The sequence below is a fragment of the Streptomyces sp. NPDC086023 genome (assembly GCF_044540325.1).
GTDB lineage: Bacteria > Actinomycetota > Actinomycetes > Streptomycetales > Streptomycetaceae > Streptomyces.
On sequence record NZ_JBITRX010000002.1, the window covers coordinates 623,440 to 678,600 of the forward strand.

The 55,161-nt window shown below is 74.1% G+C and carries 56 protein-coding genes (1 of these 56 only partly in view); 23 read left to right on the plus strand and 33 right to left on the minus strand.

Annotated elements, in window-relative coordinates:
• On the plus strand, positions 1–1,455 hold the 3' portion of the coding sequence (locus tag ACIF6F_RS06120) for a cation acetate symporter (RefSeq protein ID WP_399941836.1). The gene continues 300 nt to the left of window position 1, outside the view; 1,455 of the gene's 1,755 nt are visible here — the last part of the coding sequence; the start codon falls outside the window, past its left edge; it ends in the stop codon at positions 1,453–1,455.
• Positions 1,452–2,678, plus strand: coding sequence for a histidine kinase (locus ACIF6F_RS06125; protein WP_399941838.1), 1,227 nt, complete (start codon positions 1,452–1,454; stop codon positions 2,676–2,678). Before ACIF6F_RS06120 ends, ACIF6F_RS06125 begins: the two co-directional genes overlap by 4 nt.
• Positions 2,679–2,771: 93 nt before the next feature.
• Here the strand turns inward: ACIF6F_RS06125 and ACIF6F_RS06130 are convergent, their stop codons facing one another.
• Both ACIF6F_RS06130 and ACIF6F_RS06135 read right to left on the minus strand, forming a co-directional pair.
• Complete coding sequence (locus ACIF6F_RS06130) at positions 2,772–3,272, minus strand: hypothetical protein (protein ID WP_399941840.1); 501 nt, start codon at positions 3,270–3,272, stop codon at positions 2,772–2,774.
• A 181-nt stretch (positions 3,273–3,453) separates the two neighbouring features.
• Positions 3,454–3,987, minus strand: a complete 534-nt coding sequence (locus ACIF6F_RS06135; protein ID WP_399941843.1) for a sigma-70 family RNA polymerase sigma factor — start codon at positions 3,985–3,987, stop codon at positions 3,454–3,456.
• Positions 3,988–4,396: 409 nt separating this feature from the next.
• On the opposite strand from ACIF6F_RS06135, the gene ACIF6F_RS06140 reads away from it, so the two are divergent.
• The 5 genes from ACIF6F_RS06140 (at position 4,397) to ACIF6F_RS06160 (ending at position 11,252) form a co-directional block, all read left to right on the plus strand.
• Positions 4,397–5,581 (plus strand): CapA family protein, encoded by a 1,185-nt coding sequence (locus ACIF6F_RS06140; protein WP_399941845.1) that lies wholly within the window; start codon positions 4,397–4,399, stop codon positions 5,579–5,581.
• 226 nt (positions 5,582–5,807) lie between these two features.
• Positions 5,808–9,113, plus strand: a complete 3,306-nt coding sequence (gene lysX, locus ACIF6F_RS06145) for a bifunctional lysylphosphatidylglycerol synthetase/lysine--tRNA ligase LysX (RefSeq protein ID WP_399941848.1) — start codon at positions 5,808–5,810, stop codon at positions 9,111–9,113.
• Positions 9,114–9,288: 175 nt separating this feature from the next.
• The gene (locus ACIF6F_RS06150) at positions 9,289–10,188 is read left to right on the plus strand and encodes a polysaccharide deacetylase family protein (protein WP_399941851.1); all 900 of its coding nucleotides are present in this window, start codon (positions 9,289–9,291) and stop codon (positions 10,186–10,188) included.
• Positions 10,189–10,281: 93 nt separating this feature from the next.
• Entirely contained in the window at positions 10,282–10,842 is a 561-nt protein-coding gene (locus ACIF6F_RS06155) for a GNAT family N-acetyltransferase (RefSeq protein ID WP_399941853.1), read from the plus strand.
• A complete protein-coding gene (locus ACIF6F_RS06160) occupies positions 10,839–11,252 on the plus strand; it encodes a hypothetical protein (RefSeq protein ID WP_399941856.1) in 414 nt (137 codons plus the stop codon). The genes ACIF6F_RS06155 and ACIF6F_RS06160 overlap by 4 nt, the downstream gene beginning before the upstream one ends.
• A gap of 22 nt (positions 11,253–11,274) precedes the next feature.
• Here ACIF6F_RS06160 and ACIF6F_RS06165 read toward each other — a convergent pair whose 3' ends face one another.
• Positions 11,275–11,937, minus strand: coding sequence for a class F sortase (locus tag ACIF6F_RS06165; RefSeq protein ID WP_399941858.1), 663 nt, complete (start codon positions 11,935–11,937; stop codon positions 11,275–11,277).
• A gap of 343 nt (positions 11,938–12,280) precedes the next feature.
• Here ACIF6F_RS06165 and ACIF6F_RS06170 point away from each other — a divergent pair, with 343 nt between their 5' ends.
• Positions 12,281–12,775: a hypothetical protein gene (locus ACIF6F_RS06170; RefSeq protein ID WP_399941860.1), complete on the plus strand. Its 495-nt coding sequence runs from the start codon at positions 12,281–12,283 to the stop codon at positions 12,773–12,775.
• A 115-nt stretch (positions 12,776–12,890) separates the two neighbouring features.
• Here ACIF6F_RS06170 and ACIF6F_RS06175 read toward each other — a convergent pair whose 3' ends face one another.
• The 3 genes from ACIF6F_RS06175 to ACIF6F_RS06185 form a co-directional block, all read right to left on the minus strand.
• The gene (locus tag ACIF6F_RS06175) at positions 12,891–13,421 is read right to left on the minus strand and encodes a hypothetical protein (protein ID WP_399941862.1); all 531 of its coding nucleotides are present in this window, start codon (positions 13,419–13,421) and stop codon (positions 12,891–12,893) included.
• Between the two features lie 196 nt (positions 13,422–13,617).
• The gene (locus tag ACIF6F_RS06180; RefSeq protein ID WP_399941865.1) at positions 13,618–14,382 is read right to left on the minus strand and encodes a hypothetical protein; all 765 of its coding nucleotides are present in this window, start codon (positions 14,380–14,382) and stop codon (positions 13,618–13,620) included.
• Between the two features lie 59 nt (positions 14,383–14,441).
• Positions 14,442–14,567, minus strand: coding sequence for a hypothetical protein (locus ACIF6F_RS06185; protein ID WP_399941867.1), 126 nt, complete (start codon positions 14,565–14,567; stop codon positions 14,442–14,444).
• An 863-nt stretch (positions 14,568–15,430) separates the two neighbouring features.
• Between ACIF6F_RS06185 and ACIF6F_RS06190 the strand changes: the two genes are divergently transcribed.
• Together ACIF6F_RS06190 and ACIF6F_RS06195 are read left to right on the plus strand one after the other, a co-directional pair.
• Positions 15,431–16,243 carry an SAM-dependent methyltransferase gene (locus ACIF6F_RS06190; protein WP_399941870.1) on the plus strand — a complete coding sequence of 271 codons (813 nt, stop codon included), beginning with the start codon at positions 15,431–15,433 and terminating at the stop codon, positions 16,241–16,243.
• On the plus strand, positions 16,240–18,420 hold the full coding sequence (locus ACIF6F_RS06195) for a putative bifunctional diguanylate cyclase/phosphodiesterase (protein WP_399941872.1): 2,181 nt from the start codon (positions 16,240–16,242) through the stop codon (positions 18,418–18,420). Before ACIF6F_RS06190 ends, ACIF6F_RS06195 begins: the two co-directional genes overlap by 4 nt.
• Before the next feature lie 94 nt (positions 18,421–18,514).
• Here the strand turns inward: ACIF6F_RS06195 and ACIF6F_RS06200 are convergent, their stop codons facing one another.
• A complete protein-coding gene (locus tag ACIF6F_RS06200) occupies positions 18,515–20,005 on the minus strand; it encodes an FAD-dependent oxidoreductase (protein ID WP_399941874.1) in 1,491 nt (496 codons plus the stop codon).
• A gap of 111 nt (positions 20,006–20,116) precedes the next feature.
• Between ACIF6F_RS06200 and ACIF6F_RS06205 the strand changes: the two genes are divergently transcribed.
• Positions 20,117–20,782 (plus strand): TetR/AcrR family transcriptional regulator, encoded by a 666-nt coding sequence (locus ACIF6F_RS06205; protein ID WP_399941876.1) that lies wholly within the window; start codon positions 20,117–20,119, stop codon positions 20,780–20,782.
• A 60-nt stretch (positions 20,783–20,842) separates the two neighbouring features.
• On the opposite strand, the gene ACIF6F_RS06210 is transcribed toward ACIF6F_RS06205, so the two are convergent.
• Positions 20,843–21,739 (minus strand): LysR family transcriptional regulator, encoded by an 897-nt coding sequence (locus ACIF6F_RS06210; RefSeq protein WP_399941879.1) that lies wholly within the window; start codon positions 21,737–21,739, stop codon positions 20,843–20,845.
• 94 nt (positions 21,740–21,833) lie between these two features.
• Between ACIF6F_RS06210 and ACIF6F_RS06215 the strand changes: the two genes are divergently transcribed.
• The 3 genes from ACIF6F_RS06215 to ACIF6F_RS06225 are packed head-to-tail and all read left to right on the plus strand — an operon-like array spanning position 21,834 to position 25,230.
• Positions 21,834–22,538, plus strand: coding sequence for a succinate dehydrogenase (locus ACIF6F_RS06215; RefSeq protein WP_399941882.1), 705 nt, complete (start codon positions 21,834–21,836; stop codon positions 22,536–22,538).
• A 2-nt stretch (positions 22,539–22,540) separates the two neighbouring features.
• The gene (locus tag ACIF6F_RS06220) at positions 22,541–24,487 is read left to right on the plus strand and encodes a fumarate reductase/succinate dehydrogenase flavoprotein subunit (protein WP_399941885.1); all 1,947 of its coding nucleotides are present in this window, start codon (positions 22,541–22,543) and stop codon (positions 24,485–24,487) included.
• Positions 24,484–25,230 carry a succinate dehydrogenase/fumarate reductase iron-sulfur subunit gene (locus ACIF6F_RS06225; protein WP_399941888.1) on the plus strand — a complete coding sequence of 249 codons (747 nt, stop codon included), beginning with the start codon at positions 24,484–24,486 and terminating at the stop codon, positions 25,228–25,230. Before ACIF6F_RS06220 ends, ACIF6F_RS06225 begins: the two co-directional genes overlap by 4 nt.
• Before the next feature lie 42 nt (positions 25,231–25,272).
• On the opposite strand, the gene ACIF6F_RS06230 is transcribed toward ACIF6F_RS06225, so the two are convergent.
• Positions 25,273–25,923 (minus strand): hypothetical protein, encoded by a 651-nt coding sequence (locus tag ACIF6F_RS06230; RefSeq protein WP_399941889.1) that lies wholly within the window; start codon positions 25,921–25,923, stop codon positions 25,273–25,275.
• Between the two features lie 182 nt (positions 25,924–26,105).
• Entirely contained in the window at positions 26,106–28,565 is a 2,460-nt protein-coding gene (locus tag ACIF6F_RS06235) for an ABC transporter (protein WP_399941891.1), read from the minus strand.
• 76 nt (positions 28,566–28,641) lie between these two features.
• Between ACIF6F_RS06235 and ACIF6F_RS06240 the strand changes: the two genes are divergently transcribed.
• Positions 28,642–29,457: a MerR family transcriptional regulator gene (locus ACIF6F_RS06240; RefSeq protein WP_399941893.1), complete on the plus strand. Its 816-nt coding sequence runs from the start codon at positions 28,642–28,644 to the stop codon at positions 29,455–29,457.
• Between the two features lie 16 nt (positions 29,458–29,473).
• Here ACIF6F_RS06240 and ACIF6F_RS06245 read toward each other — a convergent pair whose 3' ends face one another.
• Complete coding sequence (locus ACIF6F_RS06245; RefSeq protein ID WP_399941896.1) at positions 29,474–30,544, minus strand: MsnO8 family LLM class oxidoreductase; 1,071 nt, start codon at positions 30,542–30,544, stop codon at positions 29,474–29,476.
• A 129-nt stretch (positions 30,545–30,673) separates the two neighbouring features.
• Here ACIF6F_RS06245 and ACIF6F_RS06250 point away from each other — a divergent pair, with 129 nt between their 5' ends.
• Positions 30,674–31,165, plus strand: a complete 492-nt coding sequence (locus ACIF6F_RS06250; protein ID WP_399941899.1) for a hypothetical protein — start codon at positions 30,674–30,676, stop codon at positions 31,163–31,165.
• A gap of 142 nt (positions 31,166–31,307) precedes the next feature.
• On the opposite strand, the gene ACIF6F_RS06255 is transcribed toward ACIF6F_RS06250, so the two are convergent.
• Positions 31,308–31,523 (minus strand): dodecin, encoded by a 216-nt coding sequence (locus ACIF6F_RS06255; RefSeq protein ID WP_399941902.1) that lies wholly within the window; start codon positions 31,521–31,523, stop codon positions 31,308–31,310.
• 372 nt (positions 31,524–31,895) lie between these two features.
• On the opposite strand from ACIF6F_RS06255, the gene ACIF6F_RS06260 reads away from it, so the two are divergent.
• The 3 genes from ACIF6F_RS06260 (at position 31,896) to ACIF6F_RS06270 (ending at position 35,036) form a co-directional block, all read left to right on the plus strand.
• Positions 31,896–33,149: an extracellular solute-binding protein gene (locus ACIF6F_RS06260; protein ID WP_399942206.1), complete on the plus strand. Its 1,254-nt coding sequence runs from the start codon at positions 31,896–31,898 to the stop codon at positions 33,147–33,149.
• 187 nt (positions 33,150–33,336) lie between these two features.
• Entirely contained in the window at positions 33,337–34,164 is an 828-nt protein-coding gene (locus ACIF6F_RS06265) for a GNAT family N-acetyltransferase (protein ID WP_399941904.1), read from the plus strand.
• On the plus strand, positions 34,161–35,036 hold the full coding sequence (locus ACIF6F_RS06270; protein ID WP_399941907.1) for a lysophospholipid acyltransferase family protein: 876 nt from the start codon (positions 34,161–34,163) through the stop codon (positions 35,034–35,036). The genes ACIF6F_RS06265 and ACIF6F_RS06270 overlap by 4 nt, the downstream gene beginning before the upstream one ends.
• Here ACIF6F_RS06270 and egtD read toward each other — a convergent pair.
• Genes egtD through egtA form a run of 4 tightly spaced genes read right to left on the minus strand, consistent with a single transcriptional unit; the run spans position 34,931 to position 39,247 of the window.
• Positions 34,931–35,893, minus strand: a complete 963-nt coding sequence (gene egtD, locus ACIF6F_RS06275; protein WP_399941909.1) for an L-histidine N(alpha)-methyltransferase — start codon at positions 35,891–35,893, stop codon at positions 34,931–34,933. The genes ACIF6F_RS06270 and egtD overlap by 106 nt on opposite strands.
• Positions 35,890–36,648, minus strand: a complete 759-nt coding sequence (gene egtC, locus ACIF6F_RS06280; protein WP_399941912.1) for an ergothioneine biosynthesis protein EgtC — start codon at positions 36,646–36,648, stop codon at positions 35,890–35,892. The genes egtD and egtC overlap by 4 nt, the downstream gene beginning before the upstream one ends.
• Positions 36,648–37,952 carry an ergothioneine biosynthesis protein EgtB gene (gene egtB, locus ACIF6F_RS06285; RefSeq protein ID WP_399941915.1) on the minus strand — a complete coding sequence of 435 codons (1,305 nt, stop codon included), beginning with the start codon at positions 37,950–37,952 and terminating at the stop codon, positions 36,648–36,650. Before egtB ends, egtC begins: the two co-directional genes overlap by 1 nt.
• Positions 37,949–39,247: an ergothioneine biosynthesis glutamate--cysteine ligase EgtA gene (gene egtA / locus ACIF6F_RS06290; protein WP_399941917.1), complete on the minus strand. Its 1,299-nt coding sequence runs from the start codon at positions 39,245–39,247 to the stop codon at positions 37,949–37,951. The genes egtB and egtA overlap by 4 nt, the downstream gene beginning before the upstream one ends.
• A gap of 185 nt (positions 39,248–39,432) precedes the next feature.
• Between egtA and ACIF6F_RS06295 the strand changes: the two genes are divergently transcribed.
• A complete protein-coding gene (locus ACIF6F_RS06295) occupies positions 39,433–40,278 on the plus strand; it encodes a TIGR02452 family protein (protein WP_399941919.1) in 846 nt (281 codons plus the stop codon).
• Between the two features lie 94 nt (positions 40,279–40,372).
• On the opposite strand, the gene ACIF6F_RS06300 is transcribed toward ACIF6F_RS06295, so the two are convergent.
• The 10 genes from ACIF6F_RS06300 to ACIF6F_RS06345 form a co-directional block, all read right to left on the minus strand.
• The gene (locus ACIF6F_RS06300) at positions 40,373–41,806 is read right to left on the minus strand and encodes an ATP-binding protein (RefSeq protein ID WP_399941922.1); all 1,434 of its coding nucleotides are present in this window, start codon (positions 41,804–41,806) and stop codon (positions 40,373–40,375) included.
• Positions 41,803–42,627, minus strand: coding sequence for a response regulator (locus ACIF6F_RS06305; RefSeq protein WP_399941924.1), 825 nt, complete (start codon positions 42,625–42,627; stop codon positions 41,803–41,805). The genes ACIF6F_RS06300 and ACIF6F_RS06305 overlap by 4 nt, the downstream gene beginning before the upstream one ends.
• 51 nt (positions 42,628–42,678) lie before the next feature.
• The gene (locus tag ACIF6F_RS06310) at positions 42,679–43,266 is read right to left on the minus strand and encodes a hypothetical protein (protein ID WP_399941927.1); all 588 of its coding nucleotides are present in this window, start codon (positions 43,264–43,266) and stop codon (positions 42,679–42,681) included.
• A gap of 103 nt (positions 43,267–43,369) precedes the next feature.
• Positions 43,370–44,185 (minus strand): cytochrome c biogenesis CcdA family protein, encoded by an 816-nt coding sequence (locus ACIF6F_RS06315; RefSeq protein WP_399941930.1) that lies wholly within the window; start codon positions 44,183–44,185, stop codon positions 43,370–43,372.
• Positions 44,182–44,796: a TlpA family protein disulfide reductase gene (locus tag ACIF6F_RS06320; RefSeq protein WP_399941933.1), complete on the minus strand. Its 615-nt coding sequence runs from the start codon at positions 44,794–44,796 to the stop codon at positions 44,182–44,184. Before ACIF6F_RS06320 ends, ACIF6F_RS06315 begins: the two co-directional genes overlap by 4 nt.
• Complete coding sequence (locus ACIF6F_RS06325; protein ID WP_399941935.1) at positions 44,793–45,581, minus strand: thioredoxin family protein; 789 nt, start codon at positions 45,579–45,581, stop codon at positions 44,793–44,795. The genes ACIF6F_RS06320 and ACIF6F_RS06325 overlap by 4 nt, the downstream gene beginning before the upstream one ends.
• A 305-nt stretch (positions 45,582–45,886) precedes the next feature.
• Complete coding sequence (locus ACIF6F_RS06330; RefSeq protein ID WP_399941938.1) at positions 45,887–46,447, minus strand: hypothetical protein; 561 nt, start codon at positions 46,445–46,447, stop codon at positions 45,887–45,889.
• Positions 46,448–46,624: 177 nt separating this feature from the next.
• The gene (locus ACIF6F_RS06335; protein WP_399941940.1) at positions 46,625–47,515 is read right to left on the minus strand and encodes a CAP domain-containing protein; all 891 of its coding nucleotides are present in this window, start codon (positions 47,513–47,515) and stop codon (positions 46,625–46,627) included.
• 173 nt (positions 47,516–47,688) lie between these two features.
• Positions 47,689–48,150, minus strand: coding sequence for a type II toxin-antitoxin system PemK/MazF family toxin (locus tag ACIF6F_RS06340; protein WP_399941943.1), 462 nt, complete (start codon positions 48,148–48,150; stop codon positions 47,689–47,691).
• A 245-nt stretch (positions 48,151–48,395) separates the two neighbouring features.
• The gene (locus ACIF6F_RS06345; protein ID WP_399941946.1) at positions 48,396–48,770 is read right to left on the minus strand and encodes a hypothetical protein; all 375 of its coding nucleotides are present in this window, start codon (positions 48,768–48,770) and stop codon (positions 48,396–48,398) included.
• A gap of 285 nt (positions 48,771–49,055) precedes the next feature.
• Here ACIF6F_RS06345 and ACIF6F_RS06350 point away from each other — a divergent pair, with 285 nt between their 5' ends.
• From ACIF6F_RS06350 to ACIF6F_RS06360, 3 genes are all read left to right on the plus strand, one after another.
• Positions 49,056–49,799, plus strand: coding sequence for a carbonic anhydrase (locus ACIF6F_RS06350; protein WP_399941948.1), 744 nt, complete (start codon positions 49,056–49,058; stop codon positions 49,797–49,799).
• A gap of 140 nt (positions 49,800–49,939) precedes the next feature.
• Positions 49,940–50,134: a hypothetical protein gene (locus ACIF6F_RS06355; protein ID WP_399941951.1), complete on the plus strand. Its 195-nt coding sequence runs from the start codon at positions 49,940–49,942 to the stop codon at positions 50,132–50,134.
• Between the two features lie 119 nt (positions 50,135–50,253).
• Complete coding sequence (locus ACIF6F_RS06360) at positions 50,254–50,412, plus strand: DUF6126 family protein (protein ID WP_399941954.1); 159 nt, start codon at positions 50,254–50,256, stop codon at positions 50,410–50,412.
• A gap of 30 nt (positions 50,413–50,442) precedes the next feature.
• Here ACIF6F_RS06360 and ACIF6F_RS06365 read toward each other — a convergent pair whose 3' ends face one another.
• The 7 genes from ACIF6F_RS06365 to ACIF6F_RS06395 all read right to left on the minus strand — a co-directional run bounded on the left by ACIF6F_RS06365 (position 50,443) and on the right by ACIF6F_RS06395 (position 54,950).
• Complete coding sequence (locus ACIF6F_RS06365) at positions 50,443–50,814, minus strand: ArsR/SmtB family transcription factor (protein WP_399941956.1); 372 nt, start codon at positions 50,812–50,814, stop codon at positions 50,443–50,445.
• A 40-nt stretch (positions 50,815–50,854) separates the two neighbouring features.
• On the minus strand, positions 50,855–51,145 hold the full coding sequence (locus tag ACIF6F_RS06370; RefSeq protein WP_399941959.1) for a hypothetical protein: 291 nt from the start codon (positions 51,143–51,145) through the stop codon (positions 50,855–50,857).
• A 147-nt stretch (positions 51,146–51,292) separates the two neighbouring features.
• Positions 51,293–51,697, minus strand: coding sequence for an ATP-binding protein (locus ACIF6F_RS06375; RefSeq protein WP_399942209.1), 405 nt, complete (start codon positions 51,695–51,697; stop codon positions 51,293–51,295).
• Positions 51,698–51,714: 17 nt separating this feature from the next.
• A complete protein-coding gene (locus ACIF6F_RS06380) occupies positions 51,715–52,137 on the minus strand; it encodes a pyridoxamine 5'-phosphate oxidase family protein (protein WP_399941963.1) in 423 nt (140 codons plus the stop codon).
• 151 nt (positions 52,138–52,288) lie between these two features.
• The gene (locus tag ACIF6F_RS06385) at positions 52,289–52,630 is read right to left on the minus strand and encodes an ArsR/SmtB family transcription factor (protein ID WP_399941965.1); all 342 of its coding nucleotides are present in this window, start codon (positions 52,628–52,630) and stop codon (positions 52,289–52,291) included.
• A gap of 300 nt (positions 52,631–52,930) precedes the next feature.
• The gene (locus ACIF6F_RS06390; protein ID WP_399941967.1) at positions 52,931–53,629 is read right to left on the minus strand and encodes an alpha/beta fold hydrolase; all 699 of its coding nucleotides are present in this window, start codon (positions 53,627–53,629) and stop codon (positions 52,931–52,933) included.
• 76 nt (positions 53,630–53,705) lie between these two features.
• The gene (locus ACIF6F_RS06395) at positions 53,706–54,950 is read right to left on the minus strand and encodes an MFS transporter (RefSeq protein ID WP_399941969.1); all 1,245 of its coding nucleotides are present in this window, start codon (positions 54,948–54,950) and stop codon (positions 53,706–53,708) included.
• Positions 54,951–55,161 lie beyond the last annotated feature (211 nt).

The window sequence follows — 55,161 nt, forward strand, 5'->3', positions numbered from 1 at the left end:
GCCTACACCCTGGCCGACTTCGCCGAGGCCCGCCTCGAATCCGCCGCCGTCCGCCGGCTGGCCGGCCTGTTCGTCGTCGGCATCGGCTGGCTCTACCTGCTCCCGCAGCTCCAGGGAGCCGGCCTGACCCTGCACATCCTGACCGGCGCCCCCGACTGGGTCGGCGCCCTCGTCGTCGGCGTGGTGGTCACCGGCGCGGTCGCGGCCGGCGGCATGCGCAGCATCACCTTCGTCCAGGCCTTCCAGTACTGGCTGAAGCTGACCGCCCTGCTGGTGCCCGCCTTCTTCCTGCTGGCCGCGTGGGCGGGTGACGGCGCCCCGCGCGCCCGGTTCGCCGAACCGCCCCACTTCCGCGAGCAGTCGGCCGTACGCGTGGCCGACACGGTACGCCTGGACCTCGCCGCACCGCTCACCGTGACCGTCACCGGCCGCGTCGACGGCCGGGACCACCGCGGCCGGCCCGTGGCCCTGGCCGCCGGCCCCCACCGCGTCGAGGCCGGCACCGTCCTGGACTTCCCCGAGGGGGCGCGGGTACCCGAGCGCGCGGCCCCCTCGGGAGCCACCGGCACGCAGTGGTCGCAGCCGCTCTCCGGCAGCCGCGAGGAACACCCGCTCTACGCCACCTACGGGCTGATCCTCGCCACCTTCCTCGGCACCATGGGCCTGCCGCACGTGGCGGTCCGCTTCTACACCAGCCCCCACGGCACCGCCGCCCGCCGCACCACCCTCGTGGTGCTCGGCCTGATCGGCACCTTCTACCTGCTGCCGCCCGTCTACGGCGCGCTCGGCCGCATCTACGCCCCCGAACTCGCCCTGTCCGGCAGCGCCGACGCGGCCCTGCTGGTGCTGCCCGAGCGGATGGTCGGCGGCGTGGCCGGAGACCTGCTGGGCGCCCTGCTCGCCGGCGGCGCCTTCGCCGCCTTCCTGTCCACCGCCTCCGGCCTGACCATGGCGGTCGCCGGCGTGCTCACCAAAGACGCGCTGCCCCGCCGGCTGCGGTTGCGGCGCCGGTCCGCAGCGGGCGTCCGGCCCGCCGGGTCCGGGGTGCGGGCCTTCCGGCTCGGGACGGTCGTGGCCATGGCGGTGCCGCTGCTGGTCAGCCGGTTCGTCGTGAACGTGCCGGTGGCCGACGCGGTGGGGCTGGCCTTCGCCGTGTCCGCCTCCTCCTTCTGCCCGCTGCTGGTGCTGGGTATCTGGTGGCGGGGGCTGACCGCGCCCGGTGCCGCCAGCGGGCTGCTGGTCGGCGGCGGGGCGGCGCTGACGGCCGTGCTGGCCACCCGGGCCGGGGTGCCCGGCGGGGGCTGGGCGCACACGCTGCTGGCCTGGCCGGCCGTCTGGTCGGTGCCGCTGGGCTTCCTGACGATGGTGGCCGTCTCCGTCGCCACCCGGGACCGGGTGCCGGCCGGGGCGGCGGCCACCCTGACCCGGCTGCACCTCCCGGAGGGCCTGCGATGACGGGCGAGGTGCTGGCCGGGCTGGTCCTCGGGGGTCTCGCCCTGCTCGCCGCGGGGGCGGCGCTCGGCCGCTGGTGGGCGGTGCGCGGCGACCGCCGCGGCTCCCTGGACCTGGGCACGCCGGTCGAGCGGGCCACCTTCCACACCCTGCACACCGCCTCGCTGGCCGCGCCCCCGCTGCGCGGCGGGCTCACCGAGGACACCGCGCGGAAGGCCGTACGGCGCCTGCGGCCGCTGCTCGGCACCGAGGCGCTCTGCCTGACCGACCGGGGCACGGTGCTGGCCTGGGACGGGCCCGGGGCCGGGCACCACGTGGACGTGGTGATGGGCAAGGTCGCCGCGTCGCTCGACTCCGGGCGCAGCATCGCCGTCGAGACCGGCTGCGACGATCCCGGCTGCCCGCTGCGCTGGGCGGTGATCGCCCCGCTCACCGGCGAGGAGGGCGTGCTCGGGGCGCTGGTGGCCTACGGTTCGCGCGAGTCGGCGGTGCTGGTGCGGGCCGCGACCGAGGTGGCCCGCTGGGTGTCCGTACAGCTGGAGCTGGCCGAGCTCGACCTGTCCAGGACCCGGCTGATCGAGGCCGAGATACGGGCCCTGCGCGCCCAGATCTCCCCGCACTTCATCTTCAACTCCCTGGCCGCCATCGCCTCGTTCGTGCGCACCGACCCGGAGCGGGCCCGCGAACTGCTGCTGGAGTTCGCCGACTTCACCCGCTACTCCTTCCGCCGGCACGGCGACTTCACCCAGCTCGCCGACGAACTGCGCTCCATAGAGCAGTACCTGGCGCTGGCCGGTGCCCGGTTCGGCGACCGGCTGACCGTCACGCTCCAGGTGGCGCCCGAGGTCCTGCCGGTGGCGCTGCCGTTCCTGTGCCTCCAGCCGCTGGTCGAGAACGCCGTCAAGCACGGCCTCGGCACCTCGGTGGCCGAGTGCCGGATCACGATCGCGGCGCGGGACGCGGGCGACGAGGCCGTGGTGACCGTCGAGGACAACGGGGTGGGCATGGACCCGGCGGCGCTGCGGGCGCTGCTCGCGGGCGAGGGGCCCGCTCCGTCCGGGATCGGGCTGCGCAACGTGGACGAGCGGCTGCGGCAGGTGTACGGCGACGCGTACGGGCTGGTGATCGAGACCGGGGTGGGCGCGGGCATGAAGGTGACGGTCCGGGTGCCGAAGTACCGGGCGGGGGTGCATCCCGGCGCGGGGGCGGCCGTGCCGACCGGGTGAGCGCGGGGGCGGCCGTACTCCCTTGCAGGGGTGCAGGGGGGCGGGTGCGGGTGCGGCGACGGCCGCACCGTCCGGCAGGGGGTGCGAGGCCGCTCAGAACAGGTGCATCGCCAGGTGGCCCAGGGGCAGGCCGAGTTGCCAGGCGGGGGTCCAGACCCGGACGTTCTCGTCCAGGCCGGCGCCTTCGCGGTGGGCCGGGTCCAGGTTGGTGGCGTAGAGCTCGGTGCGGTCGAGCCAGCGCCAGGCGGCCCGGGCCAGCTCCAGGTCGGCGTCGTCGCCGCCGCGTTCCCGTACCTCCTCGCCGAGCTGGAGGAAGCGGGTCTGCACCCAGTCGCGCCAGGGGTGCCCGTACGCGGTGAGCGAGAGCCACTCGTCGAGCTGGGAGACCACGCGGATGCCGGACAGCTCGCCGGCCGCGTCGGAGAGGTAGATGGTGAGGGCGAGGGTGTCGCGGCCGGCCCGGAACTCCAGGGTGCTGACGGGGATCAGCCGTCCCGTGCGCAGGAGTTCGTCCGCGATGTACTCGGCGTAGAGCCATGCCAGGGGCACCGCGACCCCACCGTCACTGGTGCCGTTACCACCCTCGGGGCGCACCGTTCCACCTTCTCCCGCGTGTCGAGCCTGCCGCCGTCTGCCCCGAGCCTTCACGCAGCGGTGGGACGGGCGGGGGACGTTTACTCAACTTGAACGGTCTGATGGCAAATTCGATGCGCCCTGGGCACAGTCTGCTCATGACTCCGGCCGGATTCTGGACGGACGGCGCGGCGCCGGGTGGTCAGGCGCCGAGCCCGTACCCCGGCAGGCCCTTCCGCAGGGCCCGCAGGGCGTAGTGCGTGCGGGACTTGACGGTGCCCGCGGGAATGCCGAGTGCCTGTGCGGCCTCCGAGACGGAACGGTCGCGGAAGTAGACCTGGACGAGCACCTCGCGGTGTTCGGGGCCCAGCGAGCCGACCGCGCGGCGCACGTCGATGGCGGTCAGGGAGGTCTCGTACCGGTCCTCGGGGGCGGGCCGCTGGTCCAGCGCCTCGGCCTCCACCTCCTGGGGGCGGGACAGGCGGGCGCGGCGGGCGTCGATGGCCAGCCGGCGGCCGACGGTGAAGAGCCAGGGCCGCATGGAGGCGTGCTCGCTCTGCCAGGCCTCGGGGTGCTGCCAGGCCCGCACCAGGGTCTCCTGGACCAGGTCCTCGGCGCGCTGGGCGTCGCCGTGGGTCAGGCCCAGCAGGAACCCGTACAGGGCCCGGCCGTGGTCGCGCTGGAGTTCGGCCAGCTCGTCGGCGCCAGTGCGCCGGAGGGTGACGGTGCGGCTCACCTCTGGGCTCCTTCCCGGGGGGCTGAGTGGGCCGGATGGACCCACCCTGACCTGCGGGTGGGGCCGCGGGAACCGCCGGGCGGCGGCGGCGCGCCCAAGCGCGCCGTGAGGGCCGCCGGGCGGGCGGCCGGTGCGACGAACGGTCCGAACGGTGCGGTGAACGGTCCGCGCGGTTCGGCCGTTCCGGTGAGCGGAACGGCGCCGCTCCTTGACTTCGCGTCGCGGGTTCTGTGGATTCGGGATTTAGAACATCCGATAGTCCTACAAATGGGAGTCTGGTCCTATGGGGTCGACGGGTTCGGGTTCGAGGGGTTCGGGTTCGAGGGGTTCGGGTTCGGCGGGATCGGGCTCGACGGGCAGCACCCCCGGGGGCACACCCGGACGGACGCCGGGACGCACGCGCCCGCCCGTGCGGCGGGCGGCCGCCGCCCTCGCCGTCGTCCTCGTGGCCGCCGGCACGGCGGGCTGCTCCGCGGGACAGGGCGGAGCGCAGGCCCGCCTCGCCGGACGGCAGTCGCCCGCCGCGGGCGGCAACGCGGCGGGCTCCCCGGCGGCCCGCGGCTTCACCCTGGTGGCCAGCGGCGACGTCCTGCCGCACGATTCGGTCATCCGGCGCGCCCAGGCCGACGCGGGCGGCGAGGGCTACGACTTCAGACCGATGTTCTCGCTGGTCAAGCCGGTGGTGTCGAAGGCCGACCTGGCGCTGTGCCACATGGAGACCGTGTACGGGCCCGACGGCGGCCCCTTCACCGGCTACCCCGCCTTCAAGTCCCCGCCCGAGGTGGCGGCGGGCCTCAAGGACGCCGGCTACGACGGTTGCTCCACCGCCTCGAACCACACCCTGGACGACGGCGCCGACGGCGTGCGCCGCACCCTGGAGGCCTTCGACCGGGCGGGCCTCGGGCACGCGGGGTCCGCCCGCACCGCCGAGGAGGCCCGCAGGGTGACCACGTACCGGGCGGGCAGCGCGAGGGTCGCGCACCTGGCGTACACCTTCGACACCAACGGCTACCCGATGCCCGACGGGCAGCCCTGGGCCGTGAACCTGACGGAGGAGAAGAGGATCGTCGCGGACGCGCGGTCGGCCCGGAAGGCGGGCGCGGACGTGGTCCTGGTCAGCCTGCACTGGGGAACCGAGTGGCAGACCGAACCGGACGCGAGGCAGCTGGACCTGGGCCGGGCCCTGACGGCGTCGAAGACCGGCACCCGGCCGGACGTCGACCTGATCCTCGGCACCCACGCCCACGTCCCGCAGGCCTACGAGAAGGTCAACGGCACCTGGATCGTCTACGGCATGGGCGACCAGGTCGCCGGCACGATGATCAACCACTCCGGCCAGGTCGACCCCCGGGGCAACTACGGCTCCATCGGCCGCTTCACCTTCGCGCCCCCGGCGGCGGGGCAGCGGTGGCGGGTCACCCGGGCGGAGTTCGTCCCGCAGCTGATGGACCTCGACGCCGGCAAGGTGGTGAACCTGCCCGAGGCGCTGGCGAAGGACCCCGGCCGGGACGACTACGAGACGGCGCGGGACGTGATCCGCGAGGCGGTGCTGAGCCGCGGCGCGGCGAAGGACGGCCTGGTCATGGGCCGCTGACCGGGCCCGGCCCGCCGAGACCCCGCGCCGGAAGCGCCTGCGAACAGGTGTTCCCACGCCGCGGACGCGGGCGACAGGGCCGCCGCCGTCCGGGCCGGACAGGACGGCGCCCTCGACCTCGGCGCCACCCCGGCCCCGTCGAGGACCGCGACGGCCTGGGCGCAGGCCCAGGGGGCCCGGCTCCTCCGCCGCGCGCCACGCCGCGCCCCTGCCTACAGTGCGAATCATGAGTGTCACGGTGGAGCAGACGCAGGGCACCAGGAACCGCTTCCTGAACCGGGTGCCGGACGCCTTCGGAGCCTTCTTCGGCACCATCGGACTGCTCTGCGTGCTGCTGGCGCTCTTCCCGGTGCTCCGGCGTGTCCTGCGGCCCGTCGTGCGCTTCCTCGACGCCGTCCTGGTCCCGGTCAGCGCCAACCTCGCCTACGCCGTCTTCCTCTTCCTGCTCGCAGCCGCACTCGGCAGCCGCAAGAAGGTGGCCTGGTGGGTCGTCGTCGCCTACCTGACCCTGCTGGTCCTCAGCGACGCGGCTTTCCTCGCGGACGGCTGGTACTGGTACTCGGTCCCCTCGATCATCGTCGCGGTGGCCGCCCTCGCCCTGCTGGTCACCGCCCGCAGCGAGTTCTACGCCGCCTCCCGCCACGGCGCGGTGTGGCGGGCCCTGCTCGTCCTGGGCCTCGGCCTCCTGCTGGCCGTCTTCCTCGGCTGGGCGCTGGTCGCCATCTGGCCGGGGACGCTGCCCCGGTCCCAGTGGCTGGACTGGGCCGCCAAGCAGGTCTTCGGCGGCCTCTTCTCCGCCCGCCAGTTCGACGGCCGGCCGCCCCGGCCCGTGTACTTCTTCTGTGGCCTGTTCGGCGCCCTGGCCCTGCTCAACGCCGCCGCCACGCTCTTCCGCTCCCAGCGCCTGGAGGCCGCGCTGCACGGGGACGAGGAGCCGCGCATCCGGGCCCTGCTGGCGGCGTACGGCCGCAACGACTCGCTCGGCTACTTCGCCACCCGGCGCGACAAGGCCGTGGTCTTCGCCCCCAACGGCAGGGCCGCCGTCACCTACCGCGTCGAGGCCGGCGTCTGCCTCGCCTCCGGCGACCCGGTCGGCGACCCCGGCGCCTGGACCGCCGCGGTCAACGAGTGGCTGGCCGTCGCCCGCCGCCACGGCTGGCAGCCGGCCGTGATGGGCGCCTCCGAGGAGGGCGCCACCGCGTACGCCCGCTCCGGCCTCGGCGCACTGCAGCTCGGCGACGAGGCGATCCTGCACGTCGCCCACTTCGACCTCGACGGCCGGGACATGCGCGTCACCCGGCAGGCCGTGAACCGGGTCCGGCGCGCCGGGTGCACCACCGTGATCCGCCGCCACTCCGCCCTCACCGAGGAGGAGATGCGCCGGATCGTCGACCGCGCCGACCGCTGGCGCGACACCGAGACCGAACGCGGCTTCTCCATGGCCCTCGACCGCCTCGGCGACCCGCAGGACGGCGACTGCCTGCTCGTGGAGGCCTTCGACGGCGAGGGCGGCCTGATCGCCCTGCTCTCCTTCGTCCCCTGGGGCAAGGACGGCATCTCCCTGGACCTGATGCGCCGGGACCGCAAGGCCCCCAACGGCGTCATGGAGTTCATGGTCGCCGAGCTGTGCGCGCAGGCCCCGAAGCTCGGGGTGCGCCGCGTCTCCCTCAACTTCGCCGTCTTCCGCTCCGTCTTCGAGGAGGGCGGCCGGATCGGCGCGGGACCGGTGCTGCGGCTGTGGCGCAGGCTGCTGCTGTTCTTCTCCCGCTGGTGGCAGCTGGAGGCGCTGTACCGCTCCAACGTGAAGTACCAGCCGGAGTGGCACCCGCGGTTCCTCTGCTACGGGGACGCCGGCTCCCTCGCGCGCATCAGCCTCGCCTCCGGCATCGCCGAGGGCTTCGTCTCCGTACCCAGCCTGAACAGGCTCCGGCGCCGGGGGCGGCCGCGTGCCGGCGCCGCCGCGGCCCCCGCCACCACCGCGGGCCTGCCCCCCATCGACGAACTCGGCCTGGTGGAGGAGGGCGCGGCCGACGCCGGCACCGGTTCCGCCCTGCCCGAGCAGGTCCGGGTCCGCCACCTCAAGCTCGCCCGCCTCCAGGCCGCCGGCGTCGACCCGTACCCGGTGGGCATCCCCGAGCGCACCCACACCCTCGCGGAGCTCCGCCGAGCCCATCCCGGCCCGGCGCCGGACGCGCGGACGGGCGAGGAGGTCACCGTCGCCGGGCGCGTGATGGTCGTGCGCGACCTCGGCGGCGTCGTCTTCGCCGGCCTGCGCGACTGGTCCGGGGACCTCCAGCTGATGTTCACGCGCGACGGGTCCGGCGCCGACGTCCTGGCAGAGTTCACCCGTACGGTCGACTTCGGCGACCACGTCGTCGCCACCGGCGAGGTGGGCGCCAGCCGCAGCGGCGAGCTCTCCGTCGTGGTCCGCTCCTGGCAGCTCACCGGCAAGTGCCTGCGCCCGCTGCCCGACAAGCGCAAGGGCCTGGCCGACCCCGAGGCCCGGGTGCGCCGCCGCTACCTCGACCTGGTCGCCAGCCCCGAGGCCCGCGACGTGGTCAGGGCCCGGTCCGCCGCCGTCCAGGCGCTGCGCCAGGGCCTGCTCGACCGCGGCTACCTGGAGGTCGAGACCCCGATGCTCCAGCAGATCCACGGCGGCGCCAACGCCCGCCCCTTCACCACCCACATCAACGCCTACGACCTCGACCTCTACCTGCGCATCGCCCCCGAGCTGTACCTCAAGCGGCTGTGCGTCGGCGGCATGGAGAAGGTCTTCGAGATGGGCCGCACCTTCCGCAACGAGGGCGTCTCCTACAAGCACAACCCCGAGTTCACGATGCTGGAGGCCTACCAGGCCTTCGCGGACTACGACGTCATGCTGGACCTCACCCGCGAACTGATCCAGGGCGCGGCCCTGGCCGCCCACGGCACGGCGACCGCCCGGAAGGCGGGGCCCGACGGCAGGCTCGTCGAACACGACATCTCCGGCCCGTGGCCGGTGAAGACCGTGTACGGGGCGATCAGCGAGGCCCTCGGCGAGGAGGTCGACGCGGACACGGCGGAACCGGCGCTGCGCCGGCTGTGCGACGCCGCCGGCGTTCCGCACGCGCCCGACGACACCCGGGGCGACGTGGTCCTGGAGATGTACGAGCGGCTGGTGGAGGAGAAGACCGGACTCCCCACCTTCTACAAGGACTTCCCGACCGACGTCTCGCCGCTGACCCGCCAGCACCGCAAGGACCCGCGCCTCGCCGAACGCTGGGACCTCGTCGCCTTCGGCACGGAACTGGGCACCGCCTACTCCGAGCTGACCGACCCGGTTGAGCAGCGGCGGCGGCTCACCGCCCAGTCGCTGCTGGCCGCGGGCGGCGACCCGGAGGCCATGGAGCTGGACGAGGACTTCCTGGACGCCCTGGAGTACGCGATGCCGCCCACCGGCGGCCTGGGCATCGGCGTGGACCGCCTCGTCATGTTCCTCACGGGACGCACGATCCGGGAGACGCTGCCCTTCCCGCTGGTGCGCCGGGGCTGACCGGCGCCCGGAGAGGAGCTCCTCGTCACGCGAGGACCTGCTGCTCGCACGCCTGGACGTACGGAACCGGCCAGCCCGGCGCGCGGCAATCGGCCAGTGCGCCAAGCGGGTGCTTTCACCCCCTTGACCAGTGTTGATGAACGCCCCACGCTGTCTGGCGTGCGAGCAATTGATAATGAAATCGGATGAAGTGCTTCCGGGGCGGCGGGGCCTGCTGCGCACCGCCGTGTTCCTCGGAACCGCCGTCGCCGCCGGACTGCTGACCGGCGGCCGGGCCGGCTCCCCGGGCGGCGCCCAGGGCCCCGCCGGCGCGGCCGGCGCCCCGGCCGCCCCCGCGCGGATCCCGGGCGCCGCCCCGCCGAATCCCGGGCCCCCGCAGGCCGTACGGCCCCAGGTGCCGTCCACGTACCGGCTCAGCCCGATGACCGCCGAACTGCCGCCGCGCCACCGGCCCGCGAAACCGCCGGTACGCGTCCGCCCGCTGCTCGACGTGCCCGCACTCGGCCGGAACATGGTCCTCACCTTCGACGACGGGCCCGACCCCCGGTACACGCCCGGCATCCTCGACACCCTGCGCCGCCACGACACGCGCGCGGTGTTCTTCGTCTGCGGCGAGATGGCCGTCGAACACCCGGACCTGCTGCGCCGGATGACGGACGAAGGCCACGCCATCGGCAACCACACGTGGACCCACCCGCTGATCCCGAAGCTCAGCCGGCCCCGGCTGACCTGGGAGATCGGCCACACCAGCGAGATCGTCGAGAAGGCGGTGGGGGAGGCCCCCGTATGGTTCCGCGCGCCGTACGGGGCGTGGAACCGAGCGGCCTTCGAGATCGGCGCCGACCTCGGCATGGAGCCGCTCGCCTGGACCGTGGACACCCTCGACTGGAAGGAACCCGGCACCGCCACGATCATCAGCCGGGTGCTGCGCGGTGCGGCCCCCGGCGTCGTGGTCCTCTCGCACGACGCGGGCGGCAACCGAGCCCAGAGCGTGGCGGCGCTGCGCACCTACCTGCCCCGGCTGCTCGACCGCGGCTTCGAGATGACGCTGCCGCAGCTCCCGCCGCGCCGCTGACCCCGGCCGGGGGTGCCGCGCGACCGGCGCCCCCGGCCGGTCCGCCCGCTCCGGCCCGGCCGGGCGCCGTCGGCGTGGGGTAGGTTGCCCGCCATGACCGAACACGGCACCGTCGTCTGGCCGCCCGCCCCGCTGAAGACCGAGCGGCTCGTGCTCCGCGCGTCCGAGGCCCGGGACCGCGCGGCGTTCATCGAGCTGTTCGCCTCGCCCGAGGTCGGCGCCCACACCGGCGGCGCGCGGCCCCGCGACGAGCTGGAACGCGCGGTGCCGGAGGTGCCCGGGCGGCGCCTCGGCCTCTTCGTGGCCGAACTCGACGGGGCGATGGCCGGCATGGTCTCGCTCGACCGCCGCGACCCGGCCCGCCCCGGCCGCGTGCGTCCGGAAGGCGGCGAGGCCGAACTCGGCTACCTGTTCCTCCCGCAGGCGTGGGGACGCGGCTATGCCGCAGAGGCGTGCGGGGCGGCGCTCGACTGGTTCGCCGGCGCCTTCCCCGGCGAGCCCGTGGTGCTCACCACGCAGACCGCCAACGACCGTGCGATGCGGCTCGCTTCGAGACTGGGCTTCACCGAGGTGGAGCGGTTCGAGGAGTACGGGGCCGAGCACTGGTTCGGCGTACGGGAGGCCGCCGGCACCCCGTCGGACCCCCGCGCGTGAGCGACGGCCCCGCCCCGGCCCCCCGCTACCTCGGCGGGTACCGGGAGCTCGACCACGGGAACCCCGGCGGTCCCTCGCTGCGGGACGCCGTGCGCGACCGGCCGGGGCCCGACGAGGCCGGGCTCGTCCGGTACCTGCGCGCGGGCACCGTACTGGCCGCCGCCACCTCGGACGTGCACGACGTCCTCGCCCCGGGGCGCGAGCGCATCGACGGGCTGCGCGTCCTCACGGACGGCGCGTGGTGCTGGTACTCCGACCTCGCGCACTACGTGGAGCGCTACCACGTCGCGCTGGACGAGGAGTTCGTCCGGCGCGCCCGGGAGCACGGCTGGACCCCTCCCGTGCCGACGGAGGACGGCCTGCGGCGCCTGGAGGAGGGCCCGCCGGAGGACGCCGACGAGGACGCGTGAGGCCCTCCCGGCCCGCCGCGGTTCAGCGGGTGTCCACCATGCGCGCGAAGACGACCACGTTCCCGTCGTAGCCCCGGGCCTTCGAGTAGCCGCCGCCGCAGGTGATCACCCGGAGCTCGGGGTGGCCGGTGTCCCCGTAGACGCGGGCGCCGGGGAAGTCGTGCTTCGAGAACACCTCCACGCCGTACACCTCGAAGACGGCGGTCCGCCCGTCGTACCGGCTGACCTCGATCTGGCTGCCCTTGCGGACCGAGCCGAGGCCGTAGAAGACCGCGGGGCCCTGGGCGTTGTCGACGTGGCCCACGATCACCGCCGACCCGCGCTGCCCGGGCGCGATGCCGTTGAGGTACCAGCCGGCCAGGTTCGGGTCCTGCGGGGGCGGGGCGTCGATCCAGCCCTCGGCGTCGAGGCCGACCGACATGACGGGCGCGTCGACGTTGATCGAGGGGATGCGGATCCGTTCCACCGTCGAGTGCTCCAGCGCCTCCAGGTCGGCCGGCGGCACGGGCGCGGCCGTGGCCGCGCTGTCGGAGGAGGCGCTCACGGCGGCGGCCGCGGCGGGCTGGGGCGGGCCCGGCTCCACGTTCGCCCCGTTCCTGATCATGGCGAGGCCGGTGAGCATGACCAGCGCCAGGACGCCCCAGGGGGACCGCTTCCTCGGCTGCCCGGTCTCGTCCTCGGTCATGGCTCTCCCTTCCCGACGCGGGATCCGGATTCCCGCGTTCTCTTCCCCCTCCTTCCCGCACGCTAAGTCGGGTCGGACGGGAAGGCGAGGAGGAAGGAGCGAACGGGTGGCCCCCGTCCGGAAGGGGTGCGTCCATCCGAGTAAATGTCAGATAAGCGTCTGATGGGTCGTGACCTGGGGATCCGTCAGATCCGGGGGCTCGCGGCCCGGCGTGTCGCGCCCCTCGGGCGGGCCAGGGCGAAATGCGGCGGATGGTGCGTCCGGTGATGGTTCGTCATGGGAGGCGTTCTCGTCGATCAGCCCGGGCCACCGGTCCGGGGCGCTTCCCGCTGGAGGTTCCACCATGCGTGCTTCACGCGCTGTGACGGCCGCCGCCGCGGCCTTCGCCGTCCTCGGACTCGCAACACCCATCGCAGCCGCGGGCGGTGCTCCCGGCGGCGGGCCCACGAACATCACCGTCAACCCCTTCTCCGTGCACCAGGGCTCGACCATGCAGGTCAGCGCCTCGGGCTGCCACCAGGGCGGCACGGTCTTCTCACCCGGCAACTTTCCCGAGACCGCCCTCTCGCCCGGGGCGATCGGCTTCGCGACGGTACGGATCTTCAACCACGCCGTGCCCGGCCGGCACACGCTCTCCGTCCGCTGCAACGGCAGCAGCCTCGTCGGCACCCACCAGTTCCAGGTCCTCGACGGCCGCGGCGCCCAGGGCGGTCTCGGCGGCTCCTTCGGCCCGACCGCCACCGAGACGGCCATCGGCGCCGGCCTCGTGGGCACGGCGGCCCTGGGCGCGGGCATCCACCTGATGCGCCGTCGCCGCGCGACCCGCGGTCGCGTCTGACCGGCCGAACCTCCCCGGTCGGATCGCGGAACCGCCCGTCGCCCCCGAGTCCAGGCCTGGACTCGGGGGCGACGGGCGTACGGAGCTCCCTCGCGGGGGCCGTCGGCGGGGGCCGTCAGTGGCGGCGGGCGCCCGAGCGGCGGCGCACCACGTACGCCGTACCCGCCGCGGCCACCACGAACAGCCCGGCACCCGCGGCGATCTCTCCCGGGGACATGCCCGAGACGCTGCCTCCGAGGCCGCCGCGCACGCCCTGGGCGACCGCGGTGGACAGGGTGGTGGGCTGGACGGTGCCGCCGGCGATGGTCAGATCGGCCGAGCCGTTCTCGTTGTTGCAGGTGAACGTCACCGAGTACACGGCGCCCCGGCGGGCGTCGCGGTCGACTGCGACGACCACCCGCTGGCCGCGGGGAATGCTCACCGCGTCGAAGACCCCGGACGACGCCGTCGCGAACGCCGCGTCGCAGCCGCTCACGGTGAGCGTGGTGCGGCCGCCGGGCGCGACCGTCGAGGGGGTGATGGCGAAGCCGAACGAGGTGATCGGCTGGGCTTCCGCGGCGGTGGCGGCAGGGGCCCCGAGCGCGAGGGCGGCTCCCGTGACGGCCGTGGCGAGCAGTGCGGCGGAAGCGGTGCGTATCGCACGCATGTCAGTCCTCCGGGTCCCGAGGTGCATTTGCGGAACCGTTTCCACATGTCGGGGAATGTGCGCCTCGATGTCCGCCACGCTAGGTGCGGCCCCGGTGACCCGCGATCAGAGTCGGGCGAATGGGGCACGTTCGGCGGCCGTTCGGGGGACATCGGCGGCGTGGCACCCGCGCGGGTCGGGTGCCGCCGCCCCCTGGTCAGCCGTCCAGATGCGGGAACTGCCGGAGGAAGGGCTCGGCCGTCGCCGAGACGCCCCGGCTGAAGGGCGCGTCGAAGTCCCAGATGAGGAAGAGCAGGAAGGCGATCAGCGCGCTGAACAGGCCGGCCAGCAGCATCTCGCGGAAGGACTTGCGGATCTGCAGCGTGAAGACCAGGCCCACGGTCACCACGGCGCCGGCGATCAGGCCGAACCACACCACGCCCGGCATGGTGGCCGCGGCGCTGTCGGCCCGGCCGCTGCGCGCGTCGTCGGCCGCCCCGACCTGGTCCACCAGCGGCTGGTAGGCCTGCCCCTCGTGGTCGGTCTTCGGCTCGTAGTCGGTCACGTCGCGCCGCACCTTCGCCAGCAGCTCCGTCCCGCGGTCGGTGACCGAGCCCTGCTCGGCCATGTGCCGCCACTCGGTGGTGACGACGTACCGGACGTACGCGTCCACGTCGGCCCGGATGCGGGCGCGGACCGCCGGCGGGTACACCTCGGCGCGGACGCTCACCTCGTGCAGGGCCTGCGCCTCCTGGCGCACGTACTCCTGGGCCGCGCCGCGGGCCTCCCATACCCCGGCGATGGCCAGTCCCAGCACGATCGCGTAGATCACGCCGATCATCATCGTCATGTACTCGATGACGTCCGGCGTCTCGCTGGGGTCGTCGTCCTCGCCGATGCGGCGGTGGTTGAAGAAGGCGATGGACAGGACCACGGCACAGGTCGCGGCCATCGCGATGCTCAGGACGAGCCATTCCGACACGGAGGAACTCCCGGTGGGTCAGGGGACGGGGCGGGCGCGGCGGTGCGGGCGGGCGCGCCTCAGCGCGGGCGCAGGGCCACGATGGCCAGGACCGCCGGTGCGGTGGCGAGCAGCGTGAACGTGAGCACCGAGATGTGGTGCTCGCGGGGCTTGCGGGCCGGGGCCCGGTAGGCCGGGCGGGCCACGGGGTGCGGCGAGAGGGCCGGTCGCGGGGGAGGGGGCGCCGGGGCCGCGCGCCGGACGGGCGGCGGGGGCGGAGGTGGCGCGGGGGCCGCCCGGTGCACCGGCGGCGGCGCGACCGGACGGGGCGCCTGCGGGGCCGGGGGAGCGGGCTTGGGCGTCGGCTTCGGGGTGGGCCGCGGCGTCGGCTTCGGTGTCGGCTTGGGTGCCGGTGGAGTCGGCTTCGGAGTGGGCTTGGGAGTCGGTGTGGGCGTGGGCTCGGGATCGCAGTCGTGCCCGCGGCCCCGCCCGGGGTGTCCGTGGCCCCTGCCGTGGCCCTTCCCGTGCCCGCAACCGCAGTGGTGGCCCTTGCCGTGGCCCTTCCCGTGCCCGCGGCCGTGACCCCTGCCATGTCCCTTCCCGTGCCCGCGGCCGTGACCGGAGCCGTCGCCTCCGGCGACGGCCACCACCTCCAGGGAGCCCCCGGGACCCACGCTCACGGAGGCGCAGCTATCGGCCACCGCGGGTGCGGATCCGAGGGTCAGCCACAGCAGGACGGCGGCGGCCCATAACCGCCTGGCGGGTGGTCTTCTCACCCGGGGAGCATGGGCGGCGGGCGGTCACGGCACGCGGGGAGCCCTGTCGATTCCCCTGAACGGGCGGACTTTCCACCGTATGGGTTTGAGCCAAAGATCGATGGCATCCGATCGCAAGCCCCTCTTTCCCAAAAGGGATTTGTCGGTTTCGGTCATTCCGTGTGGCCCGACCGGCACGTGCCTTTGGTGTGTGACGAAGAACGGATCGCCAATTTCCGCTTTGACTCGCTCCCTTGAGGGATGATCAGTAGATTCGGCTCGGACAGCAGACCGACTACGCCTTGGAGACCTCGATGGACCGCCCGGACTGGGCCCCGCCCGGCATCGACATATCGGTGCCGAGCGTGTCCCGCATCTACGATTACTACCTGGGCGGATCGCACAATTTCGAGGTCGACAGGCAGACCGCCCGGCGGGCCATGGAATTCATGCCGGGCCTCCCCAAGATCATGCAGGCGAACCGCGCATTCATGCGCCGCGCCGTCCGCCACGCCGTCTCCGAGGGCATCACCCAGTTCCTCGACATCGGTTCCGGCATCCCCACCTTCGGCAACGTCCACGAGGTCGCCCAGGGAGCCAGCCCCGAGGCCCGCGTGGTGTACGTCGACCACGACCCGGTCGCCGTCGCCCACAGCCAGGCGGTCCTCGGCGGCGACGCCCGCACCGACATCGTCGCCGCCGACCTCCGCAAACCCCACGAGATCCTGGGGAGCCCCCAGACCACCGCCCTCCTGGACTTCGACCGGCCCGTCGCCCTGCTCCTCGTGGCCGTCCTGCACTTCCTGGAGGACGCCGACGAGCCCTACGCGGCCGTCGCCCAGCTGCGCGACGCTCTGGCCCCCGGCAGCCTCCTGATCCTCACCCACGCCTCCCACGAGGGCATCCCCGCCTCCCCGGACGCCGCCGACGGCGCGGTGCGGGTCTACCGCGACGCCCGCAACCCCCTCGTGATGCGCACCCGCGAGGAGGTCGCCGGCTTCTTCGACGGCTTCACGCTGGTGGATCCCGGGCTGGTGGCCATGCCGAGCTGGCGCCCGGACACCCCCGACGTCCAGGAGGATCCGTACGCCTTCGCGGGCTTCGCAGGCGTGGGACGCAAGGCGTGAGACTTCCCGCCCAGACGGAGGGGTCCTCGGCGCTCCCGGACGACCCCGAGGACCGGATAGGCCGCTTCGCGACCATCTGGAGCCGGGCCATCTTCCCCGTCACCGCAACCTCCCTGACCCGGCCGGAACTGGAGGAACGTCTCCTCCCGCTGGCCCGCAGCCTCACCGAGGCCCTGCACGCCCGGCCCTTCGACGCCACCCCCGCCCAGGGCGTCGGCGCCGAACTCGTCGCCATCCACTGCACCGACCCCGAGGCGCTGTCGGGCACGCTCGGCGTGGTCGACGCCTACCTCGTGCTCTACTGCGCGTCCGGCGGCAGCGAGCCGGCCGAGGAGTACCGGGCCCGCTGCTCCCGCCTGCAGCACGCCCTGGCCGCCGGCTTCGCCCGCGCCCTGCGCGAGCGCACCCTCCGCGAGCAGGAGGCCATCGCCCGCTCCGCGCTGACCGCCCGCACCGACGCCAAGGTCGCCCTGCACCTCAGCGAACAGCGCTTCCGCGCCGTCTTCGAGGGCGCCGCCGTCGGCATCGGCATCGCCGACCTCGACGGCAACGTCCTGGAGGTCAACGAGGCGCTGCTGCGCATGTTCGGCGGCATGGAGGGCCACGTCCGCGGCCGCAACGTCATGGAGTGGGGCCACCCCGAGGACGCGCCGAACGTCTGGAAGATGTACGGCGAGCTGGTGCGGGGCGAACGCGAGCACTACCGCGTCGAGAAGCCCTACTACCGGCACGACGGCACCGTGCTGTGGACCAACCTCACCGTCTCCCTCCTGCGCGACGCCGACGGCCGCCCCCAGTACCAGCTGGCCCTGATGGAGGACACCACCGAACGGCGGCTGCTCAACCTGCGGCTGCGCTACGAGGCCACCCACGACGCCCTGACCGGCCTGCCCAACCGCACCCTGTTCTTCGAACGGCTGGAGAAGGCCCTGGCCGCAAAGGAAGGCAGCCGCTTCGGCCTGTGCTACCTCGACCTCGACGGCTTCAAGGCCGTCAACGACAGCCTCGGCCACTCCGCAGGCGACCGCCTCCTGGTCGAGGTGGCCGACCGCCTCCAGGCCTGTGCCACGGCCTCCAGCGAGATGGTGGCCCGGCTCGGCGGCGACGAGTTCGTCGCCCTGACCACCGGCCCCGACACCGAGCAGGAGGTCACCGAGCTCGCCGTGCGCATCCTCACGGCCCTCTCCGCGCCCATCCGGCTCGACGGCCGCGAGCTGACCGTGCGGGGCAGCATCGGCATCGTCGAAGGCCCGGCGGGCGAGCGCACCCCCGCCGAGGTGCTGCGCAGCGCCGACATCACGATGTACCGGGCCAAGGGCGCGGGCGGCAACCGCTTCGAGTTCGCCGACGCCGAGGCCGACGCCCGGGCCATCACCCGGCACGGGCTGACCACGGCCCTGCCCGCCGCCCTGGAGCGCGGCGAGTTCTTCATCGAGTACCAGCCGCTGGTCCACCTCCACGACGGCAGCGTGCACGGGGCCGAGGCGCTGGTGCGCTGGTCCCACCCGCAGTACGGGGTCCTGGGCCCGGACCGGTTCATCCCGCTCGCCGAACGCACCGGCCTGATCGTGCCCCTGGGCCGCTGGGTGCTGGAGGAGTCCGTGCGCCAGGCCCGCACCTGGCAGCGTGAGCACGGCGGCCGGGCCGCCGGCGGCCCGCTCCGCATCAACGTGAACCTCTCGCCCACCCAGCTGCACCACCCCGGCCTGGTCGCGGACACCCTCCAGGTCCTGGAGAGCTCGGGCCTGGAGCCCGGAGCCCTGTGCCTGGAGGTCACCGAGTCCGCCCTGATCGGCGCCGACGACGAACTCCTCGAACCCCTGCGCCGGCTCGCGGACCTGGGCGTCGACATCGCGCTCGACGACTTCGGCACCGGCTACTCGAACCTGGCCAACCTGCGCCGGCTCCCCGTCAGCGTGCTCAAGCTCGACCGCTCCTTCACCCAGGGGATGCAGCAGCAGCCCGCGGACCCGGTCGACGTGAAGATCGTCGAGGGGATCGTCGCGCTCGCGCACAGCCTGGAGCTCGCCGTGACCGTCGAGGGCGTCGAGACCGGGGCGCAGGCCCGGCAGCTCCGCGAACTCGGCTGCGACACCGCCCAGGGCTGGTACTACGCCCGCCCCGGAGCCCCGGACCGCATCCACGCCCTGTCCCTCTCGGACGCGTTCGCGACCTGACCCGGCCGGGCCGCCGCGGTGGCCCGGCCCGCCGCGGCGGCCCGGACTCCCGCGGCGGCCCTGCCCGACCGGGTGGCCCCCGTCGACGCGACGGTCAGAGGGCGTCGAGCCACCGCAGGACCGGCTCCGGGTCCCGGCCCTCGGCGACGAGGGCCACGTGGTGGTCCGGGCGTATGAGCACCAGAGCGTCGCCCGTCACTGCGAAGGCCTCGCGGACGGCCGCCTCCGCCGCGGCGCCGAGAGCGGTGCCCACGGCGAGCGGCCGCACCGCACCGCCGTGTGCGGCGGCCACGGCCGCCAGGCCGGGCCCGGTGCCCGAGCCGGTGCCGAGCAGGGTGAACCCGCCGCCGGCGAGGGCCTCGGACAGCCAGGTCCCGCCGGGCAGCGGTATGTCGGGCGCCGGATCGCCCGGCACCGACCGTCCCGCGCCCGTCCCCTCGGCGAGCGGACTCCAGCGGTACCCCGGCGGCACCTCGCCGGTCAGGGCCGCCTCCGTACCGGTGCCAGGCCGGCGGACGGCCGCCGTGACGTGCTCCATCCGCTCGTCGGTGATCTTCAGGGTCCAGGCGGCGACGGGCCCCCGCTCCTGCTCGTAGCTGTCCAGCAGTTCGGTACCGCCCCGCCCCTCGACGGCCAGCGCCAGCTTCCAGCCGAGGTTGAACGCGTCCTGGATCCCGGTGTTCATCCCGAGGCCCCCGGCGATGGGATGGACGTGCGCGGCGTCGCCCGCGAGGAAGACCCGGCCCACCCGGAACCGGCGCGCCATCCGGACGTTGACCCGCCACGACGACAGCCAGCTCGGCCGGCGGAGCCGTATCCCGGGGACCCGGGCGTGCCGGTCGAACTGCCGCTGAAAGGCCGCCAGCGAGGGCGGCAGTGCCTTCCCGTCCGGCCCGAGCTCCGGTGCCGTCTGTATCTGGAAAGAGGCGGTGCCCGGGACGGGCCACATGAGCACCGCCCCGTCCGCGGTGAACCACTGGTGCCAGACGTCCCGGCTCAGTCCGGGCGCCTCGACGTCCCCGCAGATCATGGCCTCGGCCCCGGCGGAGTGGCCCTCGAACGGCACCCCGAGCTCGCGCCGCACCGTGCTGTGCCCGCCGTCGCAGCCCACCGCGTACCCGGCCCGGAGCTCGCGCCCGTCGGCCAGCACCGCCCGCACCGCGTCCTCGTCCTGGCCGAGCCCGGCCAGCCGCGCCCCGAACTCCACCGCGGTGCCGAGCCGTTCGAGCCGGCGGCGCAGCACCTCCTCGATCCGCCACTGGGCGGCGAACACCGCGCCGTCGAAGCGGGCCCCCGGCCGGTGCCCGGGGCCGGTCCCAGGCGCGAAGGGATCGGTGTCCTGCACCGGCACGCCGTCGAAGTACTTGCGGAACACCTGGTGCGCGGCGCCGTGGGCGAGCACCTCCCGGTCCACGCCCAGGTCGGCCAGGATCTCCAGGCTCCTCGGGTGCAGGGTCTTGCCGCGCGATTCGCCGTGCGGCGCGTCCCGGCCGTCGATCACGCGCACGTCCACCCCGCGCCTGGCCAGGTCGCAGGCCAGGGTCAGTCCCGTGGGTCCCGCGCCCACGACGAGTACGTCGGTCATCTCGCTTCCCCCTCGAATCGTTCCGTGTCTCCAGGAAAGCGCCTCCGCCGAGAAAATGCAACCGGGTAACGAAAATTACCGGGTAATGAAATCTCTGCTAGGCTTGCGCGCATGGAGAACCCGCAGCAGAACGCGCCCCGCACCGCACCCGAACCCGGCCTGCGCGAGACCAAGAAGCAGCGCACCCGCGACCACCTCGCCGCCACCGCCCTGGAGCTCTTCCTGGAGCGCGGCTTCGACGACGTGTCCGTCGCCGAGGTGGCCGCCGCCGCCGAGGTCTCCAAGCCCACCCTGTTCCGCTACTTCCCGACCAAGGAGGACCTCCTCCTCGACCGCTTCGCGGACCACCAGGACGAGGCCGCCCGCATCGTGCGCGACCGCCCCGCCGGCACCACGCCGGTCCGCGCCCTCCACGAGCACTTCCTCGCCGCGCTCGCCGACCGCGACCCCATCACCGGCCTCTGCGACCACCCGGGCGTGCTCGCCTTCCAGCGGCTGCTCTACTCCTCGCCGGGACTCGCCGCCCGCCTCACCCACTACACCGAGCGCGAGGTCGAACTCCTCGCCGAGGCCCTGGCGCCGGAGTACGACACCCCCCTCGCCGCCCGCCTCGCCGCCCTCCACCTCGTGACCGTCCGCCACGAACTCGGCCACGAGAACTTCCGCCGCCTCGACGCCGGCAGCACCGCCGACGAGGCCCACGCCCGGGCCGCCGCCGACGCCGACCGCGCGTTCACCATGCTCGCCACAGGCCTCGACACCCCGGCCGAGACCTGAAGGCGACACCCCGGCCGAGCCCTGACCTCGACACCCCCGCCGAGGCCCGACCGCCCCGCCTCAGGCCCCCCGCTGCCGGCCCGCCAGCAGCACCCGCCGCAGCTCCCGGGCTGCCCGGGGCGGCGCGACGTCCGTACGGTGAGCCAGCGCGATGGTCCGGCGCAGCGGCGAGCCGGCCAGCCGCGTGGTCCGCAGCCCCGGACCCGCGCGGTCCGCCACCATCGCCGGCACCACCGCCAGCCCGAGCCCGGCCCGCGCGAAGCCCAGCACCGCGTCCATCTCGCCGCCCTCCACCGTGAACGACGGCTCGAACCCCTCCGCCCGGCACGCCGCCACCGTCAGCTCCCGCAGGTCGTAGCCGTGCCGGAACATCACCATCGGCTCCGTCCGCAGATCCGCCACCGTCAGCTCGCCCCCGCCCCCCGGCGGCGGCGCCGACTCCGCCGACACCACCACCAGGTCCTCCGTCAGCAGCTCCACCGTCTGCAACGACGGAGCCGACGGCGGCAGCGGCAGCGCGATCAGTGCCAGGTCCAGCGCACCGCGCGCCAGCTCCCGCACCAGATCGTGCGAACCGCCCTCCTCGATCAGCAGCTCGATCCCCGGGTGCGCGTCGTGGAACGACCGCAGCACGTCCGGCAGCAGCCCCGTGCACAGACTCGGCGTCGCCCCCAGCCGGATCCGCCCTCGCCGCAGCTGCGCCAGCTCCTGCACCTCCACCCGGGCCGTCTCCGCGTCCGCCAGGATCCGCCGCGCCAGCGGCAGCAGCGCCTCACCCGCGTCCGTCAGCGCGATGTTGCCCCGCGCCCGGCTGAACAGCTCCGCCCCCAGCTCCTGTTCGAGCGCCTTGATCTGCTGCGAGAGCGACGGCTGCGCCACGTGCACCCGCTCGGCGGCCCGCGTGAAGTGCCGGGTCTCCGCCACGGCCACGAAATACACCAGCTGCTGGAACTGCATAAAGACCAGATTAGCGCTCGATAGCCAGCACCTATCAAGATGACCATCATCATGTCTTGGACCTTTCGGAGGCCGCTCCCTAGCGTGGTGTGCCATGGCTCTGGCAACGCGAACGGACCGACGACCGTCCCTCCCGCGCACCCTCTGGAACTCCACCCTCGGCAAGAAGACCGTCATGGCGGTCTCCGGGCTGGTCATGCTCGCCTACCTGGTCGTCCACATGCTGGGCAACCTCAAGATCTTCTTCGGCGCGGAGGACTTCAACGCCTACGCGGACTGGCTCCGCCACATGGGCGAGCCCTTCCTGCACAGCCACTGGGGACTCTGGGCCGCCCGCGTCGTGCTCCTCGCCGCCGTCGTCGCCCACGCCGTCTCCGCGTACCAGCTCAGCCGGCGCGACATCAAGGCCCGCCCGGTCAAGTACGCCCACACCCGCCGCCGCGCGAGCTACGCCACCCGCACCATGCGCTGGGGCGGCATCATCCTCGGTCTCTTCATCGTCTGGCACCTGCTCGACCTCACCACGCTCACCGTCAACGAGCGCGCCTGGGCCGGCCACCCCTACGAGAACGTCCTCGCCACCTTCTCCACCTGGTACGGCAACGTCATCTACATCACCGCCATGCTGGCCCTCGGACTGCACGTCCGGCACGGCTTCTGGAGCGCCGCCCAGACCCTCGGCGCCGGCAACGCCACCCGTGACCGCGCCCTCAAGGCCACCGCCAACCTCCTCGCCCTCGCGCTGACCGCGGGCTTCGTCTCCGTCCCCGTCGCCGTCATGACCGGAGTGGTGAACTGACCATGTCCTACGCCGACTACACCACCGGCGCACCCGTCGCCGACACCAAGGCCCCCGCCGGCCCCATCGCCGAACGCTGGGACCGCCGCCGCTTCGAGGCCAGGCTCGTCAACCCCGCCAACCGCCGCAAGCACCGCATCATCGTCGTCGGCACCGGCCTCGCCGGCGGCGCCGCCGGCGCCACCCTCGCCGAACAGGGCTACCACGTCGTCCAGTTCTGCTTCCAGGACTCCCCGCGCCGCGCCCACTCCATAGCCGCCCAGGGCGGCATCAACGCCGCCAAGAACTACCGCAACGACGGCGACTCGATCCACCGCCTCTTCTACGACACCGTCAAGGGCGGCGACTTCCGCGCCCGCGAGTCCAACGTCCACCGCCTCGCCCAGATCTCCGTCGAGATCATCGACCAGTGCGTGGCCCAGGGCGTCCCCTTCGCCCGCGAGTACGGCGGCCTCCTCGACACCCGCTCCTTCGGCGGCGTCCAGGTCTCCCGCACCTTCTACGCCCGCGGACAGACCGGCCAGCAGCTCCTCCTCGGCGCCTACCAGGCCCTCTCCCGCCAGATCGCCGCCGGCAACGTCGAGATGCACGCCCGCACCGAGATGCTCGACCTCGTCACCGTCGACGGCACCGCCCGCGGCATCGTCGCCCGCGACCTCGTCACCGGCGAGATCTCCACCCACTTCGCCGACGCCGTCGTCCTCGCCACCGGCGGCTACGGCAACGTCTTCTACCTCTCCACCAACGCCATGAACTCCAACGCGACCGCCATCTGGCGGGCGCACCGCCGCGGCGCCCACTTCGCCAACCCCTGCTTCACCCAGATCCACCCCACCTGCATCCCGCGCACCGGCGACCACCAGTCCAAGCTCACCCTGATGAGCGAGTCGCTCCGCAACGACGGCCGCATCTGGGTCCCCAAGGCCCAGGGCGACACCCGCCCCCCGGCCGAGATCCCCGAGGACGAGCGCGACTACTACCTGGAACGGATCTACCCCGCCTTCGGCAACCTCGTCCCCCGCGACATCGCCTCCCGCGCCGCGAAGAACGTCTGCGACGAGGGCCGCGGCGTCGGCCCCGGCGGCCAGGGGGTCTACCTCGACTTCGCCGACGCCATCCGCCGCATGGGCAAGGACAAGGTCGCCGAGAAGTACGGCAACCTCTTCGACATGTACGAGCGGATCACCGCCGAGAACCCGTACGACGTGCCGATGCGCATCTACCCCGCCGTGCACTACACGATGGGCGGCCTCTGGGTCGACTACGACCTCCAGACCACCGTCCCCGGCCTCTTCGCCGTCGGCGAGGCCAACTTCTCCGACCACGGCGCGAACCGCCTCGGCGCCTCCGCCCTCATGCAGGGCCTCGCCGACGGCTACTTCGTCCTCCCCGCCACCATCAACGACTACCTCGCCCGCCACCCCCGCACCGACACCGTCGGCGCCGACCACCCCGAGGCCGTCGCCGCCGTACGCGAGACCGAGGACCGCCTCGCCCGCCTGCTGGCCGTCGACGGCGACCGCACGCCCGACTCCTTCCACCGCGAGATCGGCGAACTCATGTGGGAGTACTGCGGAATGGCCCGCACCGACGCCGGCCTCCGCAAGGCCCTCGCCCGCATTCCCGAGATCCGCGCCGAGTTCTGGCGCCGCATCAAGGTCCCCGGCACCGGCAAGGAGTTCAACCAGTCCCTGGAGAAGGCCAACCGCGTCGTCGACTACCTCGAACTCGCCGAGCTCATGTGCCTCGACGCCCTGCACCGCGCCGAATCCTGCGGCGGCCACTTCCGCGAGGAGTCCCAGACCCCCGACGGCGAGGCCGAACGCCAGGACGACACCTACTCCTACGCCGCCGCCTGGGAGTTCACCGCCACGGGCGAGGCCCCCGTCCTGCACCGCGAAGACCTCGTCTTCGAGTACGTCCACCCCACCCAGCGGAGCTACGCATGAGGCTCAACCTGCGCGTCTGGCGCCAGAAGAACGCCGACGCCCCCGGCGCCATGGTCACGTACCAGGTCGAGAACGTCTCCCCGGACATGTCGTTCCTGGAGATGCTCGACACCCTCAACGAGGACCTCATCCTGCGAGGCGAGGAGCCCGTCGCCTTCGACCACGACTGCCGCGAGGGCATCTGCGGCGCCTGCAGCCTCGTCATCAACGGCGACGCCCACGGACCCGAACGCACCACCACCTGCCAGCTCCACATGCGGTCCTTCGAGGACGGCGACACCATCGACGTCGAGCCCTGGCGCGCCGCCGCCTTCCCCGTCGTCAAGGACCTCGTCGTCGACCGCGGCGCCTTCGACCGGATCATCCAGGCCGGCGGCTACATCACCGCCCCCACCGGATCCGCCCCCGAGGCCCACGCCACCGCCGTCCCCAAGGCCGACGCCGACTCCGCCTTCGAGCACGCCGAGTGCATCGGCTGCGGCGCCTGCGTCGCCGCCTGCCCCAACGGCTCCGCGATGCTCTTCACCTCCGCCAAGGTCAACCACCTCAACGTCCTGCCCCAGGGCTCGCCCGAACGCGAGACCCGCGTCCTCGACATGGTGGCCCGGATGGACGAGGAGGGCTTCGGCGGCTGCACCCTCACCGGAGAATGCGCCACCGCCTGCCCCAAGGGCATCCCTCTGCCCTCCATCGCCGCCATGAACAAGGAATGGCTGCGCGCCACCCGCAAGGTCAAGCGCTAGGTGCGTTGTCCGGAGAGATCGGTGCCGCGGCCTGTACGGGGGTTACGCGTCCCCCGCCAGCAGGTGCTGCGGCAGCTCCCGGAACGACCACCGGCCGGACCGGCGCGTGAAGACCCACACCAGGTCGAACCGGTCCGGCCATTCCGCAGGCACCCCCGGCACCCGGTCCGCGCCCAGGGCCCGCACCAGTGCGGGAACACCGGCCCGCTCCCAGCACACCAGCGCGGGCGCGCCCGAGGCCAGCGCAGCCGCTGCGACCCGCGCCTCCTCACCCAGCCCCAGGTCCGCCCGGACCTCCACGCCCAGCGACTCCGCGAGCGCCCCGACCGTCTGCCGGCTCCGGTGCGAACCGGCGTGCCGGCCCGCATCGGCCACCGCGAACACCAGCCCGGGCCGGGGGAGCGGGGCCCTCGGCGACGGCGCGAAGAGCAGCGGCAGCGCCGCGGCCCGCCGCCGGCCCCGCCCCGCCAGCGAACCCGGATCGTCCTCACCGTCGGAGTCCTGCCCCGGCGCCCCCGCGTACGGCTGCTCCGCATGCCGCATCACCATGACCAGCGCGTCCCGGCCGGGCGGCGGGCCCGGAGCGGGCGGCGGCGGCTCGCTCCCGGCACATCCGGCGGCCGCGGCGGGTCCCGCGAGAACGAGGGCGGCCAGCACGCTGCGGCGCGGCACACCGGCGGATCCGTGGGGCATGCGCCCCACTGTCGCCCATCACCCGCGAGCCGCCGGCGCGCGGCACGGCGTACCCGCCCCCGGTCAGCCGATCGGCCGACCCGTCCCCGGCACGGGCCCTGTGGGCCCGGGCCGTGCCCTCCGCGGCAGGCCGTGCCCTCCGGGTCGGCCCGTGCCCTCCGGATCGGCCCGCTCCCTCCCGGTCAGGCCGTGCCGAGCCGCCGCGCCAGGTACGGCGCCGTACGGCTGCCCGGAGCCGCGGCCACCTCCCCCGGCGGACCGGCCGCCACCACCCGGCCGCCCGCGTCGCCGCCCCCGGGCCCGAGGTCGATCACCCAGTCCGCGCCCGCCACCACGTCCATGTCGTGCTCGACCACCACCACCGAGTGCCCTGCGTCCACCAGCCCGTGCAGCCGCCCCAGCAGCACCTCCACATCGGCCGGGTGCAGGCCCGTCGTCGGCTCGTCCAGCAGGTACAGGGTGTGGTCGCGGCGGACCCGCTGCAGCTCCGCCGCCAGCTTGATCCGCTGCGCCTCGCCGCCCGACAGCTCGGTGGCCGGCTGTCCCAGCCGCAGGTAGCCCAGACCGATCTCGTCCAGCGCCCGCAGACTGCGTGCCGCCGCGGGCACCCCCGCGAAGAACTCCGCCGCCGACTCGACCGTCAGCCCCAGCACGTCGGCGATCGTCAGCCCCTCATGCCGCACCTGAAGGGTCTCCGGGTTGTACCGGGCCCCCGCACAGTCCGGGCACGGCGCGTACGTGCTCGGCAGGAACAGCAGCTCCACCGAGACGAACCCCTCGCCCTGGCAGGTCTCGCACCGCCCGCCCGCCACGTTGAACGAGAACCGCCCCGCCGAGTACCCGCGCGCCCGGGCCTCCGGAGTGGCCGTGAAGATCTTGCGCACCGTGTCGAACAGACCCGTGTACGTCGCCAGGTTGGACCGCGGCGTACGGCCGATCGGCTTCTGGTCCACCTCGACCAGCCGCCGCACCGGGCCCGCCGCCCCGTCCCGCTCCAGCCGCTCCGCTACCTCCTCCGCCAGCGCCCGGCCCACCAGCGTGGACTTGCCGGAGCCGGACACACCGGTGACGGCCGTGAACACCCCGAGCGGGAACTCGGCGTCCAGACCCCGCAGGTTGTTCCGCGTCACCTGTGACAGTGCAATGTGACCGGTCGCACGGCGCACCGCCCGCACCGCCCCGCCCGCCTCCCCGGCCCGTGCCCCGCCCCGCTCCCCGAACAGGAACCGCCGCGTGGCCGACTCCGCCACCTCCGCCAGACCCTCCGGCGGCCCGCAGTGCAGCACCTCGCCCCCGTGCTCCCCGGCCCGGGGCCCGACGTCCACCAGCCAGTCCGCATGCCGCACCACGTCCAGGTGGTGCTCGACCACGAACACCGTGTTCCCCGCGGCCTTCAGCCGGTCCAGCACCCCGAGCAACGCCTCCGTGTCCGCCGGGTGCAGCCCCGCCGACGGCTCGTCCAGCACGTACACCACCCCGAACAGCCCCGACCGCAGCTGCGTCGCCAGCCGCAGCCGCTGCAGCTCACCAGCCGACAGCGTCGGCGCCGTACGGTCCAACGACAGGTACCCCAGCCCCAGTTCGTTGACCGTCCCGATGCGCGCCAGCAGATCGCCCGCCAACACGCGCGCCGTCTCGCCCCCGCCGTCCGCGGCCCCGGCCAGCACCCCCGCCAGCTCCGTCAGCGGCAGCCCCGCCAGCTCCGCGATGGTCCGCCCCGCGAACGTCACCGCCAGGGCCTCCGCCCGCAGCCGGCTCCCGCCGCACCCCGGACACGCCACGCTCGTCAGGAACCGCTCCGCCCGGGCCCGCAGCGTCGCGCTCTTGCTGTCCGAGAACGTCCGCATCACATACCGGTGCGCGCTCATGTACGTCCCCTGGTAAGGGCGTTGGATCCGGCCGGCCTCGCGCACCGGATGGACCGTGACCACCGGCTGCTCCTCCGTGAAGAGGATCCACTCCCGCTCCGCCGCGGGCAGCTCCCGCCACGGCCGGTCCACGTCGTACCCGAGCGCGTCCAGTACGTCCCGCAGGTTCTTCCCCTGCCAGGCCCCGGGCCAGGCCGCGATCGCTCCCTCCCGGATCGACAGCGCCGGATCGGGCACCAGCAGCTCCTCGCCGGTCCGGTGGATCCGCCCCATCCCGTGGCACTCCGGGCACGCGCCCGCCGCCGTGTTGGGCGAGAACGCGTCCGAGTCCAGCCGGTCCGCCCCCGCCGGGTAGTCGCCGGCCCGCGAGTACAGCATCCGCAGCGAGTTGGAGAGCATCGTCACCGTGCCCACCGAGGTCCGCGTCCCCGCCGTGGACCGCCGCTGCTCCAGCGACACCGCCGGCGGCAGCCCCGTGATCTCCCCGACCTTCGGCGCCCCGACCTGGTGGATCAGCCGCCGTGCATACGGCGCCACCGACTCGAAGTAGCGGCGCTGCGCCTCCGCGTAGATCGTGCCGAACGCCAGCGAGGACTTCCCGGACCCCGACACCCCCGTGAACACCGTCAGCGCGTCCCGAGGGATGTCCACGTCCACCCCGCGCAGGTTGTGCTCCCGCGCGCCCCGCACCCGTACGAAGGGATCGGCGGCGGGCGCCCCCGCGACGGCGGGGGAGTGGACGGGGGCGGGCTGCTGGGCTTCCGGGCTGTGCATTTGTCCGATTCTAGGCGTCGCCGCCGCCCGCGATACTTGACCCTCACACCGTGTGAGGCCGTGCAGTAGGAGCACCATGTTCACCATCGGAGACTTCGCCCGCCACGGCCGCGTGTCCGTCCGCATGCTGCGGCACTACGACGCCATCGGCCTGCTCCCGCCCGCCCGCGTGGACCCCTTCACCGGCTACCGCTCCTACGAGGCGGCCCAGCTCAGCCGGCTCAACCGCGTCATCGCGCTCAAGGACCTCGGCTTCACCCTCGAACAGGTGCGCCTGATCCTCGACGAGATGGTCGGCCCCGACGAGCTGCGCGGCATGCTCCGGCTCCGCCGGGCCGAGCTCGCGGAGGCACAGGCGGCCGCCGCGGCCCGGCTGGCCCAGGTCGAGGCGAGGCTCCGGACGATCGAGAGCGAGGGACGCATGGACACCCACGACGTGGTGGTCAAGCACATCGAGGCGGTACGGGTGGCGGAGCTGAGCGCCACCGCGGAGAACTTCGACCCGGACCGGATCGGGCCCGTCGTCGGCCCGCTCTTCGACGAGCTGTGCCGCCGCCTGGAACGCGCGGGCGTCACGCCCGCCGGCCCGGCCGTCGCCTACTACGACGACGCCCCCGAGGGCGGCGAGGCGGTACGCGTCCACGCCGCGCTGCCGGTCGGCTCCTCCGTCAGCGGCGGGGACTTCGACCTCGTCGACCTCCCGGCCGTGGAACGCGCCGCCACCCTCGTCCACCGCGGTGCCATGGACGAGGTGCTGCCCACCGCCCAGGCGCTGGCGGCGTGGATCGACACACAGGGCCACCGCTCCGCGGGGTACGCGCGCGAGCTCTACCTGGAATGCCCCGACGACCCGCGCCAGTGGGTGACCGAACTCCAGGAGCCCCTCGTCTGATCCCGGCCGGGACGCCTCAATCCGCCCGTCCTGCGGGCGGGTTGGGGCCTGTGCCGGCGCCGTCGGCGGTACGCGGCACCAGGCCCGCCAGCTCCGCCAGCCGGGCGAACGAGTCCAGCAGGCCGGCCCGGTCGTACGTGCTGGTCGTCACCAGCACCTCGTCCGCGCCGGTCTCCGCGACCACCGCGGCCAGCTCCCGGGCCACCCGCTCCGGGGTGCCGTGCACGTGCCCCGCGAGCCCGGACTCGTACAGTTCCCGCTCCCTGGCCGACATCTCCAGGGCCTCGATCCGCTCCGCGGGGGCGAGGGGCGGGAAACTGCCCCGCGTCCGCGCGTGGGCCGTCGACCACGCCTCCGGGACCAGCAGCCGCCGCGCCTCCCGCTCGCTGCCGGCGACCGCGACCGTACCCGAGACCACGACGTACGGGCGCTCCGCCCAGGCGGAGGGCCGGAACCCGCGCCGGTACTCCTCCACCGCCACCAGCAGCCGGTCCCGCCGCCGCAGGTCGCCCACCACCAGCGGCAGCCCGGCCCGCGCGGCGATCCCCGCGCCCTCCCCCGTCGCCAGCAGGAACGGCGGCACGCGCAGCCCCTCCGCGGGGCGCGCGTGCACCTGGGGGTGGGCGCGCTGGGTGCCGTCCAGCCAGCCGAGCAGCAGCCCGAGCCGCTCCTCGAAGGCGTCGGCGTCCTTCACGTCCCGGCCCAGGGCCCGCCGGATGCCGTCGGTGAACCCCACGGAACGGCCCAGCCCCATGTCGATCCGGCCCGGGAACAGCGACTCCAGCACGCCGAACTGCTCCGCCACCACCAGGGGCTCGTGGTTGGGCAGCATCACCCCGCCCGTGCCCACCCGGATGGCCGAGGTGGCGCCCGCGACGGCGGCGGCCAGCACGGTCGGCGCGGAACCGGCCACGCCGGGCACGCTGTGGTGCTCGGAGACCCAGAAGCGGTGGTAGCCCAGCTCCTCGGCGTACCGGGCCAGCGCGACGGTGTCGCGCAGCGCCTCGGGGCCGTCGTGGCCCTCGCGGACGCGGGAGCGGTCGAGGACCGAGAAGCGGGTCGCGGCCAGGATCGGGTTCGCAGTCACGGAGTGTTCAACGCGACGGCGGGCCGGTGATTCCCGGGCCCGTTCAGGACTGCCGACGGCCGCGCTCCCGGGAGCGTTCCGGCCCCGCTCCCGCGGGCACTGTCGGCGGCCCTGTCTAGGGTGGCGTACATGACAGAGTCCCACCGGCGGCCGCTGGCCGTCTTCGACCTCGACGGAACGCTCGCGGACACCGCGCACCGCCAGCACTTCCTGGAGCGCAAGCCCCGGGACTGGTCCGGGTTCTTCGGCGCGGCACCCCAGGACCCGCCGCTGGAGCGGGGGGTGCGGATGGCCGTCGAGGCGGCCGGCGACTGCGAGGTGGTCTACCTGACCGGCAGGCCGGAGCGCTGCCGCCGGGACACCCTCGCCTGGCTGGCCGCGCAGGAGCTGCCCGAGGGGCGGGTGTGGATGCGCGGCAACCAGGACCGCCGCCCGGCGCGGGTCACCAAGCTGGAGACGCTGGAACGGATCGCGCGGGGCCGGGAGGTGCGCATGCTGGTCGACGACGACGAGCTGGTCTGCGACGCGGCCCGGCGGGCCGGCTACCCGGTGGTGCGCGCCGACTGGGCGGCGGCCTCGGCGGAGCTGCGGGACGCGCAGGAGCGCGAGGGGCGCACCTGAGCGCCGGGCGCGGTCCGGCCGTACCGGACCGCGCCCTGCCGTACGGACCGGGCCGTGCCCTGCCGTACGGACCGGGCCGTGCCCTGCCGTACGGACCGGGCCGCGCCCTGCCGTACGGACCGGGCCGTGCCCGGCCCCGGGGTCAGTCCTCGCCGTCGAGGCGGAAGCCGACCTTCAGTCCCACCTGGTAGTGCGCGATCTGTCCGTCCTCGATGTGCCCGCGGACCTGGGTGACCTCGAACCAGTCCAGGTTGCGCAGCGTCTGGCCGGCCCGCGCGATGCCGTTGCGGATCGCCTGGTCCACTCCCTCGTGGGAGGTGCCGACGATCTCGGTCACGCGGTAGGTGTGATTGGACATGTGACACTCCCGGTGGGGTGAGCTGGTGCCTCACTCCACGGTGCCCCACGTGCCGGCGTCCCGCGAGGCGTCGGCCCCGCCGGCCCGGCGTGGCGGTGCCGGGGCGCGGCCGTCCGGGTGACGAGGGGGTCGTACTCGGACATCAGTTGGGCGATGCAGGTGCTGTCAATCAGGTCCGGACCTTACCTGTCCTCCGTGGCGCGCCACCATTGCTGCGGCGATAGGTCTCAATTCTCACGCTCTGTCCGTGAGTCGAATGGCGATGCGTGAGGCTTTGGTGAAGAAAACCTGGCCGGAGACCCTTGACCCGTTCAATTGGTCCATGCCAATTTCGAGCCATCTCCGATCGACCCGAAGGTGGCATTCGTGAAGATGCGCTTCCCCCTCGCCGCGTGCACCGCCGTCCTGGCCGCCACGGCCCTGACGGCCTGCGGCGTCCTCCCCGGCGAGGGAGCCGGCCGGCAGCAGGTCACCGTCTGGCTGATGAAGGGCAGCGCCTCCGAGGACTTCCTGGAGCGCTTCACCACCGCCTTCGAGGCCGAGCACGAGGACATCGACCTGGAGATCGAGATCCAGGAGTGGACCGGCATCGGCGAGAAGGTCCACAAGGTCCTGCGCGGCGAGGACACCGCGGACGTCATCGAGGTCGGCAACACCCAGGTCGCCCAGTACGCCCAGACCGACGGCCTCACCGAACTCACCCTGGAGGGCCTGCGCGACTGGGGCAGCAAGGACTGGCTCACGGGCCTCGCCGAGCCCGGCAGCATCGACGGGGCGCAGTTCGGCGTGCCGTGGTACGCCGCCAACCGCGTCGTCCTCTACAACAAGGACCTCTTCGCCGCGGCGGGGATCACGAAGGAACCCACCACCCGCCGCGAGTGGACCCGCGCCACCGAACGCCTGGACCAGGGCGACCGGCAGGGCATCTACCTCGCCGGCCAGAACTGGTACGTGCTCGCCGGCTTCATCTGGGACGAGGGCGGTGAGCTGGCCGTCGAGGGCGACGGGCAGTGGAACGGCGCCCTCGGCACCCCCGAGGCCCAGCGCGGCATGGCCTTCTACAAGGAGCTCCAGGCACTCGGCGACGGTCCCAAGGACGCCGACGAGGAAACCCCGCCCCAGGCCGAGGTGTTCGCCCGCGGCAAGGTCGCCCAGATCATCGCCCCGCCCGGCAGCGCCGCCCTGATCGAGGAGCTCAACCCGGCGCTGCGCGGCAAGCTCGGCTACTTCCCGATACCCGGCAAGACCGCCGCGAAGCCCGGCGCCGTCTTCACCGGCGGCTCCGACCTGATCATCCCGAAGTCCACCGAGCGCCGCCGCGCGGCCGTCGAGGTCGTTTCCGCCCTCATCGGGGAGAAGTGGCAGACCGACCTGGCGCGCACCATGAGCTACGTGCCGAACAAGACCACGCTCGCCCACGTCATCGACGACAACGAGGGCACCTCCGCGATGGCCAAGGGAGCCGCGCAGGGGCGCGCCACGCCCACCTCGCCCCGCTGGGCGGACGTGGAGGCCAAGAACCCGATCAAGCCCTACATGACCGCCGTCCTCACCGGCGAGGACCCCCGCAGGGCCGCAGCCGCGGCCGACGCCACCATCACCCGGGTGCTCAGCTCCGACCGCTGACCCGGCCCTGCCGACCGCGTCCCGCCCCGCTGCCGGGCGCCCGCGCCCCCGCCGCGAACCACCCATTCAGCATCCGCACATCCACGGTCCCCTGCACCGTCATGTCGAATCCAGCCGGTCACGGAAGAAGTAAGGAGCCAGGCCGACCCACCCCGGCCAGGCCACCGTGCCCGGACCAGGAGCCGACATGACCATCGCCCCGCTGTCCCCCGTCCCCGACCGGACCGCCGTCCCCACGCCCTCCCCGATCCCCGCCCAGGGCGCCCCCGCCGGCCCCGGGGCCGACGAGGCCCGCTACACCGTCCGCCTCGCCCGCGACGAGAACGAGGTCCGCGCCGCCCAGCGGCTGCGCCACGACGTCTTCGCCGGAGAGATGGGCGCCCGTCTCGACGGCCCCGAGCCCGGCATCGACTCCGACGCCTTCGACGCCTACTGCGACCACCTCCTCGTCCTGGAGGAGACCACCGGCACCGTCGTCGGCACCTACCGGCTGCTGCCGCCCGAGCGGGCCGCGGTCGCGGGCCGCCTCTACTCGGAGGGCGAGTTCGACCTGTCCGCCCTCGCGCCGATCCGCCCCGACCTCGTCGAGGTCGGCCGCTCCTGCGTCCACCCCGACCACCGCAACGGCGCCGTCATCGCCCTCATCTGGGCCGGGCTCGCCCGCTACATGGACCGGAGCGGCCACAACTGGCTGGCCGGCTGCTGCTCCGTGCCGCTCGCCGACGGCGGCGCGCTGGCGGCTGTCACACGTGACACTGTAATGTCACGCAACCTCGCCCCCGAGGAGTACCGCGTCACCCCCCACCGCCCCTGGAACGCCGACGGCATCGTCCGCCCCGGCCGGGCCGAACTCCCCCCGCTGCTCCGCGGCTACCTCCGCCTCGGCGCGTGGGTCTGCGGCGAGCCGGCCCACGACGTCGAGTTCGGCGTGGCCGACCTGTACGTGCTGCTGTCCCTGCGCCGCACCAACCCCCGCTACCTCCGGCACTTCCTCTCCCTGGCCCCCTCGGCATGAGCGCCTGGCTGCCCACCGCCCCCTGCACCCCGGCCGGGTGCGCGGACCAGCCGTTCCACCGGCCCGTCCCCGCGCTCCGCGCCGCCCTCCGGCTGGCCGCCGGGATCGCCGTGGTCCTCCTCGGCATACCCGGCGCCCTGCTGATACGGCCCCTCGCCCGCGCCCGCCGCGAGGCGGCCGTCCGCCGCTGGGCCACCGCCGTGGTCCGCGCCTTCGGCATCCGGGTACGCGTCCACGGCCACCCGGGCCCCCCGGGTGGGCGCCTGGTCGTCCCCAACCACATCTCCTGGCTCGACGTCCCCCTCGTCGCCACCGCCCTCCCCGGCCGCATGCTCGCCAAGAGCGAGGTCCGCGGCTACCCCGTCCTCGGTGCCCTCGCGGCCCGCGCCGGCACCCTCTTCATCGAACGCGACCGGCTGCGCGCCCTGCCCGCCACCGTCGACCGGATCACCACCGCGCTGCTCGACGGGACCCGCGTCACCGTCTTCCCCGAGGGCAGCACCTGGTGCGGCCGCGCCGGCGGCCGCTTCCGGCCCGCGGCCTTCCAGGCCGCGCTGGACGCCCGGGTCCCCGTACAGCCCGTCCGCATCGACTACCGGCTGCCCGACGGCAGTACCGCCACCGCCCCCGCCTTCGTCGGCGACGACCCCCTCGGCACCTCACTCTGGCGGGTCGTCCGCGCCCGCGGCGTCACGGCCGAGATCCGCCTGCTGCCCCGGATCCCGGCCGGACGCCACCCCGACCGGCGCTCCCTCGCCCGCGCCGCTCAGGCCGCCGTAGCCAGCGACAGCGCGAACCTGCCCGCCGCGTCCGTCCACCACTCCGTCAGTTCCAGCCCGGCAGCCGCGAGTTCGGCCCGCACGCCGTCCTGACGGAACTTCGCCGACACCTCCGTGCGGATCTCCTCGCCCGCCGCGAACGGCACGACCAGATCCAGCGCCCGGATCTTCACGCTCAGATCGTGGCGCGCCCGCAGCCGCATCTCGATCCACTCCCGCTCCCGGTCCCACACCGCCACGTGGTCGAAGTCCGCCGCGTGGAAGTCCGCGTCCAGCTCGCGGTCGATCACCGCCAGCACGTTCCTGTTGAACTCGGCCGTCACCCCCGCCGCGTCGTCGTACGCGGCCACCAGCGTCGCCTCGTCCTTCACCAGGTCCGTCCCCAGCAGCAGCGCATCACCCGGCGACAGCATCGCCCGCACCGCCTTCAGGAACCCCGCCCGCTCCCCGGGCAGCAGGTTGCCGATCGTGCCGCCCAGGAACAGCACCAGCCGCGGTCCCGGCGACTCCGGCAGCTCCAGCGGCCGGGTGAAGTCGGCCAGCAGCGCGTGCACCCGCAGCCCCGGGTGCTCCGCCAGCAGCGTCTCCGCCGCGCCCTCCAGGGCGCTGGCACTCACGTCCACCGGCACGTACAGGTCCAGCGCCGGCATCGCCTCGATCAGGTGCCGGGTCTTCTCCGACGACCCCGACCCCAGCTCCACCAGCGTCCGCGCCCCGCTCGCCGCCGCGATCTCCGAAGCCCGCGCCAGCAGGATCTCCCGCTCCGCGCGCGTCGGGTAGTACTCGGGCAACCGGGTTATCTGCTCGAAGAGTTCACTGCCGCGGGTGTCGTAGAACCACTTCGGCGGCAGCGTCTTGGGCTCCGACGTCAGCCCCCGCAGCACGTCCGCGCCGAGCGCGGCCTCCGCGGAGTTCTCGTCCAGGGTCCGGGTCATCAGGAAACGGCTCACGGGGTCGGCTCCTTGAGGGGGGTCAGCGAGACATGGGTCCGCGTGGCGGTCAGCAGGGTCCGGTCCGGCACCTCGCACCAGCCCGGGTCGTCGTCGTACGGCTCCGAGGCCACCACCACGCGCGCGGCAGCCGGCTCCGCCAGGTACCAGAGCGAATCGCCCCAGGCGGTGGCGAGGATCCGCTCGCCGTCGGTCAGCAGCAGGTTCAGCCGGGAGCCCGGCGACGCGGCGGCCAGCTCCCGCACCGGCTCCCCGAGAGCCTGCCCCGGCTCGTCGCCGCGCCGCAGCCGGTGCGCCACCAGCGCCCACACGAACGCCGAATCCGTCCGGCACTCCATGGACAGCAGCGCCGCCGCGGGCAGGGCCGCGGCCAGCGGCGCCAGCGCGTCCGGCCAGTCCCGCAGCGCCCCGTTGTGGCTGAACAGCCAGCGCCCCTCCGCGAACGGCGCGGCCGCGGCCTCGCCGTCCGCCCCGCCGACCGTCGCGTCCCGCACCGCCGCCAGTACGGCCCCGCTGCGCACCACCCGCGCCAGGTCGAGGAACGACTGGTCGCCCCAGATCGGCCCGTACCTGCGGTAGCGGGCCGGCACCGGATCGTGCTCGGCGTACCAGCCCACCCCGAAGCCGTCCGCGTTCACCGTGCCGTACCGCTGCCGGCGCGGCGCCCACGACTGCCGGAACAGGCCGTGCTCCGGCTCCGCCAGCACCCGGCCGAGGCTGACCACCGGTCCCAGATAAGCCAGATGACGGCACATCAGGCATCCCTCGCGGTACGGAAGCCCGAGAAGATCTGCCGGCGCACCGGCAGGTCCCAGTTGCGGAACGTCCCCCGGCACGCCACCGGGTCCACCGCGAACGACCCGCCGCGCAGCACCTTGTGCGCCGGCCCGAAGAACACCTCCGAATACTCCCGGTACGGGAACGCCCGGAAGCCCGGATAGCCGGTGAAGTCGCTGGACGTCCACTCCCACACGTCGCCGATCAGCTGCCGCACCCCCAGCGGCGAGGCGCCCTTCGGGTAGCTGCCGGCCGGGGCCGGCCGCAGGTGCCGCTGCCCCAGGTTGGCGTGCTCCGGCGTCGGCTCCTCGTCACCCCACGGGTAGCGCCGCGAGCGGCCCGAGACCGGGTCGTACCGGGCGGCCTTCTCCCACTCCGCCTCCGTCGGCAGCCGCCGCCCCGCCCAGCGCGCGTACGCGTCCGCCTCGTACCAGCCGACGTGGAGCACGGGCTCGGCCACGGGTACGGGCTCCACGACGCCGAACCTGCGCCGCACCCACTCCCCGCCCTCCAGCCGCCAGAACAGCGGCGCGCCGATCCCGTGCGTGCGTATCTGCTCCCAGCCCTCCGGGGCCCACCAGCGGCTCTGGCGGTAGCCGCCTGCGGTGATGAACTCCAGGTAGTCCCCGCAGGTGACCGGGACCGTGTCGATCCAGAACGGCGCCACCTCGCGCTCGTGCGCGGGCCGCTCGTTGTCGAGCGACCAGGGCTCCGCCGAGGTGCCCATCGTGAACGGCCCTCCCGGCACCAGGACTTCGGCCGCCGGGGGCGGCGGCCCGGCGGGTGGCCCCGGCTCCGGGGCCGTGAGCACCGCCGCGCCCTTCCTCAGCTGATGGGTGATCAGCATCGTCTCGTCGTGCTGCTGTTCGTGCTGCGCGATCATGCCGAAGACGTAGCCGGCCTCGACCAGCTCGCTGCCCTCCAGTGGCGCGTGCTCCAGTACGTCCAGCACCCGGCTCCGCACCTCGGCCGTGTACCGGCGCGCCTGGTCCGGCGGCAGCAGCGGCAGCCGCGGCCGCTCCGCGCGGGGGTGCTCGAAGGCGTCGTACAGCGGGTCGATCTCCGGGTGCATCGGCTCCCGGCCGGCGACGTGCCGGAGCAGCCACAGCTCCTCCATGTTGCCGATGTGTGCCAGGTCCCAGACCAGCGGCGACATCAACGGCGAGTGCTGGGCGGTGAGATCGGGTTCGTCGACGCAGTCGGTCAGCGCGGTGGTGCGGGCGCGCGCCGCGGTCAGAGCGGTCAGGGCCCGCTCCCGCGGGTCCTGCGGGGCCTCGTTCACGTTCGCGGTTCCTTCCCGTACGGGTGGGCGGGTGCGGCGGCCGGGGCGGCGGTCCGGTCGTCGGCGGGACAGCGGCCCCGTGTGACGTGGCGTTCGTGGAACTCGGCGACGGCGGAGAGGACTTCGGGGCGCGCCCCGATGCGGGGCAGGGCGTCCAGGGCGGCCAGGAAGCAGACCTCCGCGGCCGCCCGCAGCTCCGGGTCGGCGAGCCCGTGGACGGCCGCGGCCCGCCACAGCGGGTTGCGCGGCGCGGCCGGCGCCCGGGCGGAGTCGGCGAGCACCTTGACCGCCCGGTACGCGGTCTCCGCCGCCTCGGGGTCGTCGAAGAGGGCCGCCGTCACCGCGACCGGCACCTGCCAGCCGTCGTCCCCCGGCTGCGCGTCGATCATCCGCAGCTCCAGGTGGCCGCGGGGCCGCACGGGCGGGAACAGCGTGGTCAGGTGGTAGTCGAGGTCCTCGCGGGTGGGCGGCCGGGAGCCGCCGCCCCTGGCCCACTCGCGGAAGGTGAGGCCCTCCGGCACCTCCCAGGGGTGCCCGTCGTCCTGCCGCACGCACATCACGTCCGTGTCCAGGACGTGCCGGGCCCAGGCCGCCCGGGGCTCCGCGTCCAGGGGCGGTGCGAGGGTGCGGCGGCCGTCCAGGTCGCTCCACACGCCCTGGCGGGCGGACCGCCAGCCCGCGTAGGGGCCCCGGGGTCCGGGGGAGTTGGCGAAGGCGGCGACGAGTACCGCGCCCAGCAGGTGGGCGAGCAGCCAGCGCCGCCCGTGCCCGAGGGGGCCGGGCTCCTCGTACCCGGCGTCCACGCAGACCTGCACGGAGGCCGAGGAGCACATCATGGCCCGGCCGGCGGGCCCGGTGCGGTCGAAGAAGCGTTCCATCGCGTCGTAACGCGGCTCGTGGAGCAGCCGGCGGGGCGCCTGCCGCGGGTCCTGGCCCAGGCCGCAGAGGTAGAGGCCCCGGTCGCGCAGGGCCGCCCGTACGGCGGTGAGGTCGGCCTGGAGGCCGTCGAGGCACTCCGTCAGCGACCGGGCGGGCTGCGAGCTCAGCTCCAGCTGTCCGCCCGGCTCGACGGTGAGCCGGGAGCGCAGGGGCAGGGCGCGGGCCGCGTCGTGGGCGGCCACCAGCCGGTCGGGCGACACGGGCTCGTCGGGCGCCTCCGCGTCGTACACCAGCCACTCCAGCTCGGCGCCGAGGTACCGGGGCGGACCCGTCTTGAAACAGATGCCGCGGACCAGCTCCTCCGTCTCGGACTCGTGCAACGCAGGGGCGCCGCGCGGGCGGGACTCCTGTGGCATGGCCGGATCCTCCTGTCGCAGGCCGTGTGCCGACGGGCCACGGCTACCCAAGCCGCTGCGAACGAATCCTCACAAGATCCGTTTGCGCCAAGCGGGCGGCGAGCGCCGGGCGTTAAAGGGTTTGCGGCCTCCGGATCTGGTCTCGGACGATGGCGCCGGAACGACGAGCACGTGGAGGGGATTCGGTGAGCGGTCGGCTTCGGGCAATCGCACAGGAGAACGCGGACATCGTGGCGTCCGGCGGGTACCGGGCGCCGTCGGGGCGCGAGGTGTCCCTCGCGGCCGCCGTGGCGGGAGCCATGGCGCAAACCAGGATATATGGCCCCGAACCGGTCGCTCTTGGTGAAGGAGCGCCACGCTCGGTGCCCGGCCCCACGGTCTTCGAGGTCACGGGCGAGTCCAGCACGGTCGCGGCCCGCCGGCTGGCATCGGCCGGACGGGTGGCGGTGCTGAACTTCGCGTCCGCACGGAACCCCGGGGGCGGCTACGTACGGGGCGCCAGCGCCCAGGAGGAGGCCCTCTGCCGGGCCTCCGCCCTGTACCAGACGCTGCTGCGGGCCTCCGACTACTACGCCGTGCACCGTGCGGAACGCAGCGCCTTCTACAGCGACCGCGTGATCCACTCGCCCGCGGTGCCGGTCTTCCGGGACGACCGCGGCGCCCTCTTCGAGGACCCGTTCGAAGCCGGCTTCCTCACCGCCGCCGCGCCGAACGCCGGCGTCATCCGCGAGCAGGAGCCCGGGCGGGCCGGGGAGATCCCGGCGGCCCTGACGCGCCGCGCCGAACGCGTCCTGGAGGTCGCCGCCCGCCACGGCTACCCCCAGCTGGTGCTGGGCGCCTGGGGCTGCGGGGTCTTCCGCAACGAGCCGGCCCGGGTCGCGGCGGCCTTCCGCACCCACCTCGCCCCCGGCGCACGCTTCGGCGACACCTTCGACCGCGTGGTCTTCGCCGTACTGGACCGCTCCCCGGCCCCCCGCACGGCCTTCGCCACGGCCTTCCCGGAGGCGACCCGGGCGCCGGAGGGGGCGTAGCGGGCGCGGCCGTCACGCTCGGTACGCGCCGGTACGCCGGGCCGTCAGCACGTCGGCCCCGTCCGTACGCCGGTCCCCGTCCGTACGCCGGCCGTCAGTGCTTGCGGAGCCGGCTCGTGCGGCGGCGGGAGATGCGGGGGCGCCGGCCGGCCGCCGTACCCGCCGTGGCCAGCGCGAACGTCACCGAGATCCGCGCACCGCCCAGCTCGCTCCGGCCGATCCGCATCGCGCCGCCCGTGGCGCTGCCGGCCCGCTGCGCGATGTCCAGGCCGAGCCCGGTCGAGCCGGTGCTGCTCCCGCGGGACAGGGCCCGCTCCGGGTCCGGGATGCCCGGGCCGCCGTCCTCCACGACCAGCTCCACCGCCTGGGCCGTCCGTACGACCTGGACGCCGAACGGGGTGCCGGGCGGGGTGTGCCGGAACACGTTGCCGATCAGCGCGTCCACGACCGCCGCGATGTCGTCCTCGGACAGCCCCACCGCCGTAGGCTCCCCGGTCAGGTCGAGCGCGCAGTCCCGGCCCTGCTGCTCGGCCAGCACCGACCAGAAGGCGGTGCGCCGCCGCACCACGTCGGCCGCCTCGCTGCGCGGCCCGTCGCCGCCCGCGCCCCCGGTACGCGCCGCACGGCCCGCCCCGGCGCCGTCCGCACCCCCGGCCGGCGGCGACCCCAGCATGCCCTGGCCCATGGGACCCACCGCCAGCGGTGTGCGCGCGGCCGCGATGATGGCCTGCAGCTCCTGTTCCAGCGCGCAGACCGCAGCCTCCACCCTGGCCGACTCCGGGGTGCCGGCCATCCGCTCCGACGCCAGGTGGAGGGCGGTCAGCGGGGTGCGCAGCCGGTGGGACAGGTCCGCCACGAGCTCCCGCTCGACGGCGAGCAGCTCGGTCATCCGCTGGGCCATCGCGTTGAACGCGACGCCCGCGTCCCGCAGTTCCCGCGGGCCCATCGGCTCCACCCGCGCCTCCAGATCCCCCTGGCCCAGCGCGCGCGACGCCTGCGCCAGCCGCTTGGAGGACCGTACGACCTTGCCGGCGAGCCGGTCGGCGACCAGCACCGAACCGCCGATCAGCCCCACCGCGAGGAAGGTCATCACCGCCCACGACTCCCGGACCCCGCGGGTCAGTTCCCCCTCGGGGACGAAGTTCTCGATGACGGCGACCCGGTCGCCCGGCAGCACCACCGGCTGCAGCCGGATCCAGCCGTCCGGGATCTCCTGGGAGATCGACTCCCGGCCCTCCCGCGCCCGTTCCAGCAGGTCGGCGGGGGCCCGCGACCGGCCCAGCGCCCCGGCGTCCGGCAGGTGCACGACCAGGTGCTCGGCCCCGTCCAGGCTCGCGGCGGACTCCCGCAGCGCCGCCGGGTCCGTGGTGAGGGTGAGTACGGGAGCCAGCGCGGCGGCCTGCTGCTCGGCCACGGTCACCCCCTGCTCCCGGACCAGCGACATCACCAGCGCGGCCAGCGGTATCAGGAAGGACAGGGCGACCATCGAGGTGGCGGCGAGCGCCACACCGGCCAGGGAACGCCTCACCGCGGCGCCACCAGCTTGATGCCGACGCCGCGGACGGTCAGCAGGTAGCGCGGCGCCGCGGCGCGCTCGCCCAGCTTGCGGCGCAGCGAGGACAGGTGCACATCGACGGTCTGGTCGTCCACGTACGGCTCGCGCCACACCTCGGTCAGCAGCCGGCGCTTGGAGACGACCTGTCCCGCGTGCAGGGCCAGGAACGCCAGCAGGTCGAACTCGCGCCGGGTCAGCCGCAGCTCGACCCCGGCGAGGTACGCGGTCCGCGCACCCGGGTCCACCGACAGCTCGCCGACGGTGACGGGACGCGGCCCGCCGCCCGCGACCGGGGGGACCGGCGGTGCGGACGCCCCGCGGGGCACGGGCACCGCGGATCCCGGCCCCGTCGAGGGCATCGGGTGCACCGGAGACCGGGGTGACATCGGCGCCATGGGCGCAATCCCCGGCATCGGGGAGACGGGAGGGACGTGGCCGCTGCGTCGCAGCACGGCGGAGAGCCGGGCGACGAGCTGCCCCCCGGAGAACGGTTTCACCAGGTAGTCGTCCGCCCCCGCGTTGAGCAGCGAGATGATCTCCGCCTCGTCGTCGCGCGCCGTCGCCACGAGCACCGGCACGGAAGAAATGCCCCGGATCATGCGCAGTGCGTCCCCTCCGTCCAGATCGGGCAGCCCCAGGTCCAGGACCACCGCGTCGACGGGCGTCCGGGTGACCTCACGGAGGGCACCGAACCCGTCGCCCGTGCTCCGCACGGCGTACCCGTGCTCCGCCAGGACCTCGATGAGCGACTGGCGGATGCTGGGGTCGTCTTCCACGACGAGGACGCTGGGCATGGGGGACACCCTAGGGGGTGTCCGCAACGCGCGGCAGGCGCCCCCGGCGGGCTACGGGGTGTGGAAGGCCGGGCCGTCCTCGGTCACGTGCAGGCGTACGGGGCGGTCGGCGACCGGGATGGTGCACCCCTCCGTCGTGCTGCAGCTCGCGTAGCCGAGCAGCACCGTCGCCTCGCCCTCCGCCCCGGCGCGCACCGGCAGCGTCGTGGTGACCGGCCCGTCCGGGTACACCGGCACCGGAGCGTCCACGCCGGGCAGCGTGATGGACCGCACCGGCGACCCCGCGGTCAGCGCGCCCCGCGCCCGGAGCGCACCGGACACGGCCACCGACGTCGGCCTGCCCACCCCGTCGACGCCGCCGGCCGGCAGGGCGGTGCTGTACAGGTGGAAGCCCGGCTCCTCGGGCGTGAACACCGCCCGGAGCGTGCCCTCGGAGTCCCGCCAGTCGGTCACGGTCAGGGTGACCGTGACGCCGTTCTCGCTGAAGCGCGTCGTGGGGGCCGGGGCGGCCTGGGCGGCCGCGCCGCCGTCGGACTCGCCGGAACCGCAGCCCGCCAGCGCGGCCAGCGAGGCCAGGGACACCAGGCCGGCCGCCACGCGGGCCGCCCGGGAACGCCGTACCTGCATCGGAATGCTCATGTCTGTTCTGCCCCAAAAGTTCAAAGTTCAGGAGTTCAGGAGTTCAGGAAGGATCGGAAGAGGCGGGGGCCCACGGCAGGGTGGTGCAGGGCGGATCGGCGCCCTACAGCACCGCGGTGAAGTTCGCGCTCCACACCTGGAGCCGGTACACCAGGCCGCCCCACGCGCCCGTGGCCAGCAGCACGCCGACCAGCACGAGCATCCCGCCGCCGGCCCGCAGCACCCACGCGTAATGCCGCTTGACCAGCCCGAAGGCCCCCAGCGCCCGGCGGAAGGCCAGCGCGGCCAGCACGAACGGCAGGCCGAGCCCCAGGCAGTACGCGGCCATCAGCAGGGCACCACGCCCCGCGCTCGCCTCGGTCCACGCCAGGGCCTGCACGGCGGCCAGCGTCGGCCCGATACAGGGCGTCCAGCCGACCGCGAACACCGCCCCCAGCAGCGGCGCCCCCGCCAGCCCCAGCGTGGGCCGCCGGTGACTGCGGAACTCCCGCTGCGTGAAACCGGGCAGCAGCCCCATGAAGGACAGCCCCATGAGCACGGTGAACACCCCGAGCACCTGGTTCACCGCCTCCTGGTGGGCCAGCAGCGCCCGGCCCGCGTGACCGAACAGGGCGCCGCCGGAGACCAGTACGGCCGTGAAGCCCAGGACGAACAGCAGCGCACCGCCCGCCATACGGCCCCGGCTGCCGCCCCGCGCGTCGGCGAGGTCCGCCACCGACAGGCTCGTCACGTAGCTGAGGTAGCCCGGCACGAGCGGCAGCACGCACGGCGAGAGGAAGGAGACCAGCCCCGCGACGAACGCCACCGGGGCCGCGATGGCCAGCGTCCCGTTCAGGAGCTCCGGGGCGTCCGCGACAGCCAGGGCCGCGGGGGAGTCCGTGACCGCCGCCGACAGGCGCGCGACGGGGACGGCCGTCACGACGCCTCCTCCGCCACGCGCCGTACCAGAGGCTCCAGTTGAGCCTCGGTGACCGGACCGCCGACGGCGGCGGCGATCCGGCCCCGCCGGTCCAATACCAGCGTCGAGGGGATCGCCCCCGGGTTCAGCAGCGACGGCGGGAAGCGGAGCAGCAGCTCCCCGGCGGGGTCGTGGATGCTGGGGAACCCCAGACCGTGGGCGCGTACGAACTCCCGCGCGGCCGACCGGTCACGGTCCCGGGTGTTGATGCCGAGGAACCGTACCCCGTCACCCCGCACCCGGCCGCTCAGCCGGGCCAGGCCGTCGGCCTCCGCCCGGCACGGTGCGCACCACGAGCCCCAGACGTTGACCACCACCACCTCGCCCCGCAGCGCCCTGAGGGAGGCCGGCTTGCCGTCGAGGTCGTCGCCCGCCACGGCCGGGGCCTCCTGCCGGTCGGCCGGGTCCAGGACCGCCGCCGTGGCGGCGGTCCGTACCCCGGCGCGCGGCCCCCCGGGGCCGGCGTCCGAGCCCCCGGAGTCCGTGATGCCGCCGGCCAGCACCAGGCCGGCCGTCACCCCGAGCCCCGCCACGACCGGGACGGCCACGGAGGAACGGAGCGACCGTCTCACGACGCCCACTGGCGGAGGAAGGAGTTCAGGCCCTCGGCCGTCAGCGGCGGGTTGCCCGTGACGTGCGTGTCCGTGCGCACCGTGCCGGACGGCGACACGACGACCAGCACGGGCATCTTGTACGTACCGCCCGAGGGGCTGTACTTGCGCAGCAGACGGGAGTTGGCCGAGCTGTCACCCCCGATGTCGATCTTGACCATGTGGTACGAGGACCCGAGGATCGACGAGGTCTTCGACTGGGCGAACACCCGGTCCGCGGCCTTGCAGTTGCCGCACCAGTTCGCCCCGAAGTCAAGCAGCACCATCCGCCCGTCGCTCTTGGCAGCGCGCAGCGCCGCGTCGATCCGTGCCGTCGCGTCGGCCGTGGGGTACCCGGAGCCTGGCACCGGCGCCGGCTCGGGCGCCGCGCTCGTACGGGCCGGCTTGGCGGGCGTGCGCACCGGTGCGGCGGACTTGGCCGGGGCGCGCTTCGGTGCGGGGGAGGAGGGACGTACGGACGGGGCCGCGGACGCGGAGGCGGACGCCGACGCGGAGGCCGGGGCGCTCGGGGAGGCCTCGGTGGACTCCGGCGTGGACCCGGCCGCGGCGTCGGCCGCCGAGCCCGAGCCGTCCGAGGTCTCCACGGCCGCGGGCGGCGCCGCGGATCCGGCGGACTCCGAGGCCGGACCGCACGCCGCGGTCAGGGCCGCCGCGACCACGGCGGCGGCGACCAGCGGCAGCCGCCGGGTGCGGGCGCCGGAAGCGGCGCGGACGGCTCGGAGCGTGCGGGAACGGCGAGAACTCATGGCGAAGCACCCCAGGGGACGGTGGGACGGTGGAACGCGGGAAGGGCGGGACGGCCCTCCGGCACGTGGAGCCGGCGGCGCGACGGTGCGCCGGGGTGTCGTACCCGGCGAACGGAGGCCGCTCGGCTGACGGCGAGCATAGGACCGCCGGACGCCCCTGCAGCCGCCTCGGAGCGATCTTGAGGTTGCCCTAAGGAACAGCTCAGCTTCCGCTTCGCCGGAGCGCGGGCCGGAGCGCTGATCGGATCGCGCGTACGGACACGAAACCGGCAAAGGGGACTTGGCCGGTCCGCCCGGTCAGGTGGTCAGGAGGACGACTCGCGGACGCTCGCCCGCGCCCGCGGGTCGACCGTGGCCGTGATGACCGACTCGTGGTCGGAGCCGGTGAAGGTCACCGTGAGGGTGTCGTCCGCCGTCTGGGAGGTGGCGGCCTTGAAGCCGGGGGCGGGCACCGCCGAGATCAGGCAGACGCCCTTCGAGCCGTACCGCACGGTGACCTTGCCGCCCTGCGACGGGACGGTGTGCAGGCCCGCCCCGCCCGTGCAGTCGACGGGGGCGCTGGGAGTGGCGGAACGCGTGGGCCTGGGCGAGGGGCGGCGCGGGGTGGGGGCGGCGGACGAGGCGGACGGCCGCGGCGCCGCCGTGGGCGTGCCGCTCACCGGGCCGCTCGGTGAGACCGAGGCGGGCGCGCCGTCCAGGATCGCCTGCCAGGTCGGGGGCGTCTCGATGACGTCGGGCGCGGAGCGGGCCACGGGCGGGGTGTGCCGGGTCGTGCCGACCACGAACTGGACCGTGGCGAGCACGGCCGTCACGCTGGCGGCCGTGCACGACAGCCAGATGAGCAGGTAACGCGGGAAACGGGGCACGGCCCCATAGTGGCCGAGGCCCCGGCCGCCCCGTCACCGGCCCCCCTCCGGAACGCGGGACGCCCGGAACGCCGACGTCCCCCGGCCCGCGCAGGGGCCGGAGGACGTGGGGGAGCGCGCCTGGGGGTGTTTCGGGCGCCAGGGAACGTCTGTGGGGATGAGGGCCTTGGCCCGGGACTACCTCGGGGTGCCGAAGTTCTGCGTCCACCAGGGGCCGCCGTCGCCCTTGTGCACACCTATGCCGATCTCCCGGAAGCTGCAGTTGAGTATGTTCGCGCGGTGGCCGGGGCTGTTCATCCAGGCCTTCATGACCTCGGCGGCGTCCGACTGGCCGCGGGCTATGTTCTCGCCCAGGCCCGACCAGGCGTACCCCGCGTCCTCCACCCGGCTGGTCATGGTGGACCCGTCGGGGCCGGTGTGGGACATGACCCCGCTGCGGGCCATGGTGTCGCTGTACTTGCGTGCCGCGGCGGTCAGCCTGTCGTTCGCGGTCAGGGCGCCGCAACCAGCCGCCGCCCGCTCCTTGTTGACGATCTCCAGCACGGCGGACTCGGTCGCGCCGTCGGCGGTGCCGGACCCGCCCGAGCCGCCGGACCCGCCCGAACTGCCGGACCCGCCCGAACTGCCGGAACCACCGGAGCTTCCCGATCCGCCGCCCACGGTCCCGGCCGGCTTGCGGGCGGGCTTCGCGGACTTCGACGGCTTGGCGGGCTTGGCCGATGCCGACGGTGTCGGAGTGGCGGAAGCCGTCGGCGTGGCCCCCGCGGCTCCGGGCGTCGCCGAGGAGCCGGCCCCCGGCGTGGCCCCGCCGCCCGCACCGGACGTGCCGGCGCCGGGCGCCGAACCGGCCCCCGCCGCGTCACCGGCGGCGGCCTTCGCGGCCGCCGGGCCGGACGCGCCGTCGGCCCGCGCATCCGCCCCGCCGTCCCCGCCGGCCCCGGCCACCGCCACCCCGACGGCCACGACCGTGGCCGCCGCGGTGACGGACAGGACGACGCGCGTACGCATCCGCCGCTTCTGCCGGGCCTCGACTCGGGACAGGGGTTCGGAAGTTCTGCTCGGGCTCATGCCGGTCGCACCTCAAAGGGGGAGGAATGGAGGGGAGTTCCTCCGACCCTAGGACCCCGACCAGCCAAAAGGCGCTGCCGGAGGCGTACTTAAGGTTCCCCTCAGGAACCCCGCAGGACCGGCACAGGACGAACCCGGCATACGGCCCGTCCGGACCGCCGGCACACGGCCCGTCAGGACCAGCCGTAGCGCTCCCGCAGCCGCCCGATCACCCGGTCGAACCGCCCGCGGTCCAGCGCGCACGCCTCGCGCCGCATCCCGGCCTCCGTCACGCGCAGCACCCGGTCCACGTCCACCCAGGACTCGCGCCCCTCCCGGTCCCAGGGCCCGGCACCGATCGCCACCCACTCCCGGTCGTGGTCGTGCCGCTTGCTGGACAGCTGGACCGCCAGCAGCGTCCCGCCCGCCTCCCGCGCCACCACCAGCACCGGCCGGTCCTTGCCCCGCCCGTCGTTCTCCTCGAACGGCACCCAGGTCCACACGATCTCGCCCGGATCGGGATCCCCGTCGTACGCGGGGGAGTACTCGGTCCGCACGGGCCCGGTCGTGAGGGGGTCCACCTCGGCCGTGGCGGTGAGCCCACCCCGGCCTGGTTGCTCTGTGTAGCCGCTGCTCTGCTGCGAAAGTGCCTTCATTGCGGGGAGATTACTGGTTTCCCGGCGTGAAGGACAGCCGCGGCGATCACACTCCGCATTCACCGACCGCACCCCCACGGCTGCGGTTCAAGGCGGGCCATGCCGCAGTGCGGCGGCCGCGGTGGCCGCCGCACGTGGCGTCATCGGACCCCGCCCGCCCTCACCGGCACACGCAAATTTGGCATGTGTTTAATTGAAGAAGTCTTCAACTTGTGGGCATGCTGAGCCCGGACTGTCGGGGCCGGTCAGAACTCCAGTTGGGCTTCGATGCGGCTGAGCTGATGGCGGGCCATGGCCAGGTTGGACTTCGCCTTGTCCAGGACGAGGTAGAGGAACAGCCCGCTGTTGCCGCGGCCCTTGAGGAGCCGGATGAGGTGGTACTGGCTGCCGAGCGTGATGAGCACGTCGACGATCTCGTCGTCGAGACCGAGGAGTTCCATGGTGCGCGTCTTCGCGCGGATCACGTCCGTGTTGCCTGCCGCGGCTACCGCCAGGTCGAGGTCCTTGTCGCCTCCCATCGTGCCCAGCGCCATGCCGCTGGTGTAGTCGACCAGGGCGGCACCCAGGCTGCCCTCGATCGACGTCACGATCTCCTTGAGGGAGGTTTCTATGTTGGCCATGACTTCTTCCTCACTTCTCGTGGCACTTGCATCCGACAAGTGCCTGTCGGTTGCGTGACGAAGAGACTACGCACCGTGGGCGAGGGCGGAGCCGGAATCGCAGTCTTCGTGATGATTTACGGGAGATTGTGGTACGGCGTCTTCATGGGGCCGCCGCCCCGGCGGGCGGGCACCGGCTCCGAGAGGCGCGCGAAACCTGCCCCCGCGAGGCAACCTCCAAATCTTGCTCAAGGCCGGCCCGGAGCGCGGTATCCGGACTCGGTGCGAGGGCTAGTTTGTCCGGACATGAGTGGTGATCGTGACTGCGGATCCGGGGTGTTCGGGGGACGGCGCCGCCTGGCGCGTGCGGGGCTCGGCGGGGTGGCGGCGCTGGCTGCCGGGCTGGTGTGCGGGCCGCTGGCGGCGTCCGGCGCGCGGACGGAACCGGCGGCCGGCGGTGGGCTGCGGCCGTCGGGGCCCGTGCGGGCGTGGCGAGAGCTGGCGGCGGGGAACGCGCGGTGGCGGACCTTTCACGAGAGCCATCCGGACCGGGCCCGCGCCGTGCGCAGAGCCTTGGTGGGCGGGCAGCATCCCTTCGCGGTGGTGCTGGGGTGCGTGGACTCCAGAGTGCCGCCGGAGCTGGTCTTCGACCAGGGGCTGGGAGACCTGCTGACGGTGCGGTCGGCGGGTGAGGTCCTGGACGAGGCGGTGCTGGGCAGCATCGCCTACGGGGTGCTGGAGCTTGCGGTCCCGCTGATCGTCGTCCTGGGCCATCAGGGGTGCGGGGCGGTCACCGCCGCCGTCCACGCCGACGACGGCGCGGAGCTTCCGGCCCACATCCGCTTCCTGGCGGACCGGATCCGCCCGGCGATCGACCACCGGCTCCAGGGCGAGGCGCGAGTGGACGCGGCGGTCACTGAACACGTGCGCCGGGTGCGGGCCCGTCTGGCCGCCGAGCCGGACCTCGCCGCCCGGATCGCCGACGGTCGCCTCGCGGTGGTCGGCGCCCGGTACGAGCTGACCAGCCAGCGGGTGCACAAGGTGTCCTGACCGGCCCCGGAACCGGTTCCGAGGGGCCGGGCACGGCGGTGCGATCCGGCTGCCCGACCGCGTACCGCGGCCGGTGAACCTCCGGCGGACCCACACCGGCTAGACTTGCAGAGTTATGCAATTTACTAGTTTTGGATGCGGTGGACGGGGGTCGCGGTGTGGCCGGGTTCGAGGAAGCGGCGCTGGAACGGGTCCGCGTCGCGCGGGCTCGGCTCCAGGCTGCACGGGCAGCTGACGACGCCTTCGAGGAGGCCCAGGCCGCGGAGGAGCTGGACGACGCGTTGCGCGTGGCCCACGATCACGGCGTGGCCACCGGCGACGAGAGCAGCCGGTGATGGCCCGCCACCCCGGCGGGCAGTCGGCCGCCCAGGTGCGGAATCGCACGTGGACGGCACCGCCCGGTCCTCGTCCGACCGGTCGTCACCCAGCCGGGTACCAGGAAGGAAGGCGCATCATGACGGACGACCTGCCCGAGAAGGACACGGCCGCGGATCACGAGAAGTGGAAGGAGAGGGGCGTCGCGATGCGGGCCTTCTTCTACATCTTCGGCACGCACCTGTTCGCCGGGTTCGTCTGGTTGCTGTTCCACCTCGGGCAGCACGCCCAGAAGTGACACCGGAGCCGCCACACGGCGGCACGTCGCTCAGCCGTGGCGGCCGGCCTTGAGGTCGGCCAGGAGTTCCGCCTGCCCTTCCAGGAGGCCGGTCAGGATGCCGCGGGCGACCCGCAGCAGCTCGGCGATCTGGGGGTGGGTGAGGCTGTAGTACACGTTCGAACCTTCCCGGCGGGTGGCCACCAGGTTCGCCTTCCGCAGGACGGCCAGCTGCTGCGACAGGCTCGCGGCTTCCACCTCGACCTGGGCCAGAACCTCGGCGACGGCGTGCTCACGTACGGACAGGAGCTCCAGCACGCGGATGCGGAGCGGGTGCCCCAGCGTCTTGAAGAAGTCAGCCTTCAGCTGGTACAGCGGTGTGCTCGCCTGCGTAGCCCTGCCGTGACCGCCCGTCTCGCCCACCCGGAACCGCTCCTTCGCCGAGGCATCTGTCCGCCCCTCTTCACGCCTTGTGACCTCCACAATTGCAGACGCCTGCAACTCGCGCGCCCTGCGGGGCGCCGTTCATGACGTGCCTGACCGTGCCGCCTGCACCGTGGGCGGCCAGGGCGTGGGCGAGGCCACAGTGGACGGGCACGGGCGGGCAGGTGGCGTCGGGTACGAGGGAGCCGTCGGCCGGTATCGCGGCGAGTTCGAGCCGGCAGCCGCGCTCGGCGAGCCGGCGGGCGGCCTGGGCGACCGCGATCTGCCCGCCGGCCGACCAGCCCAGCGGCCCGGTCAGGTCGAGGATCACCGGTCCGGTGCCCAGGGCGAGGGCCCAGCCGACGGCCCCGGTGAACCGGTCGGGGCATCCGCGCCGAGTTACCCCGCCAGGGACAGCACACTCAGGTCCTGGCGTGTCGTGTAGCGCCATTCGATCGTCGTTGTCAGCTCCCCGGCTTCACAGGGGAAGGGTGATCCAGATGGCTTTGCCCCGCCCGTCCGCGTCCGCCCGTACGACGGCGGTGCCTCCGAGCTCCATCGTCAGCTCCACCACCATGGCCAGGCCGCTGCCCGGGGCGGTGGCGAGCGCCCCGAACAGGGCGGGCTGGTAGGGGTGCCGGTCGTGCACGGCGAACGCGAACGCCCCCGGCCCGTGCGCGTAGGTCACGGTGATCATCGGCGAGGTCGCGGCGGCGTGGCGGACGACGTTGGTGACCAGCTCGGCCAGGATCAGCAGCGCCGGACCAACGTTCGGATGGCGAAGTCCCACCCCGCATTCGACGAGGACGAGTTCGGTGGTCTCGCGGGCGATGCGGACGGCCGAGCCCGTGGCCGGTACGTCCAGCACGTGCCGGTACGGCATCGCCGGGGCCTGGACGCTCACCGGCCCGCCCCGGACGCCGGACGGGCCAGGCGGAACCCGGACACCTGGTGCGGGTGCAGCCGCAGCAGGGTGTCGTGCGGACCGTGGGCCCAGCCGCGCAGAGTACGCCGGTAGTGGGCGGCCTCGTCCGGGTTGGTGATGACGTCGGCAGGGCCGTGGGCGCTGACCGTCCAGCCGGTCCCGGCCGGGGCGCGGATCTCGTCGACCTGGTAGGTCAGCAGGGCCCGGCCGGGGACCGCGGCGGCCTGCACGGGGGCGCGGACGATGAGGCGTCCGTACTCCATGACGTGCATGGCGGGGCGGATGACGGCAAGCTCCCGTTGGACGTAGACGAGTCGGCCCTGGGTGGAGCCTTCGAGGAGCCAGAGGGCCTCGGTGCCCGAGACCTCGGTCATGCGCAGGTCGGCGGGGATGGTCATCGTGCTCTCCGGGTGCGGTGGCGTCGGTGGTGCGGTCGGGGCAGCAGCCCGCCTGTTCCAGCTGCTTGCGGGCGCCGGCGATCACGGTCGGCCCGGGCCGGCAGCACGGAACGGATCCGGCCGTGCACGGCCTCCACAGACGTGCTCACGCTCACGAGGCCGGGACCCCGGACTCGCGGAGTTCCTCCAGCAGCTCGCTCCGCCCGGTCAGGACCTCGGTCAGGATCCGCCGCGCCGCCAGCATCAGCTGCGCGACGTCCCCGCCCGCCAGGGCGTAGACGACCGTCGCACCGTTACGGGTCGACGTGACGATCCCCGAACGGCGCAGGACCGCGAGCTGCTGCGACAGCGCGGAGGGCTCGACCTCGATCGCCGCCAACAGGTCCCGCACCGGCATCGGCCCGCCCTGCAGCAGCTCCAGAACCCTTATCCGCACCGGGTGCCCGAGCATCCGGAAGAACTCGGCCTTCGCCTGATACAGCGGAACCGGCACGGTCTCGCACCCTTCTCGCCACCCCGAACGGGGCAAACGCCTGGTGCCGTATCCGTGGCTGCCCACGGATACAGCAATCACAGCATCTATGAAATTGCAGACTTCTGCAATTTATGGAAGCTGCGAAACACCCGGGCGGCGGTGCTGACGCCGTGCGATGAGGCCGGCCGGGAGCCGACAGCGCCTCCCCCGGGCGTCCCGCTCGGCGGAGCGGGTGCCGGACGGTACGGACCGGCCGGTCCCTGGCGGGGTGGGTGGGGGACCGGCCGGTCCGGGCTGGGGCCTGTCAGGCGGGGGCCGTCAGAGCCAGCCGTCCAGGGAGGTCATGAAGCCGTCGAAGTCGTCGCGGTGGATGGTGTGTCCGGCGCCCGCGACCGTACGTACCTCGAAGCCCCGCTGCCTCAGCAGCGCCGACCGCTCGGCGTCGATCAGGAAGCTCGGGTCAGCGAGCTGGACCAGCGACGGCACGACGGGCGCGGCCGGCAGCAGGTCGGTGCCGACGAGCGGGCCCAGGCAGTGCGCGGTGGCCTCGTCCCAGAGGGCGAGGGTGGCCAGTTCGACGTCGATGTCGGTCTCCTCCCAGCGCGGGTTCATCAGCCGGACGGACTCCCGGGTGGCCTCCGTCTTGAACCGCGCGAACATCTCCGGGCCGAAACCCTCCTGCGGGAGCGCCAGGTGCCAGGCCGGATCCGAGTACACGGCCCGCTTCGGCGCCAGCCGCTCGACGGCGAGCTGCAGGGTGAGGCCGCCCAGCGAGTGCCCGATGGCCAGGTCCGCGCCGGTGGGCAGGGTCTCGACCACGTCGTCGGCGAACAGCGCCGGGCTGTACGCGCCGCGCCCGCTCCTGCCGTGCCCGCGCAGGTCTACGGCGATGACCCGGTAGCCGCGCCCGGCCAGCGCGGGCCCGACCCGTCGCCAGGTGCGGTGGTCGGCCATGATGCCGTGGACGAGCAGGGCGACGCGGTCGCCGTCGCCCCAGGTGTGGGTGTGCAGCTGCACGGTGGTGCCTCTTTCGGTTGCTGTGGGGTGGGGTCGGCCGGGTGAGGAGAGCGGGCGGGGCGGCGCACCGAGCGGGTCAGCGCACCGAGCGGATCGGCTTCACGGCCAGTGCGCCCGCCACCGACAGCACCGCCGCCACCAGGAACAGTGCGGTGTAGCCGCCGCTCACGGACACCACGACCGAGGCGATGAACGGGGCGATGATCTGCGGGCCGGCATTGGCGATGTTGAGCACGCCCATGTCCCGTGCGGCGTCCTCCGCGGCCGGCAGCACCATGGTCACCAGCGCGGTGTCGACCGCCATGTAGCAGCCGAAGCCGAGGCCGTTGACGACCGAGAAGGCCAGCATGGCGGTCCAGCCGGTGGAGAACGCGGGGATCAGCAGCGCCAGCGCGGACAGCAGGGCCGAGGCGCCGACGAACAGCTTGCGCCGGTCGAAGCGGTCGGAGAGGTAGCCGCCGAGGACCGTGGAGAGCACCATGGCCACGCTGTTCAGGGGCATCAGCAGCGCCACCGCCTCCTCGGGCTCCATGCCCTCGGGCAGCGCGGTGTGGTCCTGGAGGATGTACAGCTGGTACGCGCTCACCGCGAAGTACCCGAGGACGAGGAGCGCGCGGCCGATGAACGCCCACCGGAAGTCGTGGTCCCGCAGGGCCGCGGTGAACGCGGCGAGCTGGGCCCGTACCGGCATCGGCGCCCGGGCCGGCAGGCGTTCCTCCCTGGTGCAGGCCGTGAACAGGACGGCGGCCCCGGCCGTGATCGCGCCGAACACCAGGTAGCCGGTGCGGAAGTCGTCGGAGAACGCGGCGCCCAGCAGGGCGCCGATCGTCGAGCCGAACGGCAGGCCGAGCCCCACGGCGGCGGAGGCCCTGCCGCGCGCCGACACCGGGACCCGGTCGGGCACGACGGAGGTGATGGCGGCCTGGTATACGTTCATGACCGCCTGCCCGAGACACCAGGCGATCATGATCAGCAGGATGGTGTCGGCCAGTCCGAGCAGGAACATCGCGGGGAGGGCGAGCAGACCGCCGCCGAGGACCCAGGGGTTGCGCCGTCCCGAGCGGTCGGACAGTGCGCCCGCGACCGGGTTGAAGACGGTCGCGAAGATCGCGGAGACCCCTCCGATCAGGCCGAAGTTGGCCACCTTGTGCGCGGGGTCGATCTCGGCGACCTGGAGCGCGAGCAGGACGCCCGCGACGCCGATGTACAGGGCGTACATCGCGGTGTTGCCGACCAGCAGCAGGGGGAGCAGCCCGCGTGCGGGGCGGGACGGGGCGGCGGTGGCCTCGGACGTGCCGGTGCCGGGGGAGGAAAGGGCCACGGTGCCCTCCAGGGCAGGGGGAGTGTGCGGATGAGGGCGCGCCGCTGCCGGGTCATGGGTGACATTGCAATGGCGCGGGATACGCGTGGTGCGGGGGCGGCGATGTGCCACGGTCCAAGGGCTGGTTACACGTGTCAATGACTCGTGTAACCACTGTGTAGCATTCGTTTCCGGCCATCCGCTAGACCCCGGACCCGACCGGTCTGGAAAG

Bases quoted from the DNA above. Each gene is read 5' to 3' on its own strand.
- ACIF6F_RS06200 (WP_399941874.1), bottom strand. From the start codon at position 20,005: ATGACCGACGTACTCGTCGTGGGCGCGGGACCCACGGGACTGACCCTG.
- ACIF6F_RS06170 (WP_399941860.1), top strand. From the start codon at position 12,281: ATGCGTGCTTCACGCGCTGTGACGGCCGCCGCCGCGGCCTTCGCCGTC.
- ACIF6F_RS06345 (WP_399941946.1), bottom strand. From the start codon at position 48,770: ATGGCCAACATAGAAACCTCCCTCAAGGAGATCGTGACGTCGATCGAG.
- ACIF6F_RS06230 (WP_399941889.1), bottom strand. From the start codon at position 25,923: ATGCCCCACGGATCCGCCGGTGTGCCGCGCCGCAGCGTGCTGGCCGCC.
- ACIF6F_RS06260 (WP_399942206.1), top strand. From the start codon at position 31,896: ATGCGCTTCCCCCTCGCCGCGTGCACCGCCGTCCTGGCCGCCACGGCC.
- ACIF6F_RS06215 (WP_399941882.1), top strand. From the start codon at position 21,834: ATGGCTCTGGCAACGCGAACGGACCGACGACCGTCCCTCCCGCGCACC.
- ACIF6F_RS06190 (WP_399941870.1), top strand. From the start codon at position 15,431: ATGGACCGCCCGGACTGGGCCCCGCCCGGCATCGACATATCGGTGCCG.
- ACIF6F_RS06325 (WP_399941935.1), bottom strand. From the start codon at position 45,581: ATGAGTTCTCGCCGTTCCCGCACGCTCCGAGCCGTCCGCGCCGCTTCC.
- ACIF6F_RS06305 (WP_399941924.1), bottom strand. From the start codon at position 42,627: ATGCCCAGCGTCCTCGTCGTGGAAGACGACCCCAGCATCCGCCAGTCG.
- ACIF6F_RS06235 (WP_399941891.1), bottom strand. From the start codon at position 28,565: ATGCACAGCCCGGAAGCCCAGCAGCCCGCCCCCGTCCACTCCCCCGCC.
- ACIF6F_RS06375 (WP_399942209.1), bottom strand. From the start codon at position 51,697: ATGCCGTACCGGCACGTGCTGGACGTACCGGCCACGGGCTCGGCCGTC.
- ACIF6F_RS06310 (WP_399941927.1), bottom strand. From the start codon at position 43,266: ATGAGCATTCCGATGCAGGTACGGCGTTCCCGGGCGGCCCGCGTGGCG.
- ACIF6F_RS06150 (WP_399941851.1), top strand. From the start codon at position 9,289: ATGAAATCGGATGAAGTGCTTCCGGGGCGGCGGGGCCTGCTGCGCACC.
- ACIF6F_RS06125 (WP_399941838.1), top strand. From the start codon at position 1,452: ATGACGGGCGAGGTGCTGGCCGGGCTGGTCCTCGGGGGTCTCGCCCTG.
- egtA (WP_399941917.1), bottom strand. From the start codon at position 39,247: ATGCCACAGGAGTCCCGCCCGCGCGGCGCCCCTGCGTTGCACGAGTCC.
- ACIF6F_RS06175 (WP_399941862.1), bottom strand. From the start codon at position 13,421: ATGCGTGCGATACGCACCGCTTCCGCCGCACTGCTCGCCACGGCCGTC.
- ACIF6F_RS06340 (WP_399941943.1), bottom strand. From the start codon at position 48,150: ATGAAGGCACTTTCGCAGCAGAGCAGCGGCTACACAGAGCAACCAGGC.
- ACIF6F_RS06250 (WP_399941899.1), top strand. From the start codon at position 30,674: ATGACAGAGTCCCACCGGCGGCCGCTGGCCGTCTTCGACCTCGACGGA.
- ACIF6F_RS06165 (WP_399941858.1), bottom strand. From the start codon at position 11,937: ATGACCGAGGACGAGACCGGGCAGCCGAGGAAGCGGTCCCCCTGGGGC.
- ACIF6F_RS06270 (WP_399941907.1), top strand. From the start codon at position 34,161: ATGAGCGCCTGGCTGCCCACCGCCCCCTGCACCCCGGCCGGGTGCGCG.
- lysX (WP_399941848.1), top strand. From the start codon at position 5,808: ATGAGTGTCACGGTGGAGCAGACGCAGGGCACCAGGAACCGCTTCCTG.
- ACIF6F_RS06210 (WP_399941879.1), bottom strand. From the start codon at position 21,739: ATGCAGTTCCAGCAGCTGGTGTATTTCGTGGCCGTGGCGGAGACCCGG.
- egtC (WP_399941912.1), bottom strand. From the start codon at position 36,648: ATGTGCCGTCATCTGGCTTATCTGGGACCGGTGGTCAGCCTCGGCCGG.
- ACIF6F_RS06220 (WP_399941885.1), top strand. From the start codon at position 22,541: ATGTCCTACGCCGACTACACCACCGGCGCACCCGTCGCCGACACCAAG.
- ACIF6F_RS06255 (WP_399941902.1), bottom strand. From the start codon at position 31,523: ATGTCCAATCACACCTACCGCGTGACCGAGATCGTCGGCACCTCCCAC.
- ACIF6F_RS06155 (WP_399941853.1), top strand. From the start codon at position 10,282: ATGACCGAACACGGCACCGTCGTCTGGCCGCCCGCCCCGCTGAAGACC.
- ACIF6F_RS06240 (WP_399941893.1), top strand. From the start codon at position 28,642: ATGTTCACCATCGGAGACTTCGCCCGCCACGGCCGCGTGTCCGTCCGC.
- ACIF6F_RS06225 (WP_399941888.1), top strand. From the start codon at position 24,484: ATGAGGCTCAACCTGCGCGTCTGGCGCCAGAAGAACGCCGACGCCCCC.
- ACIF6F_RS06380 (WP_399941963.1), bottom strand. From the start codon at position 52,137: ATGACCATCCCCGCCGACCTGCGCATGACCGAGGTCTCGGGCACCGAG.
- ACIF6F_RS06350 (WP_399941948.1), top strand. From the start codon at position 49,056: ATGAGTGGTGATCGTGACTGCGGATCCGGGGTGTTCGGGGGACGGCGC.
- ACIF6F_RS06360 (WP_399941954.1), top strand. From the start codon at position 50,254: ATGACGGACGACCTGCCCGAGAAGGACACGGCCGCGGATCACGAGAAG.
- ACIF6F_RS06265 (WP_399941904.1), top strand. From the start codon at position 33,337: ATGACCATCGCCCCGCTGTCCCCCGTCCCCGACCGGACCGCCGTCCCC.
- ACIF6F_RS06205 (WP_399941876.1), top strand. From the start codon at position 20,117: ATGGAGAACCCGCAGCAGAACGCGCCCCGCACCGCACCCGAACCCGGC.
- ACIF6F_RS06335 (WP_399941940.1), bottom strand. From the start codon at position 47,515: ATGAGCCCGAGCAGAACTTCCGAACCCCTGTCCCGAGTCGAGGCCCGG.